The sequence below is a fragment of the Nesterenkonia sp. AY15 genome (assembly GCF_022565855.1).
GTDB lineage: Bacteria > Actinomycetota > Actinomycetes > Actinomycetales > Micrococcaceae > Nesterenkonia.
Map to the genome: position 1 here is coordinate 230,056 of NZ_JAJOYV010000004.1, position 56,841 is coordinate 286,896.

The 56,841-nt window shown below is 67.2% G+C and carries 53 protein-coding genes and 3 tRNA genes (1 of these 56 only partly in view); 17 read left to right on the forward strand and 39 right to left on the reverse strand.

Translation table 11 applies throughout. From position 1 onward, the window contains the following. Nucleotides 1-204, reverse strand: the beginning of a protein-coding gene (gene ileS / locus LSI54_RS08220) for an isoleucine--tRNA ligase (RefSeq protein WP_241478122.1). Its footprint begins 3,186 nt before the window's first position; only the first 204 of its 3,390 coding nucleotides appear in the window; its start codon is at nt 202-204; the stop codon falls past the left edge of the window. A gap of 625 nt (nt 205-829) precedes the next feature. On the opposite strand from ileS, the gene LSI54_RS08225 reads away from it, so the two are divergent. The 3 genes from LSI54_RS08225 to LSI54_RS08235 all read left to right on the forward strand — a co-directional run bounded on the left by LSI54_RS08225 (nt 830) and on the right by LSI54_RS08235 (nt 3,491). Further along, nucleotides 830-2,536 carry a sodium:solute symporter family protein gene (locus tag LSI54_RS08225; protein WP_241464960.1) on the forward strand — a complete coding sequence of 569 codons (1,707 nt, stop codon included), beginning with the start codon at nt 830-832 and terminating at the stop codon, nt 2,534-2,536. Next, on the forward strand, nt 2,533-2,664 hold the full coding sequence (locus LSI54_RS08230) for a putative transporter small subunit (RefSeq protein WP_241464961.1): 132 nt from the start codon (nt 2,533-2,535) through the stop codon (nt 2,662-2,664). The genes LSI54_RS08225 and LSI54_RS08230 overlap by 4 nt, the downstream gene beginning before the upstream one ends. A 119-nt stretch (nt 2,665-2,783) precedes the next feature. After that, complete coding sequence (locus LSI54_RS08235) at nt 2,784-3,491, forward strand: MgtC/SapB family protein (RefSeq protein ID WP_241464962.1); 708 nt, start codon at nt 2,784-2,786, stop codon at nt 3,489-3,491. A 109-nt stretch (nt 3,492-3,600) separates the two neighbouring features. Here LSI54_RS08235 and valS read toward each other — a convergent pair whose 3' ends face one another. Next, a complete protein-coding gene (gene valS, locus LSI54_RS08240; protein ID WP_241470964.1) occupies nt 3,601-6,288 on the reverse strand; it encodes a valine--tRNA ligase in 2,688 nt (895 codons plus the stop codon). A gap of 81 nt (nt 6,289-6,369) precedes the next feature. Between valS and LSI54_RS08245 the strand changes: the two genes are divergently transcribed. Beyond that, the gene (locus tag LSI54_RS08245; protein WP_241470963.1) at nt 6,370-7,134 is read left to right on the forward strand and encodes an SDR family oxidoreductase; all 765 of its coding nucleotides are present in this window, start codon (nt 6,370-6,372) and stop codon (nt 7,132-7,134) included. Nucleotides 7,135-7,299: 165 nt separating this feature from the next. Here the strand turns inward: LSI54_RS08245 and LSI54_RS08250 are convergent, their stop codons facing one another. From LSI54_RS08250 to LSI54_RS08260, 3 genes are all read right to left on the reverse strand, one after another. Further along, the gene (locus tag LSI54_RS08250) at nt 7,300-7,902 is read right to left on the reverse strand and encodes a mycothiol-dependent nitroreductase Rv2466c family protein (protein ID WP_241478123.1); all 603 of its coding nucleotides are present in this window, start codon (nt 7,900-7,902) and stop codon (nt 7,300-7,302) included. Between the two features lie 206 nt (nt 7,903-8,108). After that, the gene (locus LSI54_RS08255; protein WP_241478124.1) at nt 8,109-9,557 is read right to left on the reverse strand and encodes a mycothione reductase; all 1,449 of its coding nucleotides are present in this window, start codon (nt 9,555-9,557) and stop codon (nt 8,109-8,111) included. A 356-nt stretch (nt 9,558-9,913) separates the two neighbouring features. Then, the gene (locus LSI54_RS08260; RefSeq protein ID WP_241478125.1) at nt 9,914-10,759 is read right to left on the reverse strand and encodes a DUF4190 domain-containing protein; all 846 of its coding nucleotides are present in this window, start codon (nt 10,757-10,759) and stop codon (nt 9,914-9,916) included. Nucleotides 10,760-10,950: 191 nt separating this feature from the next. Here LSI54_RS08260 and LSI54_RS08265 point away from each other — a divergent pair, with 191 nt between their 5' ends. Continuing rightward, nucleotides 10,951-11,280, forward strand: coding sequence for a putative quinol monooxygenase (locus tag LSI54_RS08265; RefSeq protein WP_241464970.1), 330 nt, complete (start codon nt 10,951-10,953; stop codon nt 11,278-11,280). Nucleotides 11,281-11,345: 65 nt separating this feature from the next. Then, nucleotides 11,346-12,134 carry a ParA family protein gene (locus tag LSI54_RS08270; RefSeq protein ID WP_241478126.1) on the forward strand — a complete coding sequence of 263 codons (789 nt, stop codon included), beginning with the start codon at nt 11,346-11,348 and terminating at the stop codon, nt 12,132-12,134. Nucleotides 12,135-12,200: 66 nt separating this feature from the next. On the opposite strand, the gene LSI54_RS08275 is transcribed toward LSI54_RS08270, so the two are convergent. The 14 genes from LSI54_RS08275 to LSI54_RS08340 form a co-directional block, all read right to left on the reverse strand. Next, the gene (locus LSI54_RS08275; protein ID WP_342357807.1) at nt 12,201-12,806 is read right to left on the reverse strand and encodes a MerR family transcriptional regulator; all 606 of its coding nucleotides are present in this window, start codon (nt 12,804-12,806) and stop codon (nt 12,201-12,203) included. 193 nt (nt 12,807-12,999) lie between these two features. Then, nucleotides 13,000-13,503, reverse strand: coding sequence for a bifunctional nuclease family protein (locus tag LSI54_RS08280; protein WP_241478127.1), 504 nt, complete (start codon nt 13,501-13,503; stop codon nt 13,000-13,002). 14 nt (nt 13,504-13,517) lie between these two features. Further along, nucleotides 13,518-14,282, reverse strand: a complete 765-nt coding sequence (gene ftsR / locus LSI54_RS08285) for a transcriptional regulator FtsR (RefSeq protein ID WP_241464973.1) — start codon at nt 14,280-14,282, stop codon at nt 13,518-13,520. Nucleotides 14,283-14,373: 91 nt separating this feature from the next. Next, a complete protein-coding gene (locus LSI54_RS08290; protein ID WP_241464974.1) occupies nt 14,374-14,817 on the reverse strand; it encodes an FHA domain-containing protein in 444 nt (147 codons plus the stop codon). Nucleotides 14,818-14,853: 36 nt separating this feature from the next. Continuing rightward, entirely contained in the window at nt 14,854-15,240 is a 387-nt protein-coding gene (gene gcvH, locus LSI54_RS08295; protein ID WP_241464975.1) for a glycine cleavage system protein GcvH, read from the reverse strand. 161 nt (nt 15,241-15,401) lie between these two features. Next, complete coding sequence (locus LSI54_RS08300; RefSeq protein ID WP_241464976.1) at nt 15,402-16,649, reverse strand: ABC transporter ATP-binding protein; 1,248 nt, start codon at nt 16,647-16,649, stop codon at nt 15,402-15,404. 21 nt (nt 16,650-16,670) lie between these two features. Further along, a complete protein-coding gene (locus LSI54_RS08305; protein ID WP_241464977.1) occupies nt 16,671-17,522 on the reverse strand; it encodes a carbohydrate ABC transporter permease in 852 nt (283 codons plus the stop codon). Between the two features lie 2 nt (nt 17,523-17,524). Continuing rightward, nucleotides 17,525-18,535, reverse strand: a complete 1,011-nt coding sequence (locus LSI54_RS08310; RefSeq protein ID WP_241464978.1) for a carbohydrate ABC transporter permease — start codon at nt 18,533-18,535, stop codon at nt 17,525-17,527. Further along, nucleotides 18,532-19,842, reverse strand: coding sequence for an extracellular solute-binding protein (locus tag LSI54_RS08315; protein WP_241464979.1), 1,311 nt, complete (start codon nt 19,840-19,842; stop codon nt 18,532-18,534). The genes LSI54_RS08310 and LSI54_RS08315 overlap by 4 nt, the downstream gene beginning before the upstream one ends. Nucleotides 19,843-19,977: 135 nt before the next feature. Next, complete coding sequence (gene clpX, locus LSI54_RS08320) at nt 19,978-21,270, reverse strand: ATP-dependent Clp protease ATP-binding subunit ClpX (RefSeq protein ID WP_241464980.1); 1,293 nt, start codon at nt 21,268-21,270, stop codon at nt 19,978-19,980. A gap of 122 nt (nt 21,271-21,392) precedes the next feature. Continuing rightward, nucleotides 21,393-22,061 carry an ATP-dependent Clp protease proteolytic subunit gene (locus tag LSI54_RS08325; protein ID WP_274615902.1) on the reverse strand — a complete coding sequence of 223 codons (669 nt, stop codon included), beginning with the start codon at nt 22,059-22,061 and terminating at the stop codon, nt 21,393-21,395. 65 nt (nt 22,062-22,126) lie between these two features. Then, nucleotides 22,127-22,735, reverse strand: coding sequence for an ATP-dependent Clp protease proteolytic subunit (locus LSI54_RS08330; protein WP_241478128.1), 609 nt, complete (start codon nt 22,733-22,735; stop codon nt 22,127-22,129). Nucleotides 22,736-22,938: 203 nt separating this feature from the next. Further along, nucleotides 22,939-24,330: a trigger factor gene (gene tig, locus LSI54_RS08335; RefSeq protein WP_241478129.1), complete on the reverse strand. Its 1,392-nt coding sequence runs from the start codon at nt 24,328-24,330 to the stop codon at nt 22,939-22,941. A gap of 40 nt (nt 24,331-24,370) precedes the next feature. After that, nucleotides 24,371-24,444, reverse strand: a tRNA-Pro gene (locus LSI54_RS08340). 294 nt (nt 24,445-24,738) lie between these two features. Between LSI54_RS08340 and LSI54_RS08345 the strand changes: the two genes are divergently transcribed. After that, nucleotides 24,739-24,811 (forward strand) — tRNA-Lys (locus LSI54_RS08345). 313 nt (nt 24,812-25,124) lie between these two features. Here the strand turns inward: LSI54_RS08345 and LSI54_RS08350 are convergent. Further along, nucleotides 25,125-25,643 carry a hypothetical protein gene (locus tag LSI54_RS08350; RefSeq protein WP_241478130.1) on the reverse strand — a complete coding sequence of 173 codons (519 nt, stop codon included), beginning with the start codon at nt 25,641-25,643 and terminating at the stop codon, nt 25,125-25,127. A gap of 90 nt (nt 25,644-25,733) precedes the next feature. Between LSI54_RS08350 and bcp the strand changes: the two genes are divergently transcribed. After that, complete coding sequence (bcp, locus tag LSI54_RS08355; RefSeq protein WP_241464984.1) at nt 25,734-26,201, forward strand: thioredoxin-dependent thiol peroxidase; 468 nt, start codon at nt 25,734-25,736, stop codon at nt 26,199-26,201. A 151-nt stretch (nt 26,202-26,352) separates the two neighbouring features. Beyond that, nucleotides 26,353-26,436 (forward strand) — tRNA-Leu (locus LSI54_RS08360). Here LSI54_RS08360 and LSI54_RS08365 read toward each other — a convergent pair. After that, nucleotides 26,401-26,931: a hypothetical protein gene (locus tag LSI54_RS08365; RefSeq protein WP_241478131.1), complete on the reverse strand. Its 531-nt coding sequence runs from the start codon at nt 26,929-26,931 to the stop codon at nt 26,401-26,403. The genes LSI54_RS08360 and LSI54_RS08365 overlap by 36 nt on opposite strands. Before the next feature lie 105 nt (nt 26,932-27,036). Between LSI54_RS08365 and LSI54_RS08370 the strand changes: the two genes are divergently transcribed. From LSI54_RS08370 to LSI54_RS08380, 3 genes are all read left to right on the forward strand, one after another. Continuing rightward, complete coding sequence (locus tag LSI54_RS08370) at nt 27,037-28,683, forward strand: ABC transporter substrate-binding protein (RefSeq protein ID WP_241478132.1); 1,647 nt, start codon at nt 27,037-27,039, stop codon at nt 28,681-28,683. 118 nt (nt 28,684-28,801) lie between these two features. Further along, nucleotides 28,802-30,313: a malate:quinone oxidoreductase gene (locus tag LSI54_RS08375; RefSeq protein ID WP_241464986.1), complete on the forward strand. Its 1,512-nt coding sequence runs from the start codon at nt 28,802-28,804 to the stop codon at nt 30,311-30,313. A gap of 3 nt (nt 30,314-30,316) precedes the next feature. Further along, entirely contained in the window at nt 30,317-31,105 is a 789-nt protein-coding gene (locus LSI54_RS08380; RefSeq protein ID WP_241464987.1) for an alpha/beta fold hydrolase, read from the forward strand. Nucleotides 31,106-31,114: 9 nt separating this feature from the next. Here the strand turns inward: LSI54_RS08380 and LSI54_RS08385 are convergent, their stop codons facing one another. The 3 genes from LSI54_RS08385 to LSI54_RS08395 are packed head-to-tail and all read right to left on the reverse strand — an operon-like array spanning nt 31,115 to nt 36,875. Beyond that, entirely contained in the window at nt 31,115-32,491 is a 1,377-nt protein-coding gene (locus LSI54_RS08385) for a hypothetical protein (RefSeq protein WP_241478133.1), read from the reverse strand. After that, the gene (locus LSI54_RS08390; protein WP_241478134.1) at nt 32,488-35,661 is read right to left on the reverse strand and encodes an AAA family ATPase; all 3,174 of its coding nucleotides are present in this window, start codon (nt 35,659-35,661) and stop codon (nt 32,488-32,490) included. The genes LSI54_RS08385 and LSI54_RS08390 overlap by 4 nt, the downstream gene beginning before the upstream one ends. After that, nucleotides 35,658-36,875, reverse strand: a complete 1,218-nt coding sequence (locus tag LSI54_RS08395) for an exonuclease SbcCD subunit D (RefSeq protein WP_241464990.1) — start codon at nt 36,873-36,875, stop codon at nt 35,658-35,660. Before LSI54_RS08395 ends, LSI54_RS08390 begins: the two co-directional genes overlap by 4 nt. Before the next feature lie 67 nt (nt 36,876-36,942). On the opposite strand from LSI54_RS08395, the gene LSI54_RS08400 reads away from it, so the two are divergent. Further along, nucleotides 36,943-37,797, forward strand: a complete 855-nt coding sequence (locus LSI54_RS08400; protein ID WP_241478135.1) for an ADP-ribosylglycohydrolase family protein — start codon at nt 36,943-36,945, stop codon at nt 37,795-37,797. Here the strand turns inward: LSI54_RS08400 and LSI54_RS08405 are convergent. The 7 genes from LSI54_RS08405 to clpS are packed head-to-tail and all read right to left on the reverse strand — an operon-like array spanning nt 37,781 to nt 43,068. Then, a complete protein-coding gene (locus LSI54_RS08405) occupies nt 37,781-38,884 on the reverse strand; it encodes an exonuclease domain-containing protein (protein WP_274617570.1) in 1,104 nt (367 codons plus the stop codon). The genes LSI54_RS08400 and LSI54_RS08405 overlap by 17 nt on opposite strands. 5 nt (nt 38,885-38,889) lie before the next feature. Then, nucleotides 38,890-39,528, reverse strand: a complete 639-nt coding sequence (gene rdgB, locus LSI54_RS08410) for an RdgB/HAM1 family non-canonical purine NTP pyrophosphatase (RefSeq protein WP_241478137.1) — start codon at nt 39,526-39,528, stop codon at nt 38,890-38,892. After that, the gene (rph, locus tag LSI54_RS08415; protein ID WP_342357719.1) at nt 39,525-40,265 is read right to left on the reverse strand and encodes a ribonuclease PH; all 741 of its coding nucleotides are present in this window, start codon (nt 40,263-40,265) and stop codon (nt 39,525-39,527) included. Before rph ends, rdgB begins: the two co-directional genes overlap by 4 nt. Further along, nucleotides 40,262-41,095, reverse strand: a complete 834-nt coding sequence (locus LSI54_RS08420; RefSeq protein ID WP_241464994.1) for an MBL fold metallo-hydrolase — start codon at nt 41,093-41,095, stop codon at nt 40,262-40,264. Before LSI54_RS08420 ends, rph begins: the two co-directional genes overlap by 4 nt. An 18-nt stretch (nt 41,096-41,113) precedes the next feature. Then, on the reverse strand, nt 41,114-42,016 hold the full coding sequence (murI, locus tag LSI54_RS08425) for a glutamate racemase (protein ID WP_241470954.1): 903 nt from the start codon (nt 42,014-42,016) through the stop codon (nt 41,114-41,116). Next, nucleotides 42,013-42,753, reverse strand: a complete 741-nt coding sequence (locus LSI54_RS08430) for a DUF2017 family protein (protein ID WP_241470953.1) — start codon at nt 42,751-42,753, stop codon at nt 42,013-42,015. The genes murI and LSI54_RS08430 overlap by 4 nt, the downstream gene beginning before the upstream one ends. A 3-nt stretch (nt 42,754-42,756) precedes the next feature. Further along, entirely contained in the window at nt 42,757-43,068 is a 312-nt protein-coding gene (gene clpS / locus LSI54_RS08435) for an ATP-dependent Clp protease adapter ClpS (RefSeq protein WP_241464997.1), read from the reverse strand. 152 nt (nt 43,069-43,220) lie between these two features. Between clpS and LSI54_RS08440 the strand changes: the two genes are divergently transcribed. Both LSI54_RS08440 and LSI54_RS08445 read left to right on the forward strand, forming a co-directional pair. Further along, nucleotides 43,221-44,480, forward strand: coding sequence for a nicotinate phosphoribosyltransferase (locus LSI54_RS08440; protein ID WP_241478156.1), 1,260 nt, complete (start codon nt 43,221-43,223; stop codon nt 44,478-44,480). 167 nt (nt 44,481-44,647) lie between these two features. Beyond that, nucleotides 44,648-45,292 (forward strand): isochorismatase family protein, encoded by a 645-nt coding sequence (locus LSI54_RS08445; protein ID WP_241464998.1) that lies wholly within the window; start codon nt 44,648-44,650, stop codon nt 45,290-45,292. Nucleotides 45,293-45,340: 48 nt separating this feature from the next. Here the strand turns inward: LSI54_RS08445 and LSI54_RS08450 are convergent, their stop codons facing one another. The 6 genes from LSI54_RS08450 to LSI54_RS08475 all read right to left on the reverse strand — a co-directional run bounded on the left by LSI54_RS08450 (nt 45,341) and on the right by LSI54_RS08475 (nt 53,258). Next, the gene (locus tag LSI54_RS08450; RefSeq protein ID WP_241464999.1) at nt 45,341-47,128 is read right to left on the reverse strand and encodes a DEAD/DEAH box helicase; all 1,788 of its coding nucleotides are present in this window, start codon (nt 47,126-47,128) and stop codon (nt 45,341-45,343) included. A 23-nt stretch (nt 47,129-47,151) separates the two neighbouring features. Continuing rightward, the gene (locus LSI54_RS08455) at nt 47,152-47,484 is read right to left on the reverse strand and encodes a DUF3039 domain-containing protein (protein WP_241465106.1); all 333 of its coding nucleotides are present in this window, start codon (nt 47,482-47,484) and stop codon (nt 47,152-47,154) included. A gap of 187 nt (nt 47,485-47,671) precedes the next feature. Then, on the reverse strand, nt 47,672-49,252 hold the full coding sequence (locus LSI54_RS08460; protein WP_241478138.1) for a transporter: 1,581 nt from the start codon (nt 49,250-49,252) through the stop codon (nt 47,672-47,674). After that, a complete protein-coding gene (locus LSI54_RS08465; protein WP_241478139.1) occupies nt 49,237-50,007 on the reverse strand; it encodes an ABC transporter ATP-binding protein in 771 nt (256 codons plus the stop codon). Before LSI54_RS08465 ends, LSI54_RS08460 begins: the two co-directional genes overlap by 16 nt. A gap of 89 nt (nt 50,008-50,096) precedes the next feature. Next, the gene (locus LSI54_RS13185) at nt 50,097-51,071 is read right to left on the reverse strand and encodes a co-chaperone YbbN (RefSeq protein ID WP_241465002.1); all 975 of its coding nucleotides are present in this window, start codon (nt 51,069-51,071) and stop codon (nt 50,097-50,099) included. Nucleotides 51,072-51,137: 66 nt separating this feature from the next. Further along, nucleotides 51,138-53,258, reverse strand: coding sequence for a hypothetical protein (locus LSI54_RS08475; RefSeq protein ID WP_241478140.1), 2,121 nt, complete (start codon nt 53,256-53,258; stop codon nt 51,138-51,140). Between the two features lie 149 nt (nt 53,259-53,407). On the opposite strand from LSI54_RS08475, the gene LSI54_RS08480 reads away from it, so the two are divergent. Then, the gene (locus LSI54_RS08480; protein ID WP_241478141.1) at nt 53,408-54,700 is read left to right on the forward strand and encodes an AI-2E family transporter; all 1,293 of its coding nucleotides are present in this window, start codon (nt 53,408-53,410) and stop codon (nt 54,698-54,700) included. Between the two features lie 59 nt (nt 54,701-54,759). Here LSI54_RS08480 and LSI54_RS08485 read toward each other — a convergent pair whose 3' ends face one another. Beyond that, nucleotides 54,760-55,536, reverse strand: a complete 777-nt coding sequence (locus tag LSI54_RS08485; protein ID WP_241465005.1) for an alpha/beta hydrolase — start codon at nt 55,534-55,536, stop codon at nt 54,760-54,762. 4 nt (nt 55,537-55,540) lie between these two features. After that, on the reverse strand, nt 55,541-55,852 hold the full coding sequence (locus tag LSI54_RS08490; RefSeq protein WP_241465006.1) for a hypothetical protein: 312 nt from the start codon (nt 55,850-55,852) through the stop codon (nt 55,541-55,543). A 102-nt stretch (nt 55,853-55,954) separates the two neighbouring features. On the opposite strand from LSI54_RS08490, the gene nucS reads away from it, so the two are divergent. Further along, nucleotides 55,955-56,647 (forward strand): endonuclease NucS, encoded by a 693-nt coding sequence (gene nucS / locus LSI54_RS08495; protein WP_241465007.1) that lies wholly within the window; start codon nt 55,955-55,957, stop codon nt 56,645-56,647. Nucleotides 56,648-56,841: the final 194 nt, after the last annotated feature.

Consider the following 56,841-nt stretch of genomic DNA (forward strand, 5'->3'; position numbering starts at 1 on the left):
GTCGTAGAAGACGAACTCGTTGGCCTCACCGGAGGCGTCCTCGGTGGGCCGGTTGTCTATGGAGGCCTGGAAGGTGCCGTCCTTCTCCCACTGCGCCAGCACGCGCTCTTCGATCTTCGGGAAGCGCGGGGAGGCGGGGATCCGACGCGCGCCTGACTCGGCGGCTGATGCGCGGGGATACACGGGAGAGTTGTTCTCGGTCATGGAGGTCCGTCCTGCTGTGGTGCTGAGCGATGGTCTGACGCACTCACAAGGACGCCTGCCGGGCGCGGTACCACCTTGCTTGCCCCACGCCTGCCGTCCCTGCCCCGTGAAGGAGCTGAGGACGCGCCGTCGTCGGGCCTCTCCATGACTGCTGTGACGGGCTTACCCGTCCGGCTCTACTGAGGCGCCGCGGGGGTGATGCCGCGGGACCGGTTCTACCGGAAGCTCACCGGTGATGGCCGGGTCAAAGCTGCTGGTGTTCAGTCTACTGGGTCCGTGCCTGAGGGGCCATCCGGGGCCGGTGCCCCGGGCACCGGGAACGGTCGAGTGAAATAGGCAGTGTGTTACGGTCTACTGCTTGTGGCCTGGTTCACCCCCTTTGATGGATGAGGGTGCGGCCCGGCCGCCACGAGGGGACACCGTCCCGCGCCATCTGCACCAGCTCCGCCGAGGCCTGAGAACAGGCCCGCGTCATGAGCTCAGAGCGCGGCCACGGATCCGTTGAAGCACGATGCGGCGTCACGCGATGCCTTGCCTGTGCGCGCCCAAAAATGCGGCGCCAGGCGGATGTGACGACGAGTGAATGCAGCGAGACGACTGATACTCAACGAGGGGAACATACGACGTGAACGAATCAAGCGCAGTCCAGTTCGGCGCCATCACGGTGGTGCTGCTGCTGGTGGCCTTCTACGGGGGGACTTACCTGGTCTCGCATCGGATCAGGAAGAAGAAGGAGAACGCTGACCAATACATGACGGCCGGCAACAAGATCGGCTTCGGGATCTCCGCGGCATCCATGACCGCGACCTGGATCTGGGCGTCGTCGATGTACGCCTCCGCCGAGGCCGGGTACACCTACGGGATCTCCGGGCCCATCCACTACGGGCTCTGGGGGGCGCTGATGATCCTGTTCATCTACCCCTTCGGCAAGCGGATCCGCGCGGTGGCGCCGCGGGCGCACAGCATCGCCGAGGTGATGTACGCCCGGCACGGACGCTCGAGTCAGCTGATGCTCGCGGGCTCCAATGTGGTGGGCAGCCTGATCTCGCTGATGTCGAACTTCATCGCCGGCGGGGTGCTGATCGCGATGCTCTCTCCGTTCACCTTCATCCAGGGCGTGCTTACCGTGGCCGCCGGGGTGCTGCTCTACACGCTGTGGTCCGGCTTCCGCGCCTCGGTGCTCACCGACTTCATCCAGGTCATGGCGATGTTCGGGGCCGTGGCCGTGATCATCCCGTTCATCTTCTTCGCCGCGGACTTCCCGTCCGCCTTCGAGACCGGCGCGCAGAACCTCTCGCCCGAACAGCAGAGCTTCTTCTCCAGCGAGGCGTTCCTGAATCAGGGGGCGCCCTATATCGCGGCGGTGCTCGCCTACGCGATCGGCAACCAGACCATCGCCCAGCGGCTCTTCGCCGTGCGCGAGGATCTGATCAAGCCGACCTTCATCACCGCCACCATCGGCTATGGCGCCATGGTCATCGGGGTGGGCATGTTCGGCGTGATGGCCCTCTACCTGGGCTTCGAACCCACCGACGGCGACGTCAACAACATCATTCCCGAGATGGCGGCGAGCTACCTGCCCGCGGCGCTGCTGGCGATCTTCTTCGTGATGATCATCGGCGCCCTCTCCTCCACCGCTGACTCCGACCTCTCAGCGATGTCCTCGATCATGATGGCCGATGTCTACGGGCAGAACGTGGCCGGCAAGGCCAAGGCCAACCCGCAGACCATGCTTCTGGTAGGCCGAGTGACCATGCTGCTGGCCACCGCCGCGGCGGTGAGCTTCGCCAGCCTGCAGCTGAGCATCCTGGACCTGCTGGTGTTCGTCGGCGCACTCTGGGGCGCGCTGGTCTTCCCGGTGCTGGCCAGCTTCTACTGGAAGAAGGTCACCAACAAGGCCTTCACCGTCTCGGTGCTCGCGGCGCTGGCCTGCTTCGTGCCGGTGCGCTTCGAATGGTTCCCGCTCTCCGGGGCGGTCGGGATCTTCGTGGACCTGCTCTCGGTGGTCGGCATCGCGGTGATCCTGGGGCTGATGTGCTTCGGCTTCTTCGGAATGAAGGTCGCCAAGGTGGTGGCGGTGATCGCCGCCGTCGTCTCGGCGCCGTTCGTCATCGGCTTCCTGCACGACTACGCCACGCTCAGCGCCTCGCTGGTCGCCTATGCGGTCAGCACCATCGTCTGCTGGGCGATGTCGGTGCGCGGCAACGCCGAGTTCGACTTCGCGCTGATCGCGCAGCGGACCGGCAACTTCGACGACGACGCGGCAGCCGGCCCCGCAGATGCTGCCAGCACCGCCAACCCTGAACCGACAACAGTGGGAGACACCCGATGAGCCCCCTTGCGATGACCCTCTACACCCTGATGTGGCCGCTGATCGTGCTCGCGGTCATGGGCGTGATCGGCTACGCCTTCTTCGCCGACTGGAAGAAGGCTCGCGAGTCCGGGCAGGACATCATCTGATGTCTGGACGCAGGGCCGCCCGGCATGGGGGCTGCCCTGCCCTGGGGCGGCCCCCGGCAGGACTGTGCCGCGCGACGACGGCGCTATAGGGTGATGTGGGATCTCGAGAGGAGCCGGTGATGAACATCGATGTCTGGCCGGAGACGGCCCCGACGCAGATTCTGCTCCTGACCCTCGCGTTCCTGATGTCCGCGACCATCGGGATCGAGCGTGACATCCGGCAGAAGTCCGCCGGAGCGCGCACCCACATCCTGGTCGGCATGGGCTCGGCCCTGTTCACCCTGGTCTCCGCCTACGGGTTCTCGCACCTCATCGGCGGGGACGTGGTCCTGGACCCGTCGCGGATCGCCGCGCAGATCGTCAGCGGGATCGGCTTCATCGGCGCAGGGGTGATCTTCGTCCGGCAGAACGTCGTCTCCGGGCTGACCACCGCGGCGTCGATCTGGGTGACGGCCGCCGTCGGGATGGCCTGCGGGGCCGGCATGCCGGTGATCGCTGGGCTGACCGTGGTCTTCTACCTGCTCTCGGTCACCGTGGTGACGAACCTGGTCCGCCGACTCCCCCGCCACGACCGCTCCGAACGCTATATCGTGCGCTACGCAGACGGTCGCGGGATCCTGCGCGAGATCCTCGGCGCCGCGGCTCAGTGGGGCTATGAGACCCGGCTGGTGCGTACCCGACGGCTCGAGGTCGGCGATGGGTTCGCGGTGGACGCCACGATGACCTTCACCCGCACCCAGCGCGTGGGCCGGGAACACCTCTTCGAAGCACTCCAGGAGCTCGACGGCGTCCTGGAGATCCGCACCGTGACCGAGGAGAACGACTGACCTACCCGGTCCCGCGCAGGGCGGTCAGCTTGTCCAGCGATGAAGAAATCGTAGAGCCATAGCCCGATGATCGGCTATGGCTCTACGATTTCTTGACTTCGCGGAAGCGTCAGACCTGGGCGGGCTGCTCTTCCTCGACGAGCTCCACGTCGGTGACGACCACGTGCTGCACGGCTTCGGACTGAACCACCAGTTCCAGGGAGCGCGCCCGAGTGGCCGCCTGCACGTCCGCGATCGCCGCGTCGATGTGGGCCAGCGTCCGCTCCGGCGCGAAGACCTTGGCGGTGATCACTTCGGTGCGCTGCTTGACCTTGGCCTCGGACTTGACCTTGCGCAGACCCGAGAGCACCTGCGCGACGGAGTCCAGCATCCCGGCCGAGCCCTGCACGGATTCCAGCCCGGAGGTTTCCGGCCACTGGGTGGAGTGCACCGAGCCGTTGCGCCACCAGCGCCAGACCTCATCGGTCACGAACGGCAGCACCGGAGCGAAGAGCCGCAGCAGCGAATCCAGCGTGGTGGCCAGGGCCGCCAGCACCGAGTCCTGCGCCTGCTCGCCGCGTGAGCCGTAGGCGCGATCCTTGACCAGCTCCACGTAGTCGTCGGTGAAGGACCAGAAGAATGACTCCACCAGCTGCAGCGCCCGGGCGTAGTCATAGTCGGCGAAGTGCTTGGTGGCCTGCTCCACCACGGTGCGCAGCTCGGCGATCAGGGCGCGGTCCAGGGGCTCGGTGAGGACCTGGGCTCCAGCGTCGTCGGTGATGATGTGGGCCTCGGTCACGCCCAGGTTCAGTGCGAACTTCGAGGCGTTGAGCAGCTTGATCGCCAGCCGTCGACCGATCTTCATCTGCGCGACCTCGTAGGCGGTGTCCGCGCCGAGCTTGGCCGAGGCAGCCCAGTAGCGCACCGCGTCGGAGCCGAACTGCTCCAGCGGCTCGGTGGGCACGACCACGTTGCCCTTGGACTTGGACATCTTCTTCCGGTCCGGGTCCAGGATCCATCCGGAGATCGCGGTGTTGGTCCACGGCACGGAGTCGTTCAACGAGTTCGCGCGGACCGCGGAGGCGAAGAGCCAGGTGCGGATGATGTCGTGGCCCTGCGGGCGCAGGTCGAAGGGGAAGACCTTGTTGAAGAAGTCGTTGTCCTTCTCCCAGCGGCCTGCGATGTGCGGGGTGATCGCCGAGGTGGCCCAGGTGTCCAGCACGTCGGCCTCGCCGATGAAGCCGCCGGCGGCGCCGCGCTGGGACTCCTCATACCCGGCGGGGACCTGCGAGGCCGGGTCCACCGGCAGCAGCGCCTCCTCGGGCAGCAGCGGGTTGTCATAGTCGGGCTCGGCGTCGGCGTTGAGCGGGTACCAGACCGGGATCGGCACGCCGAAGAAGCGCTGCCGAGAGACCAGCCAGTCACCGTTGAGGCCCTCCACCCAGTTCTCGTAGCGCGAGCGCATGAAGGCCGGGTGCCAGGAGATCTCCTTGCCGCGGGCGACCATCTTCTCCCGGCGGGCGGCGTCGCGGCCGCCGTTGCGGATGTACCACTGCCGCGAGGTCACGACCTCCAGCGGCTTGTCGCCCTTCTCGTAGAAGTGCACCGCGTGGGTGATCTTCTTCGGCTCACCGTCGAGCAGATCAGCGGCCTTGAGCAGCTCCACCACGGCTTCCTTGGCAGAATGCACGGTCTTGCCGGCGAGCTGCTCGTAGTTCGCCCGGCCTTCGGCGGAGCTGATCCATTCCGGGGTCTCGCGGGAGAAGCGGCCGTCGCGGCCGATCAGCGCGCGGGTGGGCAGCTGCAGCTCACGCCACCAGGTCACGTCCGTCATGTCGCCGAAGGTGCAGATCATGGCGGCCCCGGAGCCCTTGTCCGGCTGTGCCAGTCCGTGCGCCTTGACCTCGACCTCGACGCCGAAGAGCGGGGAGATCACGGTCTTGCCGAAGAGCTGCTGGTAGCGCTCATCGTCAGGGTGCGCGACCAGGGCCACGCAGGAGGGCAGAAGCTCAGGGCGGGTGGTCTCGATGAAGACCTGCTCACCGGTGTCCTTCACGGTGAAGGGATAGCGGTGGTACGCCCCGGGGTGGTCCTTGGCCTCCAGCTCGGCCTGGGCCACTGCGGTGCGGAAGGTGATGTCCCACAGCGTCGGCGCCTGGGCGGTGTAGGCGTTGCCGGCATGGATGTCGCGCAGAAAGGCGCGCTGGGAGGCGGCGCGAGAATCGTCGTCGATGGTGCGGTAGGTCTGGCGCCAGTCCACGGAGAGGCCCAGCCGGGAGAAGAGATCCTCGAAGATCTTCTCGTCCTCCACGGTGAGTGTCTCGCAGAGCTCGATGAAGTTCGCCCGGCTGATGGCGTCCCAGTCGCGCTGGTTCTTGGCCGGCTTCTCCGGCGGGGTGTAGTCCGGGTCGTAGGGCTGCGCGGGGTCACAGCGCACGCCGTAGTAGTTCTGCACCCGGCGCTCGGTGGGCAGACCGTTGTCGTCCCAGCCCAACGGATAGAAGACGTTCTTGCCCGACATCCGCATGAAGCGCGCCATCACGTCGGTCTGCGTGTAGGAGAACATGTGCCCCACGTGCAGCGCCCCGGAGGCGGTGGGCGGCGGAGTGTCGATGGAGTAGACATCCGCGCGCTCGGTGTCCTCGTTGAAGTGGTAGATCTCCTCGGCCTGCCAGGCGGTGTGGAGCTTCTCCTCGAGGCCCTCCAGCGCCGGGCGGTCCGGGACCACGGGGGTCTTGCGCGCGGCGGTGCCGTGGGATGCGTCTGTGGAAAGGGTCTCGGTGGCGGGCGCGTCTGTGCCCGGAGTGTGATCAGCCATGCTGGCCATTCTCTCACGGCGGCAGTGTCACATATTGAACGGGCGGTTCTCCCGGAGCACCCCGCTCACTAGGCTGTCTTCATGATTGACACTGATGCCTCCACCCGCAGCGCCCTGGTCACCGGCGCCTCCTCCGGGATCGGCGCCGCCACCGCGCACCGCCTCACCACCGAGGGCTGGCGGGTCTTCGCCGTCGCCCGCCGGGCCGAGAAGCTCGAGAGCCTGGCCGAGCAGGAGGGGATCATTCCGATCATCTGCGACGTCACCGACCCGGAGCAGGTGGCGGCCGCGCTGGAAGAGGTCACCGCGGCCGGCGGGATCGACACGCTGATCAACAACGCCGGCGGCGCGCTGGGCATGGACACGGTCGCCGAGGGACGACCCGAGGACTGGCTCTGGATGTACGAGGTCAACGTGCTGGGCGCGTTGAACATGATCAAGGCCTTCGTCCCGATGCTGCGCGCCCACGGCGAGGGCACGATCCTCACCGTGACCTCCACCGCCGCCCTCGCCCCCTATGAGGGCGGGGCAGGCTATAACGCGGCGAAGTTCGGCGAGCACGCACTCACCGGCGCGCTGCGCCTGGAGGAGGCCGAGCACAACATCCGCGTAATCGAGGTGCTGCCCGGCATGGTGGCCACCGAGGAGTTCACCGCCAAGCGGCTGCGCGGCGATGTGGCCGCCGCCGAGGCGGTCTACCGCGGAGTCAAGCGCCCGTTGGTGGCCGAGGACATCGCCGAGGTCATCGCCGCCGCAGTCACCCTCCCCCACCACGTGAACCTGGACCAGGTGGTGGTCCGCCCGGTCGCCCAGGCCGCCCAGCACAAGGTGATCCGCGAGGAGTGATCAGCCGCGGCACCCCGGCCGCCTGACGCGGCACCGACCCGAGGCTGCTGCCTCGAGGGCCGACGCCAGCAGAACCGACGACGACGCCGGCGCGGGCTCTCAAGCCCGCGCCGGCGTCGTCGTGTGGTGGCGTTCTGAAGTGACGTCACATGGTGGAAGTCCGGCTCAGTCGAAGACTGGGGACTCCGTGCGTGAGCGCTTGAGCTCGAAGAAGTACGGGAACTGCGCCAGGGCCACGGCGCCATCGAAGACCTTGCCGGCGTCCTCGCCGCGCGGAATCCGGGTGAGCACCGGACCGAAGAACGCGGTGCCCTGGAACGCCACGACCGGGGTGCCGACGTCCTGACCGACCAGGGAGATGCCCTTGTCGTGGGAGGCGCGCATCTCGGAGTCGTTCTTATCCGTCTTGGCCTCGGCGAGGAGGTCCTCCTGCAGGCCCACGGCGCGCAGCGCGTTGAGCGTGGCGGACTCGAAGTCCTTGTTGCCGTTGTTGTGGATCTCGGTGCCGGCGGCGGTGTAGAACTCGCCGACCTTGGCCTCACCGTGCTGCAGCGCGACAGCGGTGGCGGCGCGGGCGGGGATCCAGCGGGCGAGCTGCTCGGGATCTTCGGCCGGTGAGGGGTTCTTGGCCTCGTTGAGCACGCCCAGACTCATCACGTTCCAGTGCACCTCGATGTCGCGGACCTTCTCCGCCTCCAGGATCCAGCGTGATGTCACCCAGGCGAAGGGGCACAGCGGGTCAAACCAGAAATCGACGCGTTCAGCCATGAAGGACTCCTCTCGGCGCGGGGCATTCAGCCTCCGCGCACGGATCAGTGTTGGTTCGTGTCAGCTGCAGCTCGTCAACGGAGATGATTCTGCTGCAGGTGCTTCTCGTGGTCACAACTGGGGCGCTGCTGATTCCATTCCTGCGGCGGCGCTGTCAGTGGCGCCACCTGTGCTCCCGGGATCAGATCGGATCCGCCCAGGTCACCTCAGAGCGGGGCGTCCTCTGCGATCGGGACTTCCAGGCCCAGGAGCGCATTCTCGGTGACCTCCATCAGGGCCGGATGGATCCAGTACTGGCCGCGGGCGGCGGTGTAGGCGTCCTGGCCGAAGCTCATCGCGTGGATGACCGGCTGGATCAGGTTCGAAGCCTGGTAGCCCATGACGTGGGCCCCGAGGATCTGGCCGGTGCGGCGGTCCGCGATCACCTTGAAGATCCCGCTGCCATCCTCCATCGCCCAGCCGTAGGCGGTGTCGCCGTACCTCTGGATCTTGGTGGTGAGGTGCTCCTCACCGATGGCTTGTGCCGCCTGCGCCTCGGTCGCCCCGACCTGGGCGATCTCGGGGAAGGAGAAGATCGCCGAGGGGATGGCCTCATGCCGTGAGGGCCGGATCCGGTCCGGATGCACCAGGTTGTGGGCGACCACCCGGGCCTCCTGATTCGCCACGTGCTTGAGCATCGCCTCGGAACTGACGTCGCCGAGCGCATAGAGGCCGTCCACGGGCTCGCCCTGCATGAGCACCCGCTGGTATTCATCCACCAAGAGGCGTCCGTTCGGGTGGACATCGAGCCCGACCTCTCGGGCACCGATGAGGTCGGTGTTCGGGGTGCGGCCGATGGCCACCAGGACCGCGTCCACGTCGTAGTGCTCGACCCGGCCGTCAGAGGTGACCAGCTCGACTCGCAGGCCCGGGCCGTGCTCGGAGATGCTCGTGATGGTGCGCTCGTAGTGCACGGTCCAGTTCTTCTCCGCCTCGGCCGTATAGGCCGCGGAGATGTCGTGGTCCAGTGCGGTCATCAGTCCGTGGCTGCGGTTGATCTGGATGACCTCTGTTCCGAAGCCTGAGAACACCCCTGCGAACTCGCAGGCGATGTAGCCGCCACCGAGGATCAGCAGCTTGTCGGGCCGCTGGTCGATGCGCATGATGGTGTCCGAGGTGTGCACCCCGGGGAGGCCTATGCCCGCGACGTCCGGGAGCACCGGACGGGAGCCGGCGGCGATGACCAGCTGGTCAGCCTCGGCCCGGACCCCTGATTCGGAGACGAAGGCGAAGGGCGGCTGGCTGAAGTCCCCGGTGAGCGTGACCTTCTCGGCGACGAGGTCGACGTTGTCCAGCTCGACCTCCCGGTAGTGCCGGCCGCCGGCCGAGATGGCGTCGATGCGGGAGAAGACCCGGTCCCGCATGGCGGGCCAGTCCACGTCGGTGGTCTCCTGGGTGACGTTGAGCCGGGCCGCTTCGACAGGCCCTCGGGCCAGCGCCGCCGGGCGGACGAACATCTTGGTGGGGATGCAGCCCACATTGAGGCAGGTGCCGCCGAAGGCTCCCGTGCCCCCTGCACCCTTGTCCGCCAGGACGACGCGTTTATCATCCCAGAAGGGTGTGATCAGGGAGTTCCCGGAGCCGGAGCCGATGATGGAGAGGTCATAGTGGGCCATGCGGCCATCCTAGACGGGAACGTCGGACCGGCTTCACAGCGGCCTCGCGGGGAATCCCTCGGCGGTCAGGTCGGTTGTCGTGGGCCGGCGGCGTAACCGCTGGTGAACATCACCAGGACCTCGGTGGTGACCGCTGCGGCCTCCCATAACAATGTGACTAGTCCCAGTCAGCAGGAACGGCCAGCCCCCGATCGGGAACCTGGAGGTGCCGGCGCTGAAGAAGACGAGCGTTCTTGCACGCGGCTGACGTCCACGGCCACGAGCCGCGCTGCCAGACGAAGAAGCGCCCCATCCAGCTTGTGCCAGTCGGAAGTTTCTTCGTGCGCAGTGGGGCCCTTCGGCCGTCGCTGATGGAGTTACTGCTGTTCTTCGACGGTGACGGTCCAGTCGCTGTAGTTGGCCGCGGTGACGTCGAGGTAGTAGTTGCCGGCGGAGCGGTAGATCATAGTCTCGCCGCTGTCTGAGCCGTTGAGCATGACCTCGGGAAGACCCCCGTCTTCAGTGAGGTTGCTGCCTTCGTCCATGAGATAAACACCGGCGATGCCGAAGTCGTCGTCTCCGTTGAATTCGTAGGAGAGCCGGACGTCGCCAGTGACCTCGAAGACCTCGCCACGCTGGTTGCCGGTTCCCGAGAGGGTGGCAACTTCTACCCATTCCCCGCTGGCCTCGACTTCTTCGGCAGGTGCCTCCTCCTCGGCGACCTCTTCCTCGATCTCTTCGATGTCGGCGTCTTCGACTGCGTCGTCTGCTTCGGCGATTGCCTCGATCTCCTCCTCAGCCTCTTCCTGGGATTCTTCGAGGTTCTGCATCTCGTCATCGACGCTGATGAAGATGGCTCCGGCCAATGCGACGCCGATGGTGGCGATAACCAGGCCGACGGCGCCGGTGACGACACCCGTGATGCCCTGGCCGCGGCCGCGACGCTTCACGACCGCGATGATGCCCAAGATGATGGCTAGGGGTGCGAGCAAGAAGTTGAGCAATCCAACAACGGGAATGAACGCGAAGACGATCGCCACGATGCCAAGGACCATTGCCGCGATGCCGATACCTGTCTTGGCTGGCGTCGGTGACACTGGTGAATACTGCTGATACGGGTCGTACTGTTGCGGGTTCTGCTGATACCGGTCAGACATGGTTGCCTCGTCAAGGTGGGGGACGTTGATGCGGGCGAGTAAAGCCGCGGTGGTTTGGAGCCGCACGGAATCACGTTAAAGGCTACGTGATACGAGTCACCATCGAGAAGCAAGAACGCTGCTGACTTCAGCATCATCGGTCTTGGTCATGGCGTCATCTCGCTGGACAAGGCAGACTGAACAACGTGCCAGTGAACGGCCATTCCCAGCGGACAGTCCGCGGCCCACTCCCCTAATCGTGAGAGAGCAGGATCCACATGATCTTCATCGTCGTGAAATTCCAGGTCAAGCCCGAACACGCAGAAAAGTGGCCTGCGATCACGGCTGAGTTCACCGAAGCCACCCGCGCCGAGCCCGGGAACAAGTGGTTCCAATGGTCCCGCAGCGTGGAGGACCCCAACGAGTATGTGCTCATCGAGGCCTTCGACGACGACGCCGCCGGTCCGCACGTGGAATCGGCGCACTTCCAGCGGGCGGTCAGCTCGGACGGCGCCATGGCAGCGGCCCTGGTCTCCACCCCGAAGATCATCTCCCGGCAGATCGAGGGTGAGGACTGGGAGGAGATGGGCGAGATGAAGATCAACTGACCCCACTCTCGCCGCGCGGAGCGCCGGGGAAGGGAACACCGCAGATCATCCCTATGATGGGTAGCGTGCAGATCTTGAGCGTTTCCAGTCTGAAGGGCGGGGTCGGTAAGACCTCGGTCACCATGGGCCTTGCCTCGGCCGCCCTCCATCAGGGGGTGCGGACCCTCGTCGTCGACCTCGACCCCCATGCGGACTCCACCACCGGGCTCGCGGTCGCCCGCGGCACCGGCACGGAGGCAGGTCAGCTGCTGCGCGACGCCAAGCGCGCCAACCTCAGCGACCATGTGGTCCGCTCCGGCTGGGTGGATCTGCTCCCCCAGGAACATCGCTCCGACGCGACGCTGGACGTCGTCGTGGGCTCCGCGCTCTCCGCCGCATTCGATCGCCCCGATATCCGGCCCCGCGACATGCGGCGGCTGCGGCTGCTGCTGCTGGATCGTGTCACCGGCTATGACCTGGTGCTCATCGACTGCCCGCCCTCGCTGGCCGGGCTGACCCGGATCGGCTGGTCGGCGTCCAACGGTGTGCTGATGGTGGCCGAGCCGAGCCTGTTCTCCGTGGCCGGCACAGAGCGTACGATGCGCGCCATCCGGATGTTCTCCAACGAGTACGCGCCGCAGCTCAAGTCGGCCGGTGTGGTGGTCAACCGTGTCCGCGCGGACTCCGCCGAGCACGAGTACCGGCTGCTCGAGATGGAACGGCTCTACAAGGACAAGCTGATGCTTCCGGTCCTGGAGGAGAACCCCTTCTGGCAGCAGATCCAGGGCGCGGCCTACCCGGTGCACCAGTGGCCGAGCGATCAGGTCAGGGACCTGGCGAGGTCCTTCGACCAGCTGCTTGAGCAGCTGGTCTGAGCGGTCTCGCCTGGATCGCACTCAGGTGCACCGAGACTCCGCCCCTCGATGGAGACGGGTGGGGCGCTAAGAGGCTTGGGAGCGGCGGGCTCTGAGCTGGGCAAGCTCGTCGCCGGCGGAACCGAAGGCTTCGAGCTCGGGGACCGCGTCGGGCTCGGTGCGCTCACGCGGGAGCTCCACCAGGCTGGCCTCGACTTCGCGCCAGACCCGGCCTACGGCGATGCCGAAGACTCCCTGTCCGCCCTGCACGAGGTCGATGACCTCGTCGGCGGAGGTGCATTCATAGACCGAGGCACCGTCTGACATCAGGGTGATCTGCGCGAGGTCATCGACGCCGCGTTCGCGCAGGTGCTCGATCGCGCTGCGGATCTGCTGGAGCGAGACGCCGGTGTCCAGCAGGCGTTTGACGACTTTAAGGACCAGGACGTCGCGGAAGGAATAGAGACGCGCCGAGCCGGACCCGGCGGCGTTGCGCATGGAGGGCTGGACAAGCTTCGTGCGCGCCCAGTAGTCCAGCTGGCGGTAGGTGATTCCGGCGGCGGCGCAGGCGACCGGACCGCGGTAGCCCAGCTCCTCGTCGAGCTCGGGCAGGCCGTCACTGAACAGGGGCTGCTGGGCAGCCGCCTGCCCTGGCCGAACACGCTTAGTGCCCGCGTGCGATTCTGGACCCACCTGGTACCCTCCTGAAGTGCTCGACTCCGCCGGGGAAGCGCGTCCCTGCGACGCGAGAGCGACGAGGAAGGTGCGTGCGAGAGTCTTGTCCCTTGACGGTATTGCCGCAGCCGCTATGGGTCAAAGACATTTGAAATTTACTCTACGGCGTGTCGCGCGATTGCACTAGTCTGGCGTCCGCAGCGGGCCTGCTTCACTGGAAATCCTCCGGCTCGGCGTTGTCCAGGAACCGGCGGAACTCCTTGATCTCATCCTCGGAGATGGGACGCTGCCCGGTGGCGGCGGTGCGCGGGGTGATCCCGACCCGAGTGAGCATATCGCGGTCCATGGTGACCAGGCACTGCACCCGCACCGCCACTGCGATGGCGTCTGAGGCCCGGGCATCGAAGCTGCGACCACTGCCCAGCGTGATGGTCCCGCGGTAGGTCGAAGAGTCGAGCATGCCGATCTCCACGGAGCGCACTCCCGAGCCGAGCCTGGTCATGACCTCGGCGAGCAGGTCGTGAGTCATCGGCCGGGGCGGGACCTTCTTCTCCATCGCCATGGCGACGGCATTGGCCTCGGCAGGTCCCACCAGGACGGCCACATGGAGATTCTCCAGTCCGGGTTCGGCGCCTCGAAGCACCACCACAGGCTGTTTCGATGGAAGCTCGATCCGAACTCCCACGACATCCAGCGGCACAAGCTGGCTCTCCATGATCCAAGTCTAGGTCAGTTCTTGTCCAACTGCTCGACCGATGTGTCCATGATTGAAGCTCGCAGGTCTTTCAGGCACTGGAGCATCTCCTTGGAGGACTCTGCCACCCGCGCTCGGGCGGCGGTGTCCTTGCGGGCGGCATGCGGGGCCATGGCGCGCGCGATCAGGTCCAGCTCATTGTCCGCGGAGCGCCGGATGTTGACCAGGTGCTTCGGTTCAAGCCCATAGCGTGCCAGCACCCGGACCGCCTTGACTGCCTTGAGATCGTGGTGGCTGTAGTTGCCCTCGCCATCGGCCTGGATGATGCGGAACTTCTCCAGCGTGTCGAGCATCCCGCGCGTGGCGCCGGAGTGGGCGCGCAGCTCCTTGCGGCACATCGGCCGGATGCGTCCGGTGATCTGAGCTGCCATCTCATCGGTGACTTCACGGGGACCCACCGGAGGCGCCTGCGGCAGCTCTTCGGGGGTCTCGCCTGAGTCGATGACGTCCATCGTCTGCTTGATGACGTCCAGCGGCATGTACCGGTCGCGCTGCAGCGCCAGGATGAAGCGCAGCCGCTCGACGTCGGACGCACAGTACTTGCGGTAGCCCGAGGCGGTCCGGGCCGGTTCCACCAGATCGCGCTCCTCGAGGAAGCGCAGCTTCGATGCGGTGAGATCCGGGAATTCGTTCTGCAGCTCCCGCAGGACTTCAGAGATGGTGAAGACATGCTTGGCGGCGCGCTCGGTCGAGGGCGGGGCCGGTTTCGGCTTCGACTTCGACGCTGCGGAAGCACTCACTGCGTGTCCTCTTTCGGGCTGTGGGGAAGGGACGAGATCGGCTTCAGGATAACGTTCCCCTCCGGTCCGCCCTGGGATCTCGAGTCACCGGTCAGTCGGATTCTTTGGATCCGGCATAGAAGGTCAGCCGGAATTTGCCGATCTGCACCTCGTCACCTGGCCTCAACGCATACTCGTCCACGCGGTCGTGGTTCACGTATGTGCCGTTGAGGCTGCCGAGATCCCGGATCTGGAAGCCCAGACCCTCCCGATTCAGTTCTACGTGACGCCGTGACACGGTGACATCGTCGAGGAAGATCCCCGCCTCCGGATGCCTGCCTACAGTGGTCAGGTCCTGATCCAACAAGAACCGAGCTCCCTGATTGGCGCCGCTGTGGGCGATCAGCAGAGCGGAGTTCTTGGGCAGCGCCGCGATGGCCTGCTTGTCATCCTCAGATAGGTGAGGCTCCCCCGCGTGCGCATCGGCTGGCGGCAACGAGATGCTCGTCGTCTCCGCCGCACTCTGACTGCTGTCATGTTCTCGCGTGCTCTCCACGTCGCCTCCTCTCGCCGGCCTGCCTGCTGGCGGCCTTCAGCCTACTTGGTTTTTGTAATCCTCGGCAGAGAGCAGCGAATCTGCCCCCGAGGATTCTGCGAGCTTGATCTCGAACAGCCAGCCCGCGGCGTAGGGGGCCGAGTTCACGGCACCGGGGTTCTCGTCGAGATCCGTGTTGACGGAGACGATCTCTCCCGCGACCGGCGCGAAGATGTCTGATACAGATTTGGTGGATTCGACCTCGCCGACCACATCACCGGAGGCGACGGTAGCGCCGACCTCGGGGTGCTCCACGTAGACGACCTCACCGAGGGCGTCCTGAGCGAAGTCGGTGATGCCCACGCGCACCACGAGTGAATCCTCGGTGGTGCCGATCCATTCGTGCTCGGCACTGTACTTGAAATCTTCGGGGACGGTGCTCATGCTTGCGCTCCAACTCTTCGGCCTGGTGTTGACTGCTCAGCGGACAGCCGCCTCGCGGCGGTCTGTCCTGCTGAGCGTCAGGTCTGTCTGCGAACAACTTAGCACCCAAGGCCGACCTGACGGTATGACCCCGCAGGTCAACCGGGACGGCGGCGCTCCGGTCAGCCCTGCCGGGCGACGAACCGCTCGGCGTCGCGCTTGCGGTCCTCGCGGGCCTCGCGAGTGAGCTCCGCGCCGGCTTCTTCGTCCCGGGTGAGGTTCTCCCCGGTGGCTGGGTCGAAGAGGTGCATCCTGCGGGTGTCCAGCCAGAGCTCGGCCGTGTCACCGCTGCGGAAGCGCGAGGTCGCATCGACCTCGACCACGAGCTGCGTGCGCAGCTCGTCGGCGTCCATCTCTTCGGCGAGGTTGCGCAGCGTCTCGTGGACCCGTTCGTCGGTCTCGTAGGAGACATAGGCGTACTGCTCATTGCCCATCCACTCGCTGTGGCTGATCTCTGCGGTGAAGGTCGTGCCCTTGGAGAGCTGAGCCTCGCTGAGCTGGGAGGCATCGTCGAAGAACTCCGGGCGGATGCCCGCCAGGACGATGTCGCGTCCTTCGCCGGCCTTTGCCGCACGGTCGGGGATCTCGATCTTGCCCAGCGGAGTGGAGAAGACATTGCCTTCCACGGTGCCGGGCAGGAAGTTCATCGACGGTGAGCCGATGAATCCGGCGACGAAGAGGTTCGCCGGCTGCTCATAGAGCTCCCGCGGGGAGGCGATCTGCTGGAGCAGACCCTTCTTCAGCACTGCCACCCGGTCCCCCAGGGTCATCGCCTCGGTCTGATCGTGGGTGACGTAGACGCTGGTGGTGTTGAGCTCACGCTGGAGCCTGGCGATCTCTGCGCGCATCTGCCCGCGGAGCTTCGCATCGAGGTTCGAGAGCGGCTCATCGAAGAGGAACGCGTCGGCCTCGCGGACGATCGCGCGGCCCATGGCCACACGCTGACGCTGACCGCCGGAGAGATTCGCCGGCTTGCGGTCCAGGTGCTCGGTGAGCTCAAGCATGGTTGCCGCGTGGCGGACCTTCTCATCGATCTCTTCCTTGGTGAACTTCCCCTTGGTCAGCCGCATCGGGAACGCGATGTTCTCGTAGACGGTCAGGTGCGGGTAGAGCGCGTAGCTCTGGAAGACCATGGCGAGGTTGCGTTCGCGCGGGGCCTTCTCATTGACGCGCTCCCCGCCGATGAGCAGGTCACCCTCGGTGATGTCCTCGAGGCCCACGATCATGCGCAGCAGCGTGGACTTTCCGCAGCCGGAGGGTCCCACCAGGATGATGAACTCGCCGTCTTCGATGTCTATGGAGATGTCGTTGACAGCTGGGAAGCCGTCGTCGTATTTCTTGACGAGATTCTTAAGCGTGATGGATGACATTGCAGTGGAGTCCTTATCTACTCAGCCCTTGACGGCGCCCTGGGTCAGTCCGGATACGATCTGGCGCTGGAAGAGCAGCACCAGAACGACGACGGGGATGGTCACGACGATGGCAGCCGCGGAGATTGCGCCGGTGGGTTCCTCGAACTGGGAAGCCCCGGTGAAGAAGGCCAGCGCCGCAGGAACGGGTCTGGCGGCTTCGGTGGAGGTCAGCGAGATCCCATAGACGAAGTCGTTCCAGGCGATGAAGAACGCGATGATCGCGGTGGTGAAGACACCGGGCATGGCCAGCGGCACGATCGCTCGTCGGAAGGCCTGCCACTGGGTGGCGCCGTCCACCTGCGCCGCCTGCTCGAGGTCCCAGGGGATCTGCCGGAAGAACGCGGCGAGCGTCCAGATCGAGATCGGCAGCGTCAGCGACAGATACGGGATGATCAGCCCGAGCCAGGTGTCATAGAGCCCGATGTTGCGCCACAGGTTGAACAGCGGAATGACCACTGAGATCACGGGGAAGACCGACACCGCCAGAGCGGATCCGAGGATGATCTTCTTGCCCGGAAAGTCCAGCCGCGCGATGGCGTAGGCACACAGGGTGGCCAGCACCACGGCGATGAAGGTGGCGATCAGGGTGATGCCGATGGAGTTGCGCAGCGCCGTGAGGAACAGGCCCTGGGCGTCCCCGAAGAGGATCATCTCGTAGTTCGCCCAGGTGGGGCTGCCAGGCAGGAAGGAGGCAGTGCCGAGATCCGCCTGAGTCTTGAAGCTGGTGGCCAGGATCGCGGCCACTGGGAACAGTGCATAGACCAGGACGACGACGCTCAGCACCGTCCATCCCAGGCGCTGCTTTCCGGTGAGCTTGCCGTTGGAGGCCATCTCTACTTACCTCCCTTGGAGTCGGTGCCGCTGGCGAGATCGACCTTGAACAACTTGATCGCGATGACACAGATCAGCAGCACGCAGATGAAGAGGATGACCGAGACCGCGGAGCCGAGTCCGATCTCCAACCGTCCGATGGAGGTCCGATAGGCCAGCAGCGAGAGCACCTCGGTGCCCGCGGCGCCATTCGTCATGATGAAGACGTTGTCGAATATTCGGAAGGCGTCCAGTGCGCGGAAGAGCACTGCGACCATGATCGCAGCCTTCATGTTGGGCAGGATCACCCGGGTCATCTGCTGACGCCAGCTGGCGCCGTCGACCTTGGAGGCTTCGACGAGCTCATCGGGGACCTGGGCGAGGCCCGCCAGGAGCAGCAGGGCGATGAACGGGGTCGTCTTCCAGATCTCCGAGGCCATGATCACGGTGATCGCCGTGCCGAAGTTGGCGAACCAGTCGAGGTCGCTGTCGATCCCGGGGACCCAGCCGAACCAGTTGTTCACGAAGCCTGAGTTGATGTCGAACATGTAGAACCAGGCGAAGGCGGAGACCACGGTGATGATGCCGTAGGGAACGAGGATTGCGGTGCGGAGCGCCCCACGGATCCGCTTCAGCGCCTTATGCATCACCAGCGCCAGCGCGAAGCCGAGGACCAGCTCGACAGCCACGGTGACCACGGTGACCAGCAAGGTCACCAGCAGCGCCCGCCAGAAGACCCCTGTGTCGGAGAGGATCGTCAGGTAGTTCTGCAGGAACACGAAGGAGCGCTCATCCGGTGCCGTCAGGCGGAAGGAGAACATCGAATCGTAGATGGCCTGCGCGATCGGGTAGGCGGTGACCGCGAGCATGACGAAGAACGCTGGTCCCGCGATGAGCCAGCCCAGGCGAGCCTCTGACTTCGCGCGGTTGGTCCGTTTCGCGTTGTTGCCGTTCTTGCGGTCTGCGCTCTTGCCTTTGGATGACTCGGCGCTCTCGCGCTTCTGCCTCCGCGAGGTTTCTGGTGCGGTCGTCACAGGAGACGCTCCCCTCTGAGCACTTCAACGATGAAGGCATCGGTCTGCGCGGGGGTCTGCTCGGCGCGGACCCCGGAGATGGGTGTGAAGTCTTGCTGGATCGCGGTGGAGATCTCGTTGTAGAAGGGAGTCTGAGGTCTCGGGGCTGCATTTTCGAGCGCCTCCCGGATGGCGTCGGCCATCGGGAAGTTGTCCTCGAGGGCTGGATCCTCGTAGGCGGCCTCCGAAGACGGCGGGTTGCCGTTGGTGATGAAGTACTCCGTCTGGTTCTCCGGCTGCACGATGCACTCGATGGCCTCGAAGGCGAGATCCTGGTTGAGGGAGTCGGCGCCAACCGCGAGGTTGATTCCGCCCAGCGGAGGCGCGGACGGGGTGTCCTCGTCGACGCGGGGGTACTGCGCCCAGCCGATGTCATCGACGAGCTCCTCGTCCAATGCACCTTCCTCGGCGGCTGCGTTTGTCGCCGGCCAGACGAAGGGCCAGTTGACCATGAAGGAGCCCTCATCTCGCTGGAACAGCAGCATCGACTGGTTCTCATCCATGGAGGCGACTCCGGGCCCTGCCAGACCCTCGGTGCCGATCAGGCCGATGATCTCCGCGGCCCGCATCCCCTGCTCAGTATCGAGGTTGGTCTGCAGCTCTGCGGCAGGGGCCTCGGGGTTGGCCAGGATCGACTCGTCCTGGGACTCCACCAGCGCGTTGAGCCAGACCGTCATGGACTCGGCCCGGACCCCCTGGACGCCGAGGAGCTTGTCCTGCTCGAGCGCGGTGTCGATGACCTGGTCCCAGGTGATCGGCTGCTCCATGTCCAGCCCTGCTTCTTCGACCACAGATTTGCGGTACCAGAGGAGCTGCGTGTTGGCCCAGAACGGGACGGTGACCAGTTCGTCGTTCCACATCGCGCCGGCCAGCGCTCCTTCGAGGGTGTCCTCGGTGGTGCGTTCAGCGACGTCGTCCGGGACCGGGGCCAGGAATTCGGGCTCCGCAAGTTCAGGGATGAACGGGGGGTCCAGGGACATGATGTCCAGCGATGAGTCGTTGGCCGCCAGACGGCGGGCCAGCTGTTCCCGCTGGGAGGGGGCGTCGGCCGGGAGCAGCGACGTCTGGATCACGTAGGCGCCCTCTGCTTCTTCGGTGCAGACCTGCGCGAGGGCCACCTGTCCGCCGTCGTCCGGGTTGATGTACCAGGTGAGGACCGGCACGTCCTCACTGTCCGAGCAGCCGCTCAGCAGGATGGCCGCCGCGAGTGCGGCGCCTGATGCGCGAGCCGTCCGTCCCCTGCGCGGGGAGCCTTGGGATTCACCCATGAATCTTCCACCTCTCGTCACCCGGCGTGGTGGCCCGGCCACTTAATGTGGCCTAGGTCACTACGTGTGAGCGAGCCTACACCTCAGCTCCCGTCCAGCAAATAGACAGGCGCAAAAAAGGGTCGAAGAGGCAGGTCAGGCGGATTTCTTGCGGAACTTTTTGGCTTCGGACAGGGTGACCAGCTCCGCCTCGGCGCCCTCGCGGACCACGGCTGCGGTGATGGTCACCGAGGCGACGTCATCGCGGGAGGGCAGCTCGAACATCACAGGTCCCAGCACATTCTCGAGAATGGATCGCAGACCGCGCGCACCGGTGCCACGCAGCTCCGCCTGCTCCACCACGGCGCCCAGCGCCTCGGGGGTGAACTCGAGCTCGATCCCGTCGATGGAGAAGATCTTCTGGTACTGCTTGACCAATGCATTCCGGGGCTTGGTCAGGATGTCGGTGAGCGCCGCGGCGTCGAGCTGTTCGACCGTGGCGATGACCGGGAGCCGCCCGATGAGTTCGGGGATGAGCCCGAACTTGTGCAGGTCCTCCGGTTCGACGTCCGCGTAGCTGGCCTCGCTCTTGGTGATGGTCGACAGCGGTGCGCCGAAGCCGATCCCCTTGCGGCCGGCCCGTGACTCGATGAGCTCCTCAAGACCGGCGAAGGCACCGGCGACGATGAACAGGATGTTCGAGGTGTCGATCTGGATGAATTCCTGCTGGGGGTGCTTGCGTCCACCCTGCGGGGCCACCGAGGCTACCGTCCCCTCGAGGATCTTCAGCAGGGCCTGCTGGACGCCCTCACCGGAGACGTCGCGGGTGATGGAGGGGTTCTCCGACTTTCGCGAGATCTTATCGATCTCGTCGATGTAGATGATGCCCTGCTCGGCCTTCTTGACGTCTCCGTCGGCGGCCTGGATGAGCTTCAGCAGGATGTTCTCCACGTCTTCCCCGACGTAGCCGGCCTCGGTGAGGCTGGTGGCGTCGGCGACGATGAAGGGCACCTGGAGCTTCCTGGCCAGAGACTGCGCCAGGTAGGTCTTTCCTGAGCCGGTCGGGCCGACCATCATGATGTTGGACTTGCCGATCTCGACGTCGTCCAGCGGGCCCTTCTCCAGAGAAGTGGTCTTCTTCGCCGAACCTGTGGCCTGGATACGCTTGTAATGGTTGTGCACGGCCACAGAGAGGGTGCGCTTGGCCTTGTCCTGCCCGACCACGTACTCGTCGAGGAAATCATAGATCTCACGCGGTTTGGGCAGCTCGAAATCGTCGGGCTCCTGGACCTCATTGAGGTATTCCTCGATGATCTCGTTGCAGAGCTCGATGCACTCGTCGCAGATGTAGACGCCGGGGCCAGCGATCAGCTTGTACCGAACCTGCTTCTGGCTCTTGCCGCAGAACGAGCACTTGAGCAGATCTGCGCTCTCACCGATACGTGCCATGAACGTGGATCCCCTTCGGAACTGTTGTGCTTTCGGCTCTAGCGTACTTCAGGGCGCTGACACGTTCGGGGACGTTCCTGTGGAACGTCCCCGAACGGGTCGCATCTTGTCGCTGAGAAGCGTCAGAGTGGGAGCTTGCGGGAGGCCAGAACCTCATCCACCAGGCCGTAGTCCTTCGCGCCGGCGGCGGAGAGGAACTTGTCACGGTCGATGTCCTCGGCGATCTCGTCCGGGGACTTCTTGGTGAGGTCTCCCAGCACGTCTTCCATCCAGGTGCGGATGCGCCGCACCTCATCGGCCTGGATCTGCAGATCCGTGGCGGTGCCACGGGTGCCGCCCACGGCGGGCTGGTGGATCAGCACGCGCGCGTTGGGCAGGGCCAGCCGCTTGCCGGGCGTGCCGGCGGCGAGCAGCACCGCGGCTGCGGAGGCTGCCTGACCCAGGCAGACCGTCTGGATGTGCGGCCGGACGAACTGCATCGTGTCGTAGATGGCGGTCATGGCCGTGAACGATCCGCCCGGGGAGTTGATGTAGAGCGTGATGTCGCGCTCGGAGTCCATCGACTCCAGCACGAGAAGCTGCGCCATGATGTCATCGGCCGAGGCGTCGTCGACCTGGCTGCCCAGGAACACGATGCGATCTTCGAAGAGCTTCGCGTACGGGTCCTGGCGCTTGAAGCCGTAGGGGGTGCGCTCCTCGAAGGAGGGAAGGATATAGCGTGAATCCGGCATGGCGGGGCCGGTTGGCTGCGCCGAGGGAAGGCCTGGTGCCGAAGGATCAAGTGGGTTCATGTCAGATGTGCTCCTGTGGTCCTGGTGCGAATCGTTGGCTGAGGCTGATCTGCTCCCGTGAGGGCTCAGACTCCCCCGCCGCCGGAGACGGTGGAAGACCGCTGGGCGATCTTGTCGAAGAATCCATACGCAAGGCCATCCTCAGCGGTGAACCACTTGTCGCGTGCGTTGTCCCGCAGGATCGTCTCAATGCTCTGGCCGGTCTGATCGGCGGTGAGCTCGGCCATGACCTGCTTCATGTGCTGGATCAGCTGGGCCTGGATGCGGACGTCAGACTCGGTGCCGCCGATGCCGCCGGAGGGCTGGTGCATCAGGATGCGCGCATGCGGGGTGGCGAAGCGCTTGCCCGGGGTGCCCGAGGAGAGCAGGAACTGTCCCATCGAGGCGGCAAGACCGGTGGCGACGGTGACGATGTCGTTCGGGATGAACTTCATCGTGTCGTAGATCGCCATGCCCGCGGTCACGGATCCACCTGGGGAGTTGATGTAGAGGTAGATGTCCTTCTCGGTGTCTTCGGCGGAGAGAAGGAGCAGCTGGGAACAGATGGCGTTGGCGTTGTCGTCGCGGACCTCTGAACCGAGCCAGATGATCCGTTCTTTGAGCAGACGGTTGTAGATATAGTCCTCGCGGGACGCGGCGTCCACGCTGGACATGCTCGGCAGGCTCTGGGTCATGGACTCATCCTCCACTGGTGGGTCAAGCTGGGGTCGGCACTGGAAGTGCCCTCGGCAAGAACATTACTGGTTGTTCCGCTCCAGGTGAGCCCCTGGCGCGGGACTGTTCGCTGTTGGCACACGGTTTCAACTCACAGAGAACACCTTGACGCGCAGAAGGGCCCCACCTGTGCGGTGACGCCCTTCTGTTGCTGCGAGTTGTATCAGTTCTGCTTGGTGTCCTCGGCCTCGGTAGTCTCAGCATCGGCAGCCTCGACCTCGGCGGTCTCGGCTTCAACAGCGTCAGTCTCGTCCTCGTCACCGGCGGGGGTCACGAAGTCGGTCAGATCGACGACGTTGCCCTCGGTGTCCTTGACGACGGCGAGCTCGAGCACCTTGGCCAGCGCCTTGCGACGGCGAACCTCTCCCATGATCATGGGGACCTGTCCGGCCTGATCGAGCATCTGCGCGAACTGGTTCGGCTCCATGCCGTACTGGGAGGCGGTGGAGACGATGTACTCGATGACCTCGCTCTGCTCGACGCCGATCTCTTCCTTCTGCGCGATCTCGTCGAGGACGAGCTCGTTGCGGAAGGCGTCGGCGGTCTGCTTGGAGAGCTCCTCGCGGTGCTCCTCGGTGTCGTGATCGTCACCGACTTCGTGGCCCTGGGAGGAGAAGTGCTGCTCGACCTGCTCTGCGACCACGGACTCGGGCACGGGGACCTCGATGAGCTCCATGAGCTTCTCGAGGACCTTGTCGCGTGCCTCCACGCCCTGCTCCACGACGAGGTTCTCCTCGGCCTTGGAGGTCAGGTCCGCGCGGAGCTCCTCGATGGTGTCGAACTCCGAGGCCAGCTGAGCGAACTCGTCGTCGGCCTCCGGAAGCTCGCGCTCCTTGACGGCCTGAAGGGTGACCTTGACCGATGCGGTCTCACCGGAGTGATCGCCGCCGGCCAGGGTGGTGTCGAAGGTGGCATCCTCGCCGGCCGAGAGACCCTCGAGGGCCTCGTCGATGCCCTCGAGCATGGTGCCTGCGCCGACCTGGTAGGAGAGGCCGGACGCGGTGTCGACCTCTTCCTCGCCCACGGTGGCGATCAGATCGATGGTGACGAAGTCGTCGTTGGCGGCGGGGCGCTCGACGTCCTTGAGCGTGCCGAACCGGCCGCGGAGCTCGTCGAGCTGCTCCTGCACGGCTGCTTCATCTGCCGAGCGTGACTCGACCTCGACCTCGAGGCCGGAGTACTCGGGCAGCTCGATGACTGGCTTGATGTCCAGCTCGCCGGTGAACTTGAGCACGCCTTTGTTGGTCTTGACGTCGGGGATCTCTTCGATCTCCACCTCAGGACGGGACAGCGGGGCGAGATCGGCCTCGGCCAGGCCCTGCTGGTAGAAGTCGTTGAGGCCGTCGTTGATGGCCTGCTGGATGACGTACTCGCGGCCGACGCGCTGATCGATGATCGGAGCCGGCACCTTGCCCTTGCGGAAGCCGGGGACCTGGACCTGCTCGGCGATGCTCTTGTACGCCGCCTTGATCTTGGGTTCCAGCTCCTCGGAAGTCACCTCGACGGTGAGCTTGACGCGGGTCGGGTTCAGATTCTCTACGGTGCTCTTGACCACGTGTGGGGCTCCTGATCGATGACTGGTGAATCGTCTGCTGTCGGGGTGACAGGATTTGAACCTGCGGCCTCACGCTCCCAAAGCGCGCGCTCTACCAAGCTGAGCTACACCCCGATCGACTGCCCGTCCTGATGCTGGTGACCCACCGCTTGCACGGCAGACCTCCATGGGACTTCAGGCGGACCGGTCCACAGTACCGTGTCCTCCCCCAAGCCGACGAATCCTCGTCTGTGCGCCCAGGTGAGACCCGCAGAAGAGCGTCCAGACCGGCCGCGCCGCCTGGTTGTCCGGTGAGATCACGATCACTGATTCTCAATTGGCGCACCCGCCGACCTGGTGCTAGAGTTCTATGTCGTTGCCCTGCTGAGATGCAGAGCGGCGAAAGTCAGTACAGCGCTTGCAGTTCAAGGGCCTCTAGCTCAATTGGTAGAGCATCAGACTCTTAATCTGCAGGTTTCGGGTTCAAGTCCCGAGGGGCCCACTTCCACCGGGCAGGCGCTGTCCGCGATTCAGGCCGTCGGATCACGAGAATCTCTCGTGGACCGACGGTCTTTTTCGTGCTCCGGCCAGAGGTTCCTGCACCTTGCCCCCGCCCCACGCTCCGCCTCGAGACGAGCCGTCCGCGGCGCAGGTCGCAGAAGCGGTGAGAACAGTGCTCTCGGAAATCTCCTATCCGGAGTCGGGCGCGGGCATTGTCGGCGGAGATCTCGGGAACCCCCCCCCCCCGGTCTCGGAAGCCTCGACGCCGTGCTAGACGCTCACCGCGCCCTCACCGGAGCGTCGACCCGGAACCGTCAGGCCGCGTTCATCCGCTCGACGACGTCCATGAAGTAGTCGATGAACTCGTAGAAGTCCTCCACGTCCCGTCCCTGATGCAGCGCGATCTCCGGGAACTGATCGAAGCTCACCTCCTCATGGAGGTCAAGCTTCATCCGTCGTCCGGTGGAAAGGGTCACCTCCACGAAATTGTCCTGAGACGCCATCCCGGCGAGGTTCGTGAGGTTCACCAGGGTGGGGATGGCGGCCGCAGCACGTCCCGGTTCTTCACCCTGCTGCAGCGACTGCACCCGGCACAGCGCGTCGTCGAGATCCACTGGACAGAGCACGATCTCGACAGGCTCGCGGCGGTAGCCCACCAGCAGCAGAGACCCGCCCCAGGCACGGGCGGCGCCGATCTTCGCAGGGGCTCCCAGACGGTCCACCGTGCAGAGGATGTTGTAGGACCCGAAGTTCATCACCGAGGCGTCGAAGCTTGCGCGCAGGGCGTCGACCAGGTGCTGCTCCGGCTGGCTGCGCTCGGTGAGGATGACCATCACTGCCTCTACTCTCGCGGGGGCTTGGTCGATCTATTCTACGGATAGGGTGGTTTCGGCGCATCAGCCATATCCGTTGAAAGGACTTCGATGAGCATTCGACTTGAGACCGGCGACGTCGCTCCCAGCTTCATCCTGCCGGCTGCCGGCGGGGATTCGGTGAGTCTGGACCAGCTGCGCGGACAGAAGGTCATCCTCTATTTCTATCCCAAGGCCTCCACCCCTGGATGCACCACCCAGGCCTGCGACTTCCGTGACTCACTGGACTCCCTCGCCGCCTCGGGCTATACGGTGCTGGGAATCTCCCCGGACCCGGTCTCGGCTCTGGACAAGTTCACCGACGAACAGTGCTTGAGCTTCCCGCTCCTCGCCGACGAGGACCACGCGGTGGCGGAGTCCTATGGCGCCTGGGGTGAGAAGAAGAACTACGGTCGCGTCATCGAGGGCCTGATCCGCTCCACGATCGTGCTCGACGAGGACGGCAAGGTCACGCTCGCCCAGTACAACGTCAAAGCCACCGGCCATGTCGCACGCCTGCGCGAGAAGCTCGCAGCATGAGCCCTTCGGCGCAGTTCTGACCCGAGTCCCGACCTGCGCCAGATGGCGGGCGTCGCACTCGCGGCCCGCACCCTGCCCGGGTTCGGGCCCGGCTCTCCTGTAGACTGAGACGTCGCCGCGGGGAGGTCAAAGCACTCCCCCAGCGACATCTGCGGGCGTGGCGGAATTGGTAGACGCGCTGGATTTAGGATCCAGTGTCTTAGACGTGGGGGTTCAAGTCCCCCCGCCCGCACCATTTCAATCTGCTCCCGCGGCGAATCTGACCAGCACCGTCGGTGATGCGTTGGAGATCTGCCGCGGTGAAGAAGTCCAGCGGCACCACCGCGTCCTGGATATCGGGGCGTTCATCGCAGCACATCAGTCGCACAGTCACCGCCCGCTCACCGAAATGCATGCGCCGGGGCCTGCTGGATCCCGGCTTCAGCCCCTCCCGCGTGGAGACTCGCTGTGAGAGCTTGGTGAGCATGCCCCGGACACCGACCGGCCCCACCAGCGCGTTGGTGTTCTGCACCAGGCCCACACTGACCTCCGAGACATCATCGAGCGTCGCGGTGACCTCGGCTGCCAGGATGCCGCTGAGCCCTGGATAGGGCCCGCACATCATCACCAGCGGCACCGGGGAACCACCGAGCTCCCGCTGGACAGCCCGCAGCAGCGCAGCCTCGTGGGAGACATCGACACACCGGATCCCCAGTGTGCCGGAGGAGCCGATCACCAGGATCTTCCCCATGGGTCGATCATGGTGATCGGATGGGTGACGCGGAAGGGGCTCAGGTAGTCTGAACCGCGACCAGCGGGCATCCCGCAGGTCCTGCCCCGATCGAAAGGACGCGAGATGCATTCACCCATGCAGCGCCGTCGCTTTCTCGGGGTGCTCGGCCTGGCGGGCACTGCCGGTGCCCTGCAGTGGCCCGCTTCGGCGTTCACCCCCGGCTCCGCAATGCAGGCCCGCGCCACCGAAGTCCGCGAGGTGAACGAGCCGCGCGGCGTCGTCCTCTCGGGCGTCTCCTCGGTGGAGTCGATGGACCCTGCGCTGTCGGTGGACACCGAGACGGCGCGGGTCTGCCGGCAGGTTTTTGAGACCCTCGTCGGGATCGACGGCGAGACCGGTGCCACCGCTCCGCTGCTGGCCACGGACTGGGAGGCCAGCGAAGACGGGTTGACCTATACCTTCACCCTGCGCGAGGACGTGCTCTTCCACGACGGCAGCGAACTGACCGCCGAGGTGGTGGTCGCGAACTTCCAGCGCTGGGGCCGGATGAATGAGCTGCTCGGCTCCGATGCCCCGGCGCGGACCACGCTGGCCTTCGAGTCGCTCTTCGGCGGGTTCTTCGACGACGAAGACTGCCTGCTGGAATCGGTGGAGGCGGCCGGGGAGTTCACAGTGGAGCTCACCCTGTCCGAGCAGCTGGTGTTCCTCCCGCAGGCGCTGGCGATGCCTGCCTTCGGGATCGCCTCCGCCGAGGTGCTCTCCGACGCTGATCCGGAGCGGCTCGCCCGCGAACCCCGCGGCACCGGGGCGTACCGGCTTCTCAGCGTGGACCCCGAGGAGGTGGTGCTCCAGGCGTTCGAGGACTACTGGGACGGCGAGCCCCCTGCCGAAAAGGTGGTGGTGCGCACCCTGCCCCGTTCCTTCGATCGGCTGCGTGAGCTGCAGCGCGGCAAGGTCGATGTCTATGACTACATCACGGCGGACAATCTGCGCTCTCTGGTGCAGTCGGGCCGGCTGATCCTGCAGCGGGACCCCTTCTCGGTCCTCTACCTCGGGTTCAACCAGGATCACCCGGTGATGGGGGATGTTCAGGTGCGCGAGGCGGCGGCTCGCGCCATCAACCTCAACACCCTGGTCGAGTCCTTCTTCCTGGAGGGCAGCCGGCCCGCCTACCAGTTCACCCCGGCGGCGCTGGGGGTCCACTCGGAGCAGGCCACACGCTATGGCTACAACGTCGAGGAGGCCCAGGAGCTGCTGGCGGACACCGGATATGACGGTGAGCCGCTGCGCTTCTACTACCCGATGAACGCGACTCGCAGCTATTTTCCCCGTCCCGAGGCGGTGTTCGCCTCGATCGCCCGCGACCTGACGGCGGTAGGGTTCAACATCACTCCCCGACCGGTGTCTTGGGACGACGGGTACGTGGATTCGCTGCTCGATGATGACGATCGAGCCATGCACCTGTTGGGACGCAACGGCGGCTACCGGTCGCCGCACTCCTTCTTCGGTCCGCTCTTCTCGCACCAGACGCCCGAGTTCAACTACGACTCCGCCGAGGTCCGCGAGCTGATCCAGGACGCGCGCAGCGAGGATGACGAGCAGTCACGCAATGACATATATAGGGAGATCGCCGACCTCGTCGCCGAGGACCTGCCAGCGCTGCCACTGGTGCACCCGATCTCCGGAGTGGCGCTGGGCCGGGGCGTCGCGGACTATCCGATGTCCCCGGTGCTGCATGAGCTCTTCAAGGACATCACTCCGGCCGATTAGCCCCCGCCCCTGGGCGGCGGCGGATTTCCCGGGCCTGCGCGGGCGCAGGTAGAGTCGATTCAAGGACAACGCGTACCACCCCCGGGTCTCATCAGGGGGAACACTCAAGGAGAATTCTGTGGCCAAGTCATCGTCGACAAGCGCTCAGCAGTCCAGTGAAGGACAGAAGTTCGACGTCGTGCTCATCGGCGCCGGGATCATGTCCACCACTCTCGGCGCCATGCTCAAGGAGCTGGAGCCGAACTGGTCCATCGGGCTGTTCGAAGCGCTGGACCAGGCGGGCCAGGAGTCCTCCGATCCATGGAACAACGCCGGCACCGGCCACGCAGCGCTGTGCGAGCTCAACTACACCCCGCGCGGGGCGGACGGCAAGGTCTCCACCGCGAAGGCCCAGGGCATCAACGAGCAGTTCACCGTCTCCAAGCAGCTGTACTCGCACTGGGTCAAAGAGGGCACGATCGGTTCGCCGCGCACGTTCATCAACGGACTGCCGCACATCAGCTTCGTCTGGGGCGACAAGAACGCCCAGTACCTGCAGGACCGCTACGATGCGATGAAGGCCCAGCCGCTCTTCTCCGACATCGTGCACACCGAGGACCACGCGGAGATCGCCGAATGGGCCCCGCTGCTGATCGAGGGACGTGATCCCTCCCAGCGGATCGCCGCCTCGAAGTTCGACAGCGGCACCGATGTCGACTTCGGCTCACTCACGCGGCAGCTGGCCACACATCTGGACAGCAGCGGCGCGGACCTGCACTACGGACACGAGGTCCAGTCGATCAAGCGCGGGGTCGACGGCCGCTGGGACATCAAGGTCAAGGACAAGGCCACCGGAGACCGCAGCGTGGCCAGTGCCCGCTTCGTCTTCGTCGGCGCCGGCGGCGGCGCGCTGGGACTCCTCCAGGGCGCCGGCATCGACGAGATCAAGGGCTTCGGAGGCTTCCCCGTCTCCGGGAAGTTCCTGCGCAGCACCGACCCTGCAGTCGCCGCGCAGCACCACGCCAAGGTCTACGGCCTGGCCTCGGTGGGCGCACCGCCGATGTCGGTGCCGCACCTGGACACCCGATTCGTCGAAGGCCGACGCACGCTGATGTTCGGCCCCTATGCCGGGTTCTCCACAAACTTCCTCAAGAGCGGCTCCTTCATGGACCTGCCGCTCTCGGTCCGCCCGCACAACCTGCTGCCGATGCTGCAGGTGGGCAAGGACAACACCGATCTGGTGACCTATCTGGTCAAGGAGGTCACCAAGTCCTCCCGCTCGAAGTTCGAAGAGCTGCACGCCTTCTTCCCCAGCGCCGGCTCGGATGCCTGGGAGATGATCACTGCCGGACAGCGCGTGCAGGTGATGAAGAAGAACGACAAGGGCAAGGGCGTGCTGCAGTTCGGCACCGAGCTGATCTCTGCCCGGGACGGCTCCATCGCCGGCCTGCTCGGCGCCTCCCCCGGCGCCTCCACCGCGCCGTCGATCATGTTCTCGCTGCTCGAGCGGTGCTTCGGCGCGCAGATGGACCGCTGGCGTCCGAAGCTGGAACAGATGGTTCCCTCCTTCGGCCGGGCGCTCAACGAGAACCCCGCGCTGCTCTCCGAGGTCACAGCTGACACCGTCGCGACACTGCAGCTGCAGCCCTGATCCATGGCGCGCCTAGAGTTTCCGGCCCCGGAGTCTGTGCGGACCCCGGCAGGGCTGACGCTGCACACCTGGACCCATGCAGACCCGACCGGGCCCCCGGTGCTGCTCATCCACGGCTTCGCCAGCAGCACGCTCTACAACTGGGTGAAGACCGGCTGGCTGGATCCGCTGGCGGGGACTGGGCGCAGCATCATCGCCGTCGACCTGCCCGGTCACGGCGCGTCTCAGGACCTCAACCCAGTGGACGTCCGGGTGCGGGACATCCTCTCCGATCTCGGCTCGCACCTGCAGGAGCAGGGGCACGAGACGGTCGCCGTCCACGGGTACTCGCTGGGATCCCGTCTCGCCTGGGAGTTCAGCGCCGCCCACCCCGAGATGGTCACGCACCTGATCATGGGCGGCTCCCCCACCGATGATCGCCTCGGTGCGCTGAAGGCCAAGCAGGCCCGGCTCTGGGTGCAGGAGGGCGTGCGACCCGTCGACGACCTGACGCGGAATCTGGTGACCCTGGCCGGCGCCCTGCCAGGAGCGAATGTGCCCCATACCGTGGAGCTGCTGCTGAGCCTCTCGGTGGACCCCTACGACCCCGCCGCGGCCGTGCCGCCGGTGCCGACACTGGTGGTGGCCGGTTCAAGAGACGAGATCGCCGCGGAGGCCGCCTCCCTGGTGCCGCTCGTGACCGCCCAGGGCGCCGTCGCCGCGTTCGTCCAGATCCCCGAGCGCGATCACATCAATGCGGTGACCTCGCGGGACTATAAGGCGGCTGTCCTCAGCTTCCTGCAGGCCGGCTGAGGTCAGCGTTCAGTCCGGGCGGCCTGCAGCCGCCGGGTGCTCGACGCGGGACCCGGGGCTGCCCCAGAGCTGTCCCGAGAAGACCACGACAGCGGCCACCACGCTTCCCGCAGTGACCACCGCGGCCGAGGCGCCGGTGCCGAGCTCATCGGCGGCGACCCCTGCCAGGGTGAGGCCGAGTGCGAGCCCCAGCAGCATTCCCCCGGCGACGGCGGTGAGTGCGGTCGGCACCCGATGAGCCGGCACGCCGATCGCCAGACCGGCATAGAGTCCGAGCACCAGCCGTCCCAGCACCGCTGACTGCAGCACGGCGATGATGCTGAGCAGCAGCAGCGACGTCAGCCCCTCGGGCAGCCACACGGCCAGCGGCAGCAGGAGCAGACTCAGCACGAACAGAGTCGTGGCCTGCAGCCTCCGTCGCCTCAGCATCAGCGGTGCGGTGAAGCTCGAGCGCCTCCAGCGTGCGCAGACCACCCCCGCGGCGGCCATCAGTCCCAGCGTGACCGCGAAGAGACTGGGCCGGAACAGGGTCTGGGCGGCGTCCAGCACCGTGATCCAGAGTCCGCCCAGCACCAGTCCCATGGTGGCGACCAGGACGATCGCTGCGCTGATGCGCCGCGCCCAGTCGGTCGGGTGCGGCGGCCGCCGGATCTCCGGCGGGCCAAGCTCCGACTGCCCAAGCTCCGGCTCTCCCCGCTGCGCGGGCTGATCGGGAGCGAGTCCGCGCTGTTCCAGGAGCTGCTGCTGGGCGTGTTCTGCTCCTCCCAGGGGCAGTCGCGCAGTGTCTGGCGGGACCTCGGTGGGATGAGCGCGATCCACCGCGTAGAGCGGCACCGCGACCGCGGTGAGCACCGCTGAGCTGAGCAGGCCCACGGTGGGCCCGAAGCTGAAGCTCAGCAGAGCCAGCAGCAACGGCGCTGTGATCAGTGCAGCGTCATCGAGCCGGGCTTCCGCGCGCAGTCTCTGGCGCACCGAGAACCCTCCTGACCGGGTCGAGCTGACCGCCCGGCTGAAGGTGGCCGCCGCAGGGGTGCTCAGACCCGCGCCGAGCGTGAAGACCAGGAGCAGCGCATAGATCGTCGCATTGGAGGTGAGCGTGTCGCCCCGGGTGAGTCGTTCCACGCTGCTGACCATCAGGACCAGCATCAGCACATGCGCGATGGCGCTGCTGAGCAGGACGTTGCGCGCACCGAAACGCTCGGCTCCTGCGATGGCCGCGGGGGCGGAGATCGAGATTCCGACGAGCGCTGCGGCGGTGAGGGTGGCGGTGGTGAACATCGATCCGGTGCTGGCCGCCGATGCCGCCATGACACCCACGGGCAGCATCGGGCCAGGCATTCGGGCCGCCAGTGCGACCGTCTTGTTCATCGTGGACCGGCGGCTCATGGGATGACCATCTCGGTGGTGGATCCGGTGCGGTGCCGGTGGATGCGCAGCTGGGTCGGGATGACTCGGTGCATCTCGGTCACGTGGCTGACCAGTCCCACCCGGCGGCCCTCACCCTGCAGCCGGTGCAGCGCGCTCATGACGTGTTCAAGCGTGTCCTCGTCCAGCGAGCCGAATCCTTCATCGATGAACAGGGACTCCATGCCGATCCCGCCCGACTCGGCCTGGACCACCTCGGCGAGCCCCAGCGCCATCGAGAGCGAGGCCATGAAGGTCTCGCCGCCTGAGAGCGAGGAGGTGGGCCGCTCGACGTCGCTGTGGTCGTCGTGGACCTTCAGCTCCAGCCCGCGCAGTCCGCGCCCGCCCGCCTCGTCGCTGTGACGCAGCCGGTACCTGCCCTCGGACATCGTGGCCAGGTGACGGGTCGCCGCCTCCGCCACACGCTCGAGGCGGGCGGCCAGCACGTAGGTGGTCAGCGTCATCTTCAGCGAGTTCTCCGGTCCGGCACCATTGATGGTCGCAGCCAGCTCGCTTCGCATGCGCTGCGCACCCAGCGCCGCGTCACGATGCCGCAGCGCCGTCAGAAGCTTGGCGCTCATGTCCTCGACGGCCTCACGCTGCGCGTCGAAGCGGAGCAGAACCGCCGTGGCGTCCCGTGCGGCCTGCGCGGCGGATGCGCTGAGCTCGGCTGCGGCGTGCAGCTCCTCGGCTCCGGGCCGGATCTGACCTTCATCATGGCGACGCTTGCCGGCCTGGATGTCGTCCTGCGCGGACTCATAGTCGAGCTGTGTCTTGAGCTCGTCCCAGGTCTGCACGGTCGAAAGGTGGCCGTCCAGAACATGCTCAGGCAGCTGCGCGGCCTGAAGCTCCGCTGCGTCGGCGAACTCTGAGCTCGCAAGCTGGGCGGCGGCCCCGGTCTGGGCCCGATCGCGGTGGGACTGCTGGACAGCGGCGGCCTCGATCCGCGCCTGCGCATCGCGCAGCCCCTGCAGCACTCGCTCGAGCGCCTCACGGCGCAGCTGCAGGGAGTCGTAGGGGCCTCGAAGCCCCTCCAGCGCCGATGCGAGTTCGCTCGCCTGTGTCCGCTGCTGCGTGAGCGTGGCCTGTGCCCGTTCAGCACTGTGCCGTGCCTCGGCATGCCGGGCCTGGACGCGCTGTCGCTCGGCGACGTCGGCGTCCAGACGCTCGCGCAGCTCGCGCTGATCCGATCTGCGCTGTTCGGCGTGGATGAGAGATCCACGCGCCTGCGCCAGGTCGGCCTCGGTGCGCTCGATGTCGATCTCCGCATGTTCCGCAAGCTCAACGAGCACCGCGTCGTGCTGTTCGGTGACGCTTCGACGTTGGATCGCAGCTTCACGGAGCTCATCCCGGGCGTTCTGCAGCAGCTGCTGCGTCTGTTCCACCTCCTCCCGGGTGACGTCAGGATCCTCGTCCACCGCCGGATGGGGGTGATCGGTGGATCCACACACCAGACAGGGCATGCCGTCCTCGAGCTCGCCGGCGAGCTGCAGAGCCATGTTGCGCAGGTAGCTCTGAAGCCGCTGTTCGTGCTCACGCTTCATCTCAGCGTGGGCGCGTTCGCGCTCTTCCTGCTTGTCGCCCCAGCTCGCGCATCGGGCGGCGAGTGCATCCCGGGTGCGCTGGGCCTGCACGCGGGTCGCGAGCAGCTCAGCATCGGCGCGGGCCGCGTCTCTGGCGGCTTCGAGCTCTTCCGGATCCTCCAGCTGCTGCTGCAGCGCCTGCTGCGCGGCGCCCAGGCTCTCCTGCTGCGCTGCCAGGTCCTCGGCTTCGGCCTGGGCCTGCTCGTGCTGCTGCTGGATCTCGGCCGCAGCCTGGAGCAGCTGGTCGAGCCGAGTCTCCAGCTCATCGGTGTCAGATCCTGAGAGCCGAGCGCGCAGCGCGATCAGCTCCTCGATGGCCGCACCGACCTCAGCGGGGGCGGGTTCCTGGTCCAGGGTGGTCAGCACACGGGGAGCGGCGACATCGGGCTGGCGTGCGGCGAACCCAGCCAAGGTCGACTCGGCCTCCTGGGTCACCTTCGAGGCGGCCGCAACGGCGGCCCGATGTTCCTGGGACGCGTCGGCGGCGGCGTCGAACCAGGTCTGGATCAGCTGCGCCGCCTCATGCCGACGCAGCTGCGCTCGAAGCGCCGTCACGTCCTCGCGCTGCTTCTCGTGCGCCGCGTGCCGTGCTGCATAGTCGGTGAAGCGGCGCAGGGTCTCCTCACGGACGCGCAGCTCCTCCTGCACGGCCGAGGCGTCTTGTGCCGCGGAGTCGGCAGCCTCGGCCCCCCGGCGCAGCTGGGCGAGCCGGGTCGTGATGGCCCGATCCACACGCTCGCTCAGCTCCACCTCGCTGAGCTCCGTGAGCTCCGCCTCCTGCAGGGCTGGCAGCGCCTCGGGCTCGTCGCGCTCTGCGGGACTGCCCCGTCCAGCGGCACCCGGCTCAGCGGCACTCAGCTCAGCAGGACCCGGCTCGGCATCGGCAGGCGCGGGGAGCATCGCCAGCGCGGCCTGGGTGAGGTTCTCGCGGTGCATCGCGATCCTGGTGTCGCTGTCTTTGAGCTGCTGCTCGGCCTCCCGGGCCATCTCCCGAAGGTGCTTCTCCAGCAGGGTGAACCGGTCGGTGTCGAAGAGCCGCTCGAGGAGGTCCTGCTTGTCCTTGCTGCTGGCGTGCAGGAAATGCGCGAAGGCGCCCTGAGGCAGCAGGATGACCTTGGTGAACTGGTGCAGGTCCAGTCCGAGCATCCGCTGCATCTCATCATTGGCCGCCTGGATGCCGGAGGTGTAGGGCACCCAGGCGCCGTCCTGGAAGAATTCGACGACGACGCGCTGCCCGACCTCACGCTGGCGGCTCGCGTCGCGCTTCTGCGGGCGGCCGTGATGCGGTGAGCGCCAGACCCGGCAGCGGCGCCCGCCCTGGGTGAACTCCAGCGTCACCGACGGCTCACTCTCGGCAGGCGCGTGGGTGCTCTTGAGCTGGGTCTTGTCGCGCTGTCCGGGGACGTCGCCATAGAGCGCGAAGGTCACCGCATCGAGGATCGAGGTCTTGCCCGCACCGGTGCGCCCACGCAGCAGGAACAGCCCGTCGGCGCCGAGGCGGTCGAAGTCGACCAGTTCCGTGCCGGCGAAGGGACCGAAGGCATGCAGGGTGAGCTGGTGAAGCTTCACGGCCGCACCGCCTGGACACTCTGCGTGATCAGCTGGGTCTCGTCAGCACTGGGTCCGCGTCCCCCGCGCACATGCTCCAGGAAGCCTTCGATGACTTCGGCGTCGGTGCGCGCCTGCTCCACCTTGGCCGAATAGGTCCGGTGCGGGGTGTCCTGACGTCCTGTGTGGGCGAACGAGGCCATATACGGGTACACCTCCTGGAGACGCTGGAAGGCGCGCGCCGGCCGGATCGGGTCGGTGAGCTTGACCTGGACATAGGCCTCCTGATGCTTCTCCACCGTCGATGGGCTCAGCAGCTCCTCGAGGGTCGATTCCAGCTGCGCCAGCGGCCGGCCGATCTGCCAGTCCAGCGGCTGAGCCGGCTCCCCCGAATGTGAGTCCCAGAGCCACGCCCCCTTGGCCTGGCGGGTCTCGGAGAACGACAGACGCAGCGGCGACCCGCTGTAGCGGACGGTCTCGGACAGCCGCTGACGCCCATGCAGATGCCCCAGTGCCACATAGTCGAAGCCCTCGAAGATCTCCAGCGGCACCACGGCCAGCCCGCCGATGCTGTCTTGATGGTGTGTGGGCTGGTCCCCCGCGGCGACGTCCACCCCGATATTGCGCTCCGAGTCCGAGGCCGCTCCAGCGGCGGCGAAGAGGTGTGCCATGAGCACCACCTTCAGCTCAGCGCTGGAATCCTGATCCCCGGCGTTCTGCGCGGCGGCCTCACGGCGCTGGCCCACGTCCTCCCAGATCCTTCCGATCACCTCCGCGGTGACGCCGGTGTGATGTCCGCGGTCCAGCCCGAGGCTCGGCGCAAAAAGCTGCGGCTCCAGGTAGGGGATGCCGTAGACCAGGGTGGTGCCCCCGCTGGGCTCCGGGACCACCACCGGGGTCCATGCGTCGCTCAGCGCACTGCGGATGTGCACGCCGGAGCCGCGCATCAGCCCGCGCCCGAATCCCAGGCGCTGGGCGGAATCGTGGTTGCCGGGCGTGATGATCACCTGGGTTCCGCCGTCGGTCAGGCGCTGCAGCGTCTCCTCCAGCGCGACGACCGCCCATTCGGGGGGAAGCGCACGGTCATAGACGTCTCCGGCGATCAGCACCACGTCCACCTGATGCTCGGTCACGGCGGCGCAGACCGTCTCGAGCATCTGCTCCTGCTCGTCGCGCAGGGAATGTCCGTGGAAGCCGCGACCGAGGTGCCAGTCCGAAGTGTGTAGCCAGCGCATGCCACCACGCTATCGGCTGGCACGGACATGGCCGGATCACCACCCCGCAGGAGACTATTCTGGTCAGGTGGAGACCGCCGAGATACTTATCAGCCGCTTGCGCCCGGTGCTGGCCGCCGGCGTCGAACCCTCGAGACCGGGTGGCCCTGGCGATGCCGGCGTCCTGGCGGGCAGCCGGGGCGCTGCTGGACCGATCGTTCTGCACGCCGAGGTGCTGCACCAGCTCTGCACCGCCGATGGCCTCATGGAGCTGCTGGACTGGAGCCGCCAGGGACTCGGCGCTGACCCGCTGGCCTGCATGTGGCTCGGCTCGCTGCGCTGGTACCGGCTGATCACCGGGTCCTACCCCGAGAACGCCCCGCAGCCTCCGGCGCGCCCGTTGGATCAGGCGCTTCAGCGGCTGATCCTCCAGGGCACGTTCACCGCGCAGGCCGGCTCCGCCGCGACGAGCCTGCGCGGACTCGCCCACGGTCAGATGGCCTATCCCAGCGCCCCGGCGCAGCCAGAGTCCACCGATGCCACGGCGCTGCTGCGCGCGGTGCCGGTGGGTCTGGTCCCCTATATCGACGCCTCGATGCGGCGCGCCTGGGCGCGCCAGACCATGGCGCTCACGCACGGACATCCGGAGCTGACGCGCAAGGCCGAAGACCTGGCGGACCTGGTGCACCTGCTCGCCAGCGGCGCGCCCTCGGACGTTCTGCCCGACGCCGCGGCCGAGCGGCAGCAGAAGATCACCGCAGGTCTCGACGACGACGTCGCCGCTATCCTGGACCGTCAGCTCCTCGCCGCGGCGGGAGCTGCGCCCGCAGCGGCAGCCTCGGGCCCAGGCAGCTCTGGCTCCACCCGCCAGGAGGGTCAGAGCGTCTATGCCGTCATCGACGAGCTCGCGCGGGACTGGGAAGAGGTCACACGCGCGCGCTGAGCGGCCGAGAAGCCTCGACAGCAGGCTGAGCAGCCTCAGGGTCAGTCACGGCAGGAGAGCTCACCGGCCAGTGGGAGCCCAGCAGGGCGCGGAACTCCTCTTCGGCGATGAACCTCAGCGGCTGACCCTCGCGCTGTCGGCGCAGCGCCTCGCGCGCCTTGCTGCTGCGCAGCGGGAAGGACTCCTCAGGGGCGCTCAGCTCCCAGGGTTCGAATCCGTCCCCGACCACCAGCAGCGTGGTGCCCGCCGTGACCCGCGAAGCGGTGGCCGCGCCCAGGGCGGCGACCAGCTCCTTGGCCTCGGCACGCGGTATCGAGAGGTTCCCGGTGAAGGCCAGCTGCTGGGCGAACAGCGGATGGGCGGGATCAGCCACGGAGGACGGCGGGAGGTTCTTCCCCTCGTCCTGCCACCGCATCAGATCCGGCATATGCCGTGGCTGCGGGGCCGGCAGCCGGGCGTCGAAGAGGTGCGCCATGGTGCGCACCTGTCGGGTCGCCCGGGACTCCCGCGTCCGCGGGGCCTGCCAGGGCTCCATGGTGCGCGGGGCGATTCCGCTCTCCTGGAACAGCCGATCGGTGGCCCCGACGTTGCGCCGTGCGGCGATGTCGCAGACCACCGCCGCCGAGGCGCGCGCGTCGTCCAGCGCGTAGTGGTGCTGGGTGAGCTGGTAGCCGGCCTCTGCGGCCGCCTTGGGCAGCGCGTGCGAGGGGAGCTGGTAGTTCGCGCGGGAGAGTCGCACGGAGCACAGGCAGCTCAGACCCGGGGAATCGAGTCCGCTGACCTCCAGCGCGGCTTCGAAGACCTCGATGTCGAAGCCGGCGTTGTGGGCCACCAGCATGTCCTCACCGATGAATCCGTGGATGTCCTCGAAGAGCTCCCCGAAGCGTGGCGCCTGGGCCACCGCCTCCGCGGTGATCCCATGGATCGCGACATTGTGCGGATCGAAACGGTCGAAGCCCTCCGGCGGACGCATCGCGGAGTAGTAGGTGTCGACCTCCTCGCCGTCGCGGACCTTGACCAGCCCTATGGCGCAGGGCGAGCCGCGGAAGCCGTTGGCGGTCTCGAAGTCCACGGCCGTGAAGTTCAAGCCCCTCACTGCGTCAGCGCCTCCACGATGTGGCCGCGCAGCGCGGCGAAGGCGGTGCCTCGGTGGGAGATCGCGTTCTTCTCCGCCATGGAGAGCTCGGCGGCGCTGCGGGTCTCCCCCTCCGGCTGCAGGATCGGGTCATAGCCGAAGCCTCCCAGGCCCTGCGGCTCGCGCAGCAGCGTGCCCTCCAGCCGTCCGGTGGTGGTGAACTCTCTCGTCGGTCTGCCCTGGGCGTCGGGGATCACCAAGGAGGCGACGCAGACGAACGCCGCGCCCCGATGAACTGGGGCGATGTCGGCGAGCTGTTCCAGCAGCAGCATGAGATTCGCCTCGTCCGAGGCTCGGGCGCCGGCCCACCGGGCAGAGAAGATTCCGGGGGCGCCGCCGAGGACGTCCACGGCGAGTCCTGAATCATCGGCGACGGCGGGCAGTCCGGTCTCGGCGGCCACCGCGCGCGCCTTCAGAAGCGAGTTCTGCTCAAAGGTGAGGCCCGTCTCCGGGACCTCGGCGCAGCCGGCGGTCGCAGCGTCGATGACAGCGGTGTCCAGGTCGAGGTCATCCAGCTGCGGACTGGAGCCGAGCAGGGCGCGGAATTCGCGGAGCTTCCCCTGGTTCCGGGTGGCCAGGACGATCCTCGCGGTCACTGGGCCAGCGCCTCCCGCTGCAGCTGGGCCAGCCTGTCGGTCCCGCCCAGGGCGAGGTCGAGCAGGCTGTCCAGCTCTGTGCGGTTGAACGGTGATCCCTCGGCGGTGCCCTGGATCTCCACGAAGTCTCCGGAGCCGGTGACCACGACGTTCATATCGGTGCCTGCGGTGGAGTCTTCCGCGTAGGGCAGGTCGAGCACGGACTGGCCGTCGGGGAGCACGCCGACCGAGATCGCCGCGACGGAGTCCTTGAGCACCTCGGCGCGCTTGGACACGTGGCCCTGTTGGCGCGCCCATTCCACCGCGTCGGCCAGCGCCACGTAGGCCCCGGTGATCGCGGCGGTGCGGGTGCCGCCGTCGGCCTGGAGCACGTCGCAGTCCAGGGTGATCATGTTCTCCCCCAGGGCCTTGGTGTCCACGACCGCCCGCAGCGAGCGGCCGATGAGTCGGGAGATCTCATGGGTGCGCCCACCGATCTTTCCCTTCACGGATTCGCGTCCGGAGCGGGTGTTCGTGGCGCGGGGCAGCATCGCGTACTCGGCGGTGACCCACCCTTCGCCCTTCCCCTTGAGCCAGCGCGGCACATTGGACTCGAAGGAGGCGGTGCACAGCACCCGGGTGCCGCCGAACTCGATCAGCGCCGACCCTTCGGCGTGGGCGTTCCAGTTTCGGGTGATGATGACCGGGCGCAGCTCATCGGCTGCGCGTCCGTCGGTCCGCAGGGTGGTGATAGTCACTGCTCACTCTCTCCGTGGTGGTGGGGCGTGCTGGCACCGATCTCATAGGTGACACCGGCGACGGCGACCGCGAGGTCGCCTGCGTATTGTTCTCGTGCTTTGGCCAACAGGACCCGCTGGGAGGTCCAGACCGGGATATGGGTCAGCAGCAGCCGTCCCACCCCCGCCGATCGCGCCATGACTCCGGCGCGGTGGCCGTTCAGGTGCACTCCCTCGATGTGGTCGTCGCGGCCATCCTCGAAGGCGGCCTCGCAGAGGAACACGTCAGCGTCCTGGGCTGCTTCGACCAGTCCATCACAGGCGTCGGTGTCACCGGAGTAGGTCAGCGTATGCGCACGGGCATCGGCCGAGGCCTCGGCTGCTATGTCGATCCGCAGCGCGTAGGCCTCCTCGATCGGGTGGCGCACCGGCACCGGGGTGATCGTGAACGGTCCGATGGTCTCGGCCTGCCGGGGCCGCCAGGTCCTGAAGTCGAAGTCGGGATGCATCCCGGGATTGGGATCCATCCCGTAGGCGCTGGCGATCCGCTGGTCTGTGGTGGAGGGTCCGTAGACGGGCACATGCCTGCCCGGCCAGCCCCCGGGCCGCCAACGGATGGCCACGTGGAGCCCACACAGGTCCATGAAATGGTCCGGGTGTAGATGGGAGAGGCACACGGCGTCGATGTCCTCCAGCGCCAGGTGCTGCTGGAGCTTGCCCAGGGCTCCATTGCCCAGGTCCACGACGACGCGCCAGGTCCGGCCCTGATACTGGGCGGTCAGCAGGTAGCACGAGGCCGGAGACTCCGGGCCGGGGAAAGACCCGCTGCACCCGATGATGGTGAGTTTCATATGGTGCGTAGCTCCACTTCAGTCATCCTGCGCTCCGGTCAGCATAGCGGGAGTGATGCGTCGGATCATTCCGGTGGGATAGGTCTCTCGGACGTGGTCGACCTGCCGCACTGCGAGCACCTCGGGGCCCAGGAAGCGCCGGGCGAGCAGCGCGAACGCCTCCGCGTCCCCGGTGGAGAGAAAGGTGTGTTCCTTCGACGCGGCGGTCCCCGGTGCGTCGAGAGCCGGCGGGCGCTGGAGGTCCTGGCGGGTGAGCGCCCGGTAGAGATCCTTGGCGGTCTCCTCGGCGGAGGACACCAGTGTGACCTCCTCCCCCATCACGAAGGAGATCACACCGGTGAGCAGCGGGTAGTGCGTGCAGCCGAGCACGAGCGTGTCGACGCCGGCGGCCTTCAGCGGCGCGAGATACTCCTGCGCCGCGTCGAGCAGCTCGTCCCCGGTGGTGACGCCGCGTTCGACGAACTCGACGAAGCGCGGAGCGGCCGCGGTGGTGATCTGCAGCGCCGGGGCGGCGGCAAAGGTGTCCTCGTAGGCCCGTGAGCTCACGGTGGCGGAGGTGCCGATGACCCCGATGCGTCCGTTGCGGGTGGCCGAGACGGCGCGTCGCACCGCGGGCTGGATCACCTCGATCACCGGGATCCCGTGACGATCGGTATAACGTTCGCGGGCATCGCGCAGCACCGCGGCTGAGGCGGAGTTGCACGCGATGACCAGGGCCTTGACCCCGGACTCGACGAGTGAGTCCATGACTCCCAGCGCATGGGCGCGGACCCGGGCGATGGGCAACGGTCCATAGGGGCCGTGCGCGGTGTCACCGAGGTAGGTGATCGACTCCCCTGGCAGCTGGTCCAGGACCGCGCGGGCCACGGTCAGCCCGCCGACCCCGGAATCAAAGATCCCCACCGGAGCGGAGGCGTTCATGGAGCAGATGTCCCGGCACCGCCGCTCGCGTCGGGGTCTGCCTCGTCGGCGTTCTCATCGTCGTCGGCGGTCCCGCGCTCCGGCAGGAACTCGGTCATCGCGCTGAACAGGGTCTCCTGGAGCCAGGTGATGAAGGTGTAGATCTCGGCCATGAAGGCGTCGGTGTCCTTGGCGCTCGACCCGACCGCGAGGTCATGCACCCGCTCGGCGTCCTCGGCGCTGTGCAGCTGGAGCCGGCTGGCCAGGGTCAGCCGCAGATCGTTCAGCGCCCGGCCGAAGACCGGGGCGACGTCGTCGTCGATGCTGATCGGAGTGCTCTCGAGCAGCATCCGAGCGGTGCGCAGATCCGCGATCTTGGCCCCGCGCAGCGAGTTCTCACTGAGTCGACGGAAGTGGCCGGCCTCCTCCGGATCGGTGGAGGCATCGGGCAGGAGCCGCCGCAGCACGTCATCTTCGGGCGGTGCCAGCGGCTCCTCCCCGCCGAGACCCGCGAGCTCGGCCCGGAAGTGCGCGAAGGCGGGATCCTCGGCCGCGGATCCCGGCCCAGCCGGCGACCCAGACCCAGCCGGCGACGCGGACCCGTCCGGGGCTGCGGCCTCGTCCGTTGGATCAGCCTCGTCCTCGCGGCTCTCCAGAAGCTGGATCACATCGGCGCAGAGCGAGCTGAGCAGGCGGCGCTCATGCTGTTCGAGATCGGCGCGGTATCCCTTGGTGGTGGCGCGAAAAGCTGTCGCCACGGGTTACTCGGCCTCTTCCAGGGTCGCCTGCAGACCGTACTGGTGCATGGCCGTGACGTCCTGCTCGGCCTTCTCCCGCGGACCGTGGGAGACCACGGCGCGGCCCTCCTCGTGCACCTGCATCATCAGTTTCTCCGCGCGCGACTTGGAATGACCGAAGTAGCTGCGGAAGACCCAGCTGACATAGGTCATCAGGTTGACCGGGTCGTTCCAGACGACCACCTGGTAGGGGCGCGCCGCAGAGAGGAGCTGGGAGAACTCGGAATCGAGGCCAGTCTCCTCACGGCTGAGCGTGGATCCTTCGGCTGAACTCATGCTGAGTATTCTACGCTGGGACCGTGCCACCTGAATCTGCCTCCGCCCAGCCCGCCGCTGCCCGCGCCACCGCGGCCTCCGCCACGCCCGCCGTCCGCTCCAGACCGACGGCGCCCTCCACCGCGCTGCTCACCGATCAGTACGAGCTGACCATGGTCCAGGCCGCGCTGGCCTCCGGGGCCGCTGGGCGGCGCTGCGTCTTCGAGGTCTTCACCCGCCATCTTCCCGCGGGCCGACGCTACGGCGTGGTGGGCGGCACCGGGCGCATGCTCGAGGGCCTCGCCGAGTTCCGCTTCGGCAGTGCCGAGATCGACTGGCTGCGTGACCGCGGCATCGTCGACGAGACCACGCTGGAGTTCTTAGCGGACTACCGGTTCTCCGGTGATGTCCACGGCTACGCCGAGGGAGAGATCTTCATGCCGGACTCCCCGGTGCTGCGCGTGGAGGCGAGCTTCGCCGAGGCCTGCCTGCTGGAGACCTACGTGCTCTCGGTGCTCAACCACGACTCGGCCATCGCGTCGGCGGCCTCGCGGATGACGGTCGCCGCCGGGGACCGGCCGTGTGTGGAGATGGGATCGCGACGCACCCAGGAGTTCAGCGCCGTGGCCGCGGCCCGGGCGGCCGCGATCGCCGGCTTCACCGCCACCTCGAACCTCGAGGCCGGGCGCCGATGGGGCCTGCCCACCCTGGGCACTGCGGCCCACGCCTTCACGCTGCTCCACGATTCGGAGGAGGAGGCCTTCGAGGCCCAGGTGCGAGCCTTCGGACCGGGCACCACCTTATTGGTGGACACCTACGACGTTCAGACAGCGGTGCGCCGCGCCGTGAGCATCGCCGGGCCGGAGCTGGGCGCGGTCCGGCTGGACTCCGGGGACCTGGTCGAGCAGGCCGGCGAGGTCCGGGCGCTGCTGGACTCGCTGGGAAACACCCGTACCAAGATCATCGTCTCCTCCGATCTGGACGAACATGCCATCGCGCGGCTGCAGTCGGCTCCGGTGGACTCCTACGGGGTGGGCACGAAGCTGGTCACCGGCGGCGGCTCCCCCACGGCCGCGATGGTCTACAAGCTGGTGCAGCGCACCGACGACGACGGCGAGCCCGTCGCCGTGGCGAAGAACGCCCCCGGCAAGTCGAGCCTGGGCGGGGTCAAGCAGGCGGTGCGCAGCTTCGATGAGTCCGGCCGTGCCGACGCGGAGCTGATCGGGGTCGGCGCCGCGCCGCAGACCCATGGCCAGCGCACCCGCGAGCTGATGGTGCCGCTGGTCCGCGCCGGCGAGGTCGCACCCGAACATGTCGGGCAGGCCGGCGTGGCCGATGCGCGTCGGCGTCACGCGGCATCGCTCGCCGAACTCCCGCCCGCAGCGCAGCGGCTGCAGCATGGGGACCCGGTCCTGCCCACGATCTTCAGCTGATCGCCGGCAGGTCAGCAGCGTCGCCGGAGCCGCCGCCGACCGCGCACTGGTCTTCAAGGAGTTCGACCTCGCCGAGGCCGGGTAGAACCAGTAACGTGGTGGGTGTGCTGCTGTGAGTACCTCGCGTCGCACACCCATACCCGGAGCTTTCCGACCAGGAGGACGTAGTGGCCCAGGCGCTGATCATTGTCGATGTGCAGCAGGACTTCTGTGAGGGCGGGACGCTTGCGGTCGCGGGCGGCGCGCAGGTCGCCAGCGAGATCAGCGAATTTCTGGAGGACAGCTACGCCGAGTTCGACGCGATCCTCACGACGCAGGACTGGCACATCGATCCCGGACCTCACTTCTCCGACACCCCGGACTTCAAGGTGAGCTGGCCCGAGCACTGCGTGGCTGGCACCCCCGGGGCCGAGCTTCATCCGAATCTCGACACCGAACACGTCGATGCGCGCTTCCTCAAGGGCCTCTACTCCGACGGCTACTCAGGATTCGAGGGCCTGGAGGGTGATCCCGAGAAGGTGGGCAGCCTGGAGGGCGAGAACGGCTCCAAGGTCGGTCCCGCAGCTGCCATCACCGAGGGTTCAGCAGATCTCCACGCCTGGCTCCGCGCCCAGGACATCGACGCGGTGACCATCGTCGGCATCGCCACCGATCACTGCGTGCGGGCCACCGTGCTCGACGCGGTGGAGAACGACTTCCAGGTCCGCATCATCCGTGAGCTCACCGTGGGCGTCAGCGACGACTCGGTCGAACAGGCCTATGCCGAGTTCGACGCCGCCGAGGTCGAGGTCGTCAGCCTCGAGGACCTCTGAGAAGGAAACTCTGGCCAGGGGCAGCCGAGTCACAGGCCTCTCGCTCGGCTACTTCCGCCCGACGAACCACATCTGGATCTTCTTGAGCCGCTCCTCGAGCTGAACCTGTGTGGCCTGGCCCACCGCGGGTCCCCCGCAGGCGTCGCGGAGCTTGGTGTGGATGCTGCCCTGATGCATGCCGGTCTTCGCCGCATAGGCCGAGACCGACTTGTTCAGCGTGGCGCGCAGCGTCTTGAGCTGCCGGTGGTCCACCACCGGCTCCGCCGACGCCGCGGCGGCGGGTTTGCGGCGCAGCTGGTCCGCCTGGTGCTGGCGCAGCAGCGTGGAGACCTGCTCGGGCTCCAGCAGACCGGGGATCCCTAAGAAGTCCAGCTCCTCCTCGGAGCCCATGGCGCCACCGAGGCCGAACTCGGCGCCGTCGAAGAGGACCTTGTCGAAGGAGGCGTTGGAATGCAGCGCGGCGAACTCGCCGCGCTCGAGCTGATCTGAGCCACGCTCCTCCTTGTTGGCGGCATCGAGCAGCTCATCGTCGAGGCCCTCCTCGGAGTCCTGCGCCGCGGCGCGCGGGACGTCCAGCGCGTGGTCGCGCTCCTGCTCCATCTCATTGGCCAGGGTGGTCAGCACCGGCACCGAAGGCAGGAAGACCGACGCCACCTCCGCCTTCTTGCGCAGCCGCACGAAGCGCCCGACCGCCTGGGCGAAGAACAGCGGGGTCGAGGTGGAGGTGGCATAGACGCCCACGCAGAGCCGCGGCACGTCAACACCTTCGGAGACCATCCGCACGGCGACCATCCACAGCTTGGAGGGGTCATCGGAGAACTTCTCGATCTGGTTCGAGGCGCCCTTGTCATCGGAGAGGACCACGGTGGTCTTCTGCCCGGTCAGCTCGTCGAGCTGGGCGGCGTAGGCGCGGGCGGTCTCATGGTCGGTCGCGATGACCAGTCCGCCGGCGTCGTCGATCTTGTCTCGGACCTTCAGCAGCCGCTGATGCGCGGCCTTGAGCACCGAAGGGATCCACTCCCCTTCCGGGTTCAGCGCGGTGCGCCAGGCATGGTTGGTGATGTCTTTGGTGGCGGCGGCCCCGAGCTGGGCCTCCATCTCTTCCCCGGCGGAGGTCCGCCAGCGCATGTTCCCGGAATAGGCCATGAAGACGACGGGACGCACCACCCGGTCCTTCAGCGCCGGACCGTAGTTATAGGCGTAGTCCGCCTTGGATCGGCGCACCCCGGCGCCGTCCTCCACGTACTCCACGAAGGGGATCGGTGAGGTGTCGGAGCGGAACGGGGTGCCGGTGAGCGCCAGCCGCCGCACGGCGGGATCGAAGGCCTCCCGCACGCCGTCGCCCCAGGAGAGCGCGTCACCGGCATGGTGGATCTCGTCGAAGATGACCAGGGTGCGACCGGCCTCGGTCTTGTTTCGGTGCAGCGCGGGCTTGTTCGCCACCTGCGAGTAGGTCACGACGACGCCGATGTACTGGCGGCCATGGCGGCCGTCGGAGTTCTTGAAGTTCGGATCCAGGGCCAGACCCACGCGCCCGGCGGCATCGGCCCACTGCCGCTTCAGGTGCTCGGTGGGCGCGACCACGTAGATCCGGTTCACCTCACCGGATTCCACCAGCAGCTTCGCCACTCGCAGCGCGAAGGTGGTCTTGCCCGCACCGGGGGTCGCGACGGCGAGGAAGTCCTTGGGCCGCTTCTGGATGTAGAGGTCGAGGGCCTCCTGCTGCCATTGGCGCAGGGTTCCCGCGGTGCCGTGGGCGGCACGGTGCGGATAGACCGGGGGTAGTGATCTGCCGACATCGGTGCCGACGTCGAAAAGCGTCTCAGACTGCTCCACTGTGTGCTTGGCTCAGCGCAGGTTCAGCTGCGGCCGAAGCCGAAGAAGCCGCGCTTGCCGCCGGAGTCCCCGCCGGACTCGCCGTCCCCGTCTCCGCCGCCCATCATCTCTTCGTAGATCTCTTTGCACTCCGGGCACACGGGGAACTTCTTGGGATCCCGCGACGGGATCCAGACCTTGCCGCAGAGCGCCACCACGGCGCCGCCCTCGAGGGCGGACTCCATGATGCGGTTCTTGTTCACGTAATGGGCGAAGCGCTCGTGATCACCGGGCTCGGAGAGCTGCTCCTGGTGCTCGCGCTCGATGGTGGCGGCTCCACCGGGTGCCGGCGCGGCGGCCGGATCAGCGGTGTGCATGCCAAACCGGGCGGGGGCGGGCTGGAGTCCGTTGTCATTGACCATCATGGGTCCTAGTCTAGCGAGCCTGCGAGAGCAGATCATCCCCGCGCGACGCGGTGTCAGCCCATCTGCTTCGCCTCCGCCGCCGCTGCTCCGAGCTCGCTGCAGCACCGGACCCGCCGCTCTGGGCCCGATCCGCGGCGCCTCAGTATTGGCTGACCTGCTGAAAGAGCTCCGGCTGACTGCGATCATAGACCCGCGCCCCGAGATGCACGCCGATCCAGACCAGCGCCAGACCCTTGAACACCGATCCGATCCCTAGCACCCAGGCCAGCCATTGAGCGTCGCTGACCATCCAGATGATGACCAGGATCACCTCCGGCAGCATCAGCACCAGGGTCGCGATGAGCATGCCCAGCTGAACGATCATCAACCGGCCGGTGGAGCCCGAGGGCTGACTCAGCGGACCGTCCCCGGGCTTGGGGACGGGATAGGTGAAGCGGGCCGAGATCAGACAGGAGAGTCCGGCGGCGCTGAGCAGCATGCCGACACTCGCACCCACCAGCGCGGCTGCGGTGCCCGGTTCGGCGAACATCACCGCCGGGATCAGCGCCGCGAGCACCGTGGCCGGCAGGCCGAAGGCCAGCAGCCCGACCAGGCGTCCCACCCGGTCCGCCATGCCGGAGACGCCGCTGGTGATGTGCAGCGCGAAGGCGGAGTGGTCGTAGGAGATGTCCGCGGAGATCGCGAAGCCCAGGCTGAAGCCGAAGATCGGTCCCAGTGCGAGCAGCACCCAGGGCGCCTCGAGCTGGAAGTACATGACCACCGCGAGTACCACCAGTGCCGGCAGGACGACCAGGGTCCCGCCGTAGCGGGCGTCCTTGAGCCAATAGGTGCTGGCCCTCGCGGCCACCGCACCCCAGGGCGTGGCGGGGAAGCGTGCGAAGATCCCGAGTCCCTTCGCACTCCTGGACCCGGAGGAGCTCGGCACGGTGGGCTGTTCGGTGATCTTCACCAGGGCGGCTCGGATGACCACGAGGGCGACGGCCACCGTCGCTGCCAGGATCCCCAGCCGCAGCGTGAATGAGCCCCAGTGACCGGCCGCCGCGTCGGCAGGCAGAGCGGCCCCGGCGCCCAGCGGAGTCAGTGCGAGGAAGTTCACCACGGCGGGCAGCGCGTCGGCCAGCGACGCGAAGGCGCTCTGCAGCCCGACCATGATCGGGTAGAGCAGCACCATCAGGCTCAGCGCCAGCACGGCGAGGAAGTCCCGGGACCGGCGCCCGCTGAGCCAGGCGCTGATCGAGGTGGTCACTGCCTGGGAGACCAGGCTGTAGGTGATCAGCAGCAGCGGCAGCGTGATCGCCGCCGTCACGGCGGCCGCGGCGTCCCAGCGCCAGTGCAGCACCTGTCCGATCAGCCAGATCAGGGTGAGCACCGCTCCGATCGAGATCAGCCCGGTCAGCGCCAGCCCCAGGATCAGTCCCCGCCGGGGGATGCCGAAGGTGACGAACTGACGCGGGTTCATCGCGGCGTCGGCCCCTGAGATGAACACCGGGATGATCAGCCAGAGCAGGAAGACCACCGAGCCCATCAGCACGCTGGCGGTGTGGACGAACTCCGGGTCGGCGACGTCGGCGCTGCCCTCCATCACCTGGAGCGCGAAGACCATCCCCACCATGCCCAGGCCGTAGAGCCCGGCGAAGACCGTGCCCAGGATGTGCCAGCCTGATCGGTTGAACCCGTTGAAGGTCAGATCCTTCTTGAGGCGTATCAGAGCTGCAACCATTCGAGCTCCTGATCTCCGCCTTCGAGTCCGACCAGCTCCACGAAGCGCGCCTCGAGGTCCGAACCATTGCGGACCTCCTCCAGGGTTCCCGAGGCCAGCAGCCGCCCCTCGGCGATGATCCCGACGTGGGAACACATCCGTTGGACGAGATCCATGACGTGGCTCGAGAGGATCACCGTGCCCCCGGAGGCGACGTAGGACTCCAGCAGGCCGCGGATCGTGCGCGCGGAGACCGGGTCCACGGCCTCGAAGGGCTCATCGAGCACCAGAAGCTCCGGTGCATGGACCATCGCCGAGGCCAGTGAGATCTTCTTGGTCATCCCGGCGGAGTAGTCCTGGACGAGTCTGCCCCGGGCATCTTCAAGACCGAGCACCCGCAGCAGGTCAGCGGTGCGAGATTCGACGGTGTCACGGTCCATCCCGCGAAGCAGCCCGGCGTAGGTCACCAGCTGCGCACCGGTGAGCTTGTCGAAGAGCATGACGCCGTCCGCGAGCACTCCCATGGAGCCTTTGGCCTCCTGGGGCTGCACCCAGACGTCGATGCCCACGACTTCTGCGCTGCCGGCATCGGGTCGCATCAGGCCCGTCGCCATGGACAGGGTGGTGGTCTTTCCCGCACCGTTGGGGCCGACGAACCCGTAGAAGGATCCGCGCGGCACGTCCAGGTGCAGATCCTCCACCGCGGGGGTCTGTCCGAATCTCTTGTTCAGGCCGCGCAGTCTCAGTGCGGGCGTGCTGACGCTGGCTGAATGCATGGACCGAGACTACCGAGCCCAGCTCAGCGGCGCCTCCGCCCTGAGAAGGACATCTCCTGACTCTTCGAGCGGGGTCGAGACGAGGCCTTCTAGAAGAGGGCGCGGGCGAGCTGCCTGCGCGAGGCGGAGACGCGGGGATCGGTGTCACCGGTGATGGAGTAGAGCTCGACCAGGTGAGCCCGTGCCGTCTCTCGATCATCACCGAAATGGGTCTGGATGAAGCGCACCAGGCGCGAGAAGCCATCTTCCACGTGACCGCCCAGCACGTCGAGGTCGGCGACGGCGATCTGTGCGGTGACATCGTCGGGGTTCGCGGCCGCGGCCTCACGGGCTGCGGCGAGATCGGCTCCGGTGGTCCGCTGCAGCAGCTTCACCTGGGCCAGGCCGATCTTGGCGTCCTCATCGTCGGGCTTCTCCTTGATGGCCTGCTCGTAGGCCTTCGCCGCAGCGGCGTAGTCGCTGTTCTCCAGAGCATCGAGCGCCTCCTGATGCAGCGGCGGCAGCTCCGGCTCCGCCGGGGGCTCCTGGCCCTCCACGACTCGGGTGGACTGCGCGGGAAGCTTCTGTGTCATGCCATTCTGGGTGGCCATCTGCACCATCTGCGTCACCAGCTGGGAAAGCTGCTCGGTAGGCACCGAGGCGTCGAACTCCCCGACCGGACGGCCGCCGATGAAGGCGGTGGCCACCGGGACCTGATCGGCGCTCTGGGCCAGCTCCGGGTGCGCGGAGGAGTCGATCTCGGCGAGCAGCAGGCGACCCTGCTGGGCGTCGACGAGGTCCTCCAGGGTGGACTTCATAGTCGCCGAGGCCGCGTCGGTGCCGTGGATGAGCACGATCACCGGAGCCTGCGAGGAGAGCTCCACCACCTGCTGCAGCTGCTGCGGCTGCACCTGGATGGCCCAGCTGTTGGGCGCTCCCGGTGCAGCCTGAGCGGCTGGGGCCTGACCCGCCGGGGCGGCGGGCGCGGACGCCCCGGGCGCACCGTCGGAGGCGAATCCGGAGAGATCCACTGCCCCCCTGGCGTCGACCCGTCGGGACTGGGGTTCCTGGGCGGAATCGGTCACAGAAGCGCTCCTTGCACGTCGGGGTCCATCATGGTGGTCCTGCAGATCGATCTCCGGCTGCGGAGATCAGTCGAGTACGTTGACCTCATTCACAATATCGTGGACTCCGAGCACGACGACCCGCTCGCCGTCCTCGGCCGGGATGTGCAGGATCATCGATTCACGATTGACGATGTCGACGTCGTCCGTGGTGGAATCGGTGCCCGCCAGTTCCGCGGTCACTCCGGTGAGGTTGATCGAGGCGCCGTCCTCGGGTTGCAGCTGCGTGGTGGAGTCGAAGCTGCCCACTGCGATCACCGAACCATCAGGCAGACGCATCGCGGTGCTGCCCTCGCCGATGAACGGCCGGGTGTAGGAGATGCTCAGATCCTCGGCGCTCTCGCTGAGCTCTTCCTGGTACGCCTGGAGGTCCTCGATGTAGGCGTTCTCCTCCACACTCATCCCGAAGTAGTACTCGCTGTTGTTCAGGAAGACGGCGACGCGCTCCATGGCGTGGTTGGCGGCGAAGCGAGCTTCCTCGGCGTCGGGATCTACAGGCTCCACACCGCCGTCCTCGGCCGCGATGGCCGGGAACTCCGTGCCGGGGACCATCAGCACCGCCTGGATGAGCTCATAGTTCTCCCGCGGTGAAGCCTGCTCGATGACCAGCACCTGCGGGACCTCGGCCTCGGCGTCCTGGGTGATGACCACCGCTTGACGCGGGAAGTCGGTGCCGGAGGTCACCGCGGCGCTGAGGATCTCGGTGCCGATGGCGTCCGCGGTGACATCCTCGTCCATCTCGTGGTTCCGGTAGGTCAGTTCACGGACCTGCGCCGCATTTCCCGAAACTCGTGGCGAGAGCATCTCGGCATCGAACTCGGCGTCGGCCGCCGCGGTCTGCTCCGCGATGTCATCGACGATCCCCTGCAGCTGGGATTGGAGCAGCACCGAATATCCGGCGCCCTCGCCATCTTCTGCCTCAACCTCTTCTGCTTCGACCTCCTCGGTCTGCGCCGACTCGTCCTCGGCGGGGTCTTGAGCGGGATTCTCCGCATCGGCCATGAGCGCAGCAGGGCTCAGCGCCAGCGCAAAGGCCGCGGCAGTGGCCACCGAGCGGCTGCGCCAGGTGCGGCCTTCCTCGGTATCGTCCTCGGTGTCATCCTCGGTCGCTTCGGGAGCGGTCGGCTCCGGTCCCACCGGGTCGATGATGCCGGTGGCATCGGGATCCACCGGATCGGCTCCTCCGGCTGAGTCGGTGCGGGCAGTTTCGGTGCCGGCTGCGGCGGAGTCTTCGTCCTTGAGCGCCTCCGGGTCGTAGGTGCTCTCGGTGGTGGAGACCGAACCGAGGACCCCGGTCAGCTCTTCTTCGGAGGGATCGACGTGCTGGGGAGCCTCAGGGTGAGGGCTTTCGTGGGGCCCTTCGGTCTGGTTCATATCATCCTCGACTGTGGTGGTATCCGTGGCGCCAGCACCGGTTGCGGCAGCGGCACCGGTCGCGGCGGTGGCACCGGTCGCGGCGGTGGCACCGGTCGCAGCGCCCGCGGCGGGACCACCGACCCGGGTGGTCCCGGGGTCGGTCTCGGGGCTGCGGTCGCGGCGACGGGTGGCGAGTGCGCGGTAGAGCAGGAAGATGCCCACCAGGATGACCAGCGCGCCGAGCACGATCAGCACCGTGCCGAGCAGGCTCTCTTCCTCTTCGGGAAGCTCCACTGTGACGGCGCTGGGAGCGGGCTCCTCGCCGTCGCGGAAGATCAGCAGGCTCCACTCGCCGCTGTCATCGGGTGCGCTCCAGCGGTAGCGAAGATCACCCTCGGTGGTCTCGCTGGCGACCCAGAGGTCAGAGCCGCTCGGATCCGGCACCGTGGTCTCACCCTCGGTGAACTGCGTCTCGATGGTGGACGGGGCATCATCCTCGCCCTCCTGCACCGCTCCGATGGTGACGTGCGCGGCGTCGCCGACCCAGGCCTCGATGTCCTGGGTGCGCGCCAGTGCGATGGTGTACTCACCCTCGGCGCTGATGGTGAACTCGTCGCGCTCCGCCTGAGGGTCGATCAGGTCTTCACTGATCACGGTCAGCGGGGCATCCTCCACCTCCTCGGTCTGCGCGGTGGGAACCTCGTCGGAGGCCCAGACGGTGAGCAGCCCCACTCCGATGCCCGCCATAAGCAGACCCAGGATGAAAGCGATGATGGAAGCGGGGAGACGCACGGGTGAGGAGTCCTTGATCGGAGGAGGAGGCGGTGGTTCAACCTCTTAGAATACCGAACATAACAATAGGATCACAGTCTGGGCGCCCGCTGGACGGATTTCCGCCAGACCATGGTGTCCCATGGACGGCGCGTGGCTAAGCTGACCCCGTGACAGAGTCCGAGCATGATCCTCAGGAGCTGGGCCCCGACGGGCAGTCCGGCAGCGGCGAACAGGACCGCTCAGCCGCTCCCCGTCGACGCCTGTTCGGCCGTGGACCCTCGAGACGTCGTCCGCGCGGCCTGCAGTACCGCATGCGCATGATTCGGTCAGCCCGTGCGCTCAAACCACCGGCGGCGCTTCCCGAGTTCGACCGATATGGCCTGCCCCCGGTCTCGGCGGAGTCCACGCAGAACGCCGCCGCCCCCTACGCGTCGCGCCCGATCTACACCGGATTCATGCTCGCCCTGGGCGTCGGCCTCGCGCTGTTGGTCTTCTTCGTGGCCCAGGCCAACACGCAGCTGCTGTTGTGGATCACCGCCGCGCTGTTCATCGCCATCGGCCTCGATCCGGTGGTGCGCAGCCTGGAACGGGCAGGCCTGCCGCGGCCCGCGGGGGTGGCTGTCACGATCACGGCATTCCTCTCCGTCGTGGCGACATTCATCGCGGCCCTCGCCCCGATGGTGACGGAGCAGACGTCCACCTTCGTGCGCTCGCTGCCGGTGCTGGTCAACAACATCTCCGGCTCTGAGTGGTTCCGGAGCGTCGAAGATGAGTTCCAGGTGCAACAGATCATCGACACCGAGGTCAACCGGTTCATCTCCGACCCCACGAACATCACCAATGCCCTCGGCGGGCTCTTCGGAGTCGGGACGGCGATCCTGACCACCGGACTCGGCACGCTGGTGGTGTTCGTGCTGGCGATCTATTTCCTGGCCTCACTGCCGGTGATGACCGCATGGGCCTACCGTCTCGCACCGCGCTCGAACCGCGGCCGGGTCCAGCACCTCGGGGATCGGATCCTGGACGGGGTCGGCCACTACGTGATCGGTCAGGCCGGTGTCGCGGTGCTCAACGGGCTTGTCGCATTCCTCGCGATCAGCATCGCCGGCGTGCCCTTCGGCGTGCTCTTCGCAGTGGTGGCCGGAGTGCTGGCCTTCATCCCCCTGGTGGGGCCGGTCACCGGCGGCACGATCGTGACCCTGGTCGCCCTGACGGTGGACTGGCAGACCGCCGCAACCTTCGCCGCCATCTACTTCGTGTACCTGCAGGTCGAGGCGTACTTCGTCTCGCCGCGCATCATGGCCCGCGCGGTGCGGATCCCCGCCGCCGTCGTCGTGATCTCGGTCATCGCCGGCGGCACGCTGCTCGGGGTGCTCGGGGCTCTCATGGCGATCCCGACCGCCGCCGCGGTGATGCTGCTGACCCGCGAGGTCCTGATCCGCCGCCAGGACGCCCGCTAGCCCGGAACCCAGTCAGGCCGCGCGGCGCAGCGCAGACCGGTCGGTCGCGCGGCGCAGCGCTACTCCGAGGCCATCGGCCCGGTCCAGGTGGTCGGCAGATCCGCGGTCACGCCCAGGACGGTGGACGCGATGTCCTCGAGCACCAGGCGGGAATACCGCTCCCCCACCCAGAGGTGCTTGGCACCCTCGACGCCGCGCAGCTGAGCCTGGGTGATCGGGGCGAAGCGCTGCCGCGCCTCCGCGGGTTTGAGGAAGTCATCAAGCTCGGGCACCAGGATGCGCAGCGGGCGCCCATCCTCGTTCCAGGCCTCCAGGTGTGCCGGCTCGGCGCGGTGCAGCGGAGGCGAGAGCAGGATCGCGCCTTCCGTCTCTGAGCGTGCGGGCTCGTCGGTGCCATATTTGAGCACCAGCTCGGTGCCGAAGGACCAGCCGAGCATCCAGCGGTGGGGCAGTTCGCGCTGCGCGGCGAACCGGATCGCGGCGGCCATGTCGAGTCGCTCCTCGACACCTCCGGAGAATTCCCCCTCAGAGGTCCCGCGCGGTGAGCTGGTGCCACGGGTGTTGAAGCGCAGCACCGCGATGTCTGCCAGTGCAGGGAGCCGGTAGGAGGCCTTCTTGTAGATGTGGGAGTCCATGAACCCGCCGTGGGTGGGCAGCGGGTGGAAGGTCACCAGAGTCGCCTCGGGCCGAGCATGCAGGGGCAGCGCCAGCTCACCGACCAGGGTCAGCCCGTCCTCGGTCTGCAGCGTGATCTCCTCACGCCGCGCCGGCAGCACCGACTTGGGTCCCAGCTCCTCGTCGTGGACCTCGGTGTATTCAAATCTCTGAGCAGACATGACCTCAGCCTATCCGCCAGCAGTGGCTGTGCCAGTGGCGTCGCTCGGCGGCCGCGTGCTCATCGCCGAAGATCGAATCGGCCCGCCAGGCGACGACGTGAGCGGTCCCTGCCGGCACGGGAAGGTGACATCCCGGGCAGGTGTAGCTCTTCTGCGCTGCGGAGGCGGAGATGTGCCGCACGTGATATTCCCCGTCACGGCGGCGCACCGTCCCGGAGGAGAATGCGCCCTGACCGAAGACGCCCGTGGACAGCGGTCGGTGCTCGCGCTGCCACTTCGACGCGCGCCTTCCGGGTCCCTTCGCTGACTTGGCCATGGGCTCCATTGTTTCAGGTGTGGGGCTCCGGATACCACGACACAGCTGGGCCACTGGTCCCGGGTGCGGCCCTTCCCCCGAGACCGGGTAGGATCAGTCACCGTGCGATTGGTAATTGCGACCTGTTCAGTGTCATATTCCGGCCGGCTCAACGCCCACCTGGCCCAGGCCACGCGCCTGCTCATGGTGAAGGCCGACGGCGGCGTGCTCATCCACTCCGACGGCGGCTCCTATAAGCCGCTCAACTGGATGTCCCCGCCCGCCACGATGCGGGTGACCGCGCCCGACGCGCAGCAGCGTGAGGCCGGTATCACCGAGGTCTGGAACGTCTCGGCGACCAAGAGCGACGACACCCTGTCCATCCTGATCAGCGAGGTCCACGAGGACGTCTCGCATGATCTCGGCGTGGACCCGGGCCTGGTCAAGGACGGCGTGGAGTCCGATCTGCAGCGGCTGCTCGCCGAGCAGATCGAGCTGCTCGGCGCCGGCCACCGGCTCATCCGTCGGGAGCACCCCACCCCGATCGGTCCGGTGGACATCCTCGCCCGCGGCCCACAGGGCAGCGTCGCCGTGGAGCTCAAGCGTCGCGGCGACATCGACGGGGTTGAGCAGCTCACCCGCTACCTGGACCTGCTCAACCGCGATCCGCTGCTGGCGCCCGTGCAGGGAGTCTTCGCGGCCCAGCAGATCAAGCCCCAGGCACGCACCCTCGCCGAGGACCGCGGCATCCGCTGCCTCGTGCTGGACTATGACGCGATGCGCGGGGTCGACGACGCCGACTCGCGCCTCTTCTAGCCGGCTGAACCTCCGGCCCGAAACGTCGGGCATCTCGCCCCTGGACCATCTCGACGCCCCTCGCGTTCGGCAGCGCCTGATGCGCCGCCATGAGCTGGGGAAGCTGTCCATGAGCTTCGCGCACGCGCGCACAGACAGGCGGGCCCCCGGCCTCCGTGAGGAGTCCGGGGGCCCGCCTGGCGATGAGGTGGATC

Excerpts from the sequence above, each read along its gene's own strand:
- LSI54_RS08440 (WP_241478156.1), top strand. The coding sequence starts at position 43,221 with ATGGTCCAGGCCGCGCTGGCCTCCGGGGCCGCTGGGCGGCGCTGCGTC.
- LSI54_RS08280 (WP_241478127.1), bottom strand. The coding sequence starts at position 13,503 with ATGGAGAGCCAGCTTGTGCCGCTGGATGTCGTGGGAGTTCGGATCGAG.
- LSI54_RS08265 (WP_241464970.1), top strand. The coding sequence starts at position 10,951 with ATGATCTTCATCGTCGTGAAATTCCAGGTCAAGCCCGAACACGCAGAA.
- clpS (WP_241464997.1), bottom strand. The coding sequence starts at position 43,068 with ATGAGTTCAGCCGAAGGATCCACGCTCAGCCGTGAGGAGACTGGCCTC.
- LSI54_RS08380 (WP_241464987.1), top strand. The coding sequence starts at position 30,317 with ATGGCGCGCCTAGAGTTTCCGGCCCCGGAGTCTGTGCGGACCCCGGCA.
- gcvH (WP_241464975.1), bottom strand. The coding sequence starts at position 15,240 with ATGAGCACCGTCCCCGAAGATTTCAAGTACAGTGCCGAGCACGAATGG.
- LSI54_RS08230 (WP_241464961.1), top strand. The coding sequence starts at position 2,533 with ATGAGCCCCCTTGCGATGACCCTCTACACCCTGATGTGGCCGCTGATC.
- LSI54_RS08255 (WP_241478124.1), bottom strand. The coding sequence starts at position 9,557 with ATGGCCCACTATGACCTCTCCATCATCGGCTCCGGCTCCGGGAACTCC.
- LSI54_RS08460 (WP_241478138.1), bottom strand. The coding sequence starts at position 49,252 with ATGGTTGCAGCTCTGATACGCCTCAAGAAGGATCTGACCTTCAACGGG.
- clpX (WP_241464980.1), bottom strand. The coding sequence starts at position 21,270 with ATGGCACGTATCGGTGAGAGCGCAGATCTGCTCAAGTGCTCGTTCTGC.
- LSI54_RS08315 (WP_241464979.1), bottom strand. The coding sequence starts at position 19,842 with ATGGGTGAATCCCAAGGCTCCCCGCGCAGGGGACGGACGGCTCGCGCA.
- LSI54_RS08235 (WP_241464962.1), top strand. The coding sequence starts at position 2,784 with ATGAACATCGATGTCTGGCCGGAGACGGCCCCGACGCAGATTCTGCTC.
- LSI54_RS08305 (WP_241464977.1), bottom strand. The coding sequence starts at position 17,522 with ATGGCCTCCAACGGCAAGCTCACCGGAAAGCAGCGCCTGGGATGGACG.
- bcp (WP_241464984.1), top strand. The coding sequence starts at position 25,734 with ATGAGCATTCGACTTGAGACCGGCGACGTCGCTCCCAGCTTCATCCTG.
- murI (WP_241470954.1), bottom strand. The coding sequence starts at position 42,016 with ATGAACGCCTCCGCTCCGGTGGGGATCTTTGATTCCGGGGTCGGCGGG.
- LSI54_RS08420 (WP_241464994.1), bottom strand. The coding sequence starts at position 41,095 with ATGAAACTCACCATCATCGGGTGCAGCGGGTCTTTCCCCGGCCCGGAG.
- valS (WP_241470964.1), bottom strand. The coding sequence starts at position 6,288 with ATGGCTGATCACACTCCGGGCACAGACGCGCCCGCCACCGAGACCCTT.
- LSI54_RS08365 (WP_241478131.1), bottom strand. The coding sequence starts at position 26,931 with ATGGGGAAGATCCTGGTGATCGGCTCCTCCGGCACACTGGGGATCCGG.
- LSI54_RS08465 (WP_241478139.1), bottom strand. The coding sequence starts at position 50,007 with ATGCATTCAGCCAGCGTCAGCACGCCCGCACTGAGACTGCGCGGCCTG.
- LSI54_RS08330 (WP_241478128.1), bottom strand. The coding sequence starts at position 22,735 with ATGACCCAGAGCCTGCCGAGCATGTCCAGCGTGGACGCCGCGTCCCGC.
- LSI54_RS08485 (WP_241465005.1), bottom strand. The coding sequence starts at position 55,536 with ATGTCTGCTCAGAGATTTGAATACACCGAGGTCCACGACGAGGAGCTG.
- LSI54_RS08245 (WP_241470963.1), top strand. The coding sequence starts at position 6,370 with ATGATTGACACTGATGCCTCCACCCGCAGCGCCCTGGTCACCGGCGCC.
- LSI54_RS08250 (WP_241478123.1), bottom strand. The coding sequence starts at position 7,902 with ATGGCTGAACGCGTCGATTTCTGGTTTGACCCGCTGTGCCCCTTCGCC.
- LSI54_RS08370 (WP_241478132.1), top strand. The coding sequence starts at position 27,037 with ATGCATTCACCCATGCAGCGCCGTCGCTTTCTCGGGGTGCTCGGCCTG.
- LSI54_RS08455 (WP_241465106.1), bottom strand. The coding sequence starts at position 47,484 with ATGCACACCGCTGATCCGGCCGCCGCGCCGGCACCCGGTGGAGCCGCC.
- LSI54_RS08325 (WP_274615902.1), bottom strand. The coding sequence starts at position 22,061 with ATGAACCCACTTGATCCTTCGGCACCAGGCCTTCCCTCGGCGCAGCCA.
- LSI54_RS08490 (WP_241465006.1), bottom strand. The coding sequence starts at position 55,852 with ATGGCCAAGTCAGCGAAGGGACCCGGAAGGCGCGCGTCGAAGTGGCAG.
- LSI54_RS08395 (WP_241464990.1), bottom strand. The coding sequence starts at position 36,875 with ATGCGCTGGCTACACACTTCGGACTGGCACCTCGGTCGCGGCTTCCAC.
- LSI54_RS08350 (WP_241478130.1), bottom strand. The coding sequence starts at position 25,643 with ATGGTCATCCTCACCGAGCGCAGCCAGCCGGAGCAGCACCTGGTCGAC.
- LSI54_RS08300 (WP_241464976.1), bottom strand. The coding sequence starts at position 16,649 with ATGTCATCCATCACGCTTAAGAATCTCGTCAAGAAATACGACGACGGC.
- LSI54_RS08385 (WP_241478133.1), bottom strand. The coding sequence starts at position 32,491 with ATGAGCCGCCGGTCCACGATGAACAAGACGGTCGCACTGGCGGCCCGA.